The sequence below is a fragment of the Acinetobacter sp. YH12046 genome (genome assembly GCF_013419905.1).
In the GTDB taxonomy this organism is placed as follows: Bacteria; Pseudomonadota; Gammaproteobacteria; order Pseudomonadales; family Moraxellaceae; genus Acinetobacter.
Genome location: NZ_VOZF01000010.1, coordinates 57,198 through 98,032, shown reverse-complemented (window position 1 = coordinate 98,032; position 40,835 = coordinate 57,198). Strand labels below are relative to the sequence as shown.

Here is a 40,835-nt window from a genome sequence, read left to right as displayed (position 1 = left end):
TCATGAAATACGGTATTCTGATGTGACAAAACCTGAATCCTGGTCGTTAAAGTGTTTGTTTGCACTCATATTTTAACTGTTAGGACTCAGGTTTTTTTATTTAAAGCAAACTATGGGACAGCAGTGCGATGAACGTGGCCTTTTTATTAAGGGTTTTAAATTTGATTAATACAGTTCACCTGATTTACGGCGAGCAATAAAATCTTTGGATTCTTTCACGATCACTCCAGACAGTAGTAACAGGCCGATCAAGTTTGGAATCGCCATCAAACCGTTGAAGGTATCTGCAAACAGCCAGACCAGATCTAGTGTCGCGACACAGCCAATAAATACTGACAGGATATAGATGATGCGATAAGGGAATACAAATTTCTCACCGAGCAGATAAGTGGCACATTTTTCCCCGTAGTAGCTCCAGCCTAAAATGGTGGAATAGGCGAAGAAGATAATGCCGAAGGTCACAATCCAGCCACCAACACCTGGCAGCAGTTTGTTAAATGTAGAAACGGTCAGAACAGCACCGGTTTGTCCACTAAAATCACTGCCGGCCATGATGAAGCCCATCACTAGGACAATACCGGTAATCGAACAGACAATAATCGTGTCAATAAAGGTTCCGGTCATGGAAACCAGACCTTGACGTGCAGGGTGATCGGTTTTTGCAGCAGCTGCGGCAATCGGTGCTGAACCCATACCAGCTTCATTTGAGAATACACCACGCGCGACACCATAACGAATCGCCGCACCAATCGCACCACCTACGGCAGCTTCACCAGTAAAAGCATAGGTGAAAATCATTTTTAGTGCAGGACCCACTAAATCGAGATGGGTGAAAATAATGATCAGACCGCCCGCTACATAACCAATCGCCATAATTGGAACGATGAAGGAAGCAGCTCTAGAAATCCACTTAATCCCGCCTAGAATCACTAGTGCAGAAAACGCAGTGATCACGATCCCTGTAACCCAGGTTTCCAGACCGAAACCATTTTCTACCGCGAGTGCAACAGTGTTGGACTGAACTGAACTACCAATTCCGAAAGATGCGACAGCACCAAAGAACGCAAAGATCAGCGCCAGCCATTTCCATTTCAGGCCACGCTCAATGTAATACATTGGACCGCCAGACATTTCACCGCGTTCATTTTTAACCCGGTATTTGACGGCCAGTACACCTTCGCCATATTTGGTTGCCATTCCGAACAGGGCAGTCATCCACATCCAGAATACGGCCCCAGGACCACCCAGCACACAGGCAGTTGCGACACCGGCAATATTACCGGTACCGATGGTAGCTGACAGTGCGGTCATGAGTGAGCCAAACTGGGAAATATCGCCTTCATGCGAAGGGTGTTTGCCAAAAACCTGTTTAAAGGCCAGTGGCAACATGCGGAACTGCCAGAACAGCAGGCGGAAGGTCAGGAATATACCGGTACCGACAATGAGGACCAGCATATATGGGCCCCAGACCCAGCCACTGACGGTTTCCATGATGCTTTGTAAATTTTGCATAAATTTCTTCTTATTTATCCGTGTCAGCTTTATTTGAGATGTTGATTGAAAAGCAATTGCTATGCCATGCGCGCTCATCCTAAACGCGAATATTGGCGGATTTGTATTCTATTTTTTACATAGTTTCAGCGCTTTGACAAGAAAAATCCTGTATTCATTGCGCCTTAAAACTAAGACTAAAGATAAATGAATATTGATATAAGAAAAATAAATTAACTTGCAAGATTAGTTGGAAAATACAAATGATGCGAATTTTCTTTTTGTATTCCATGTTTTTTACGTTAATTTGTCGCGATTAAAACTCAAAGTTGAAATGAAATAATGTCAGAAAAATATAGTCACTCATCATCGGAAGATGGTGAGCTACAGCGTAGTTTATCCAACCGGCACCTGCAGTTAATTGCCATTGGGGGTGCGATTGGCACCGGCCTGTTTATGGGTTCAGGGAAAACCATTAGCCTGGCAGGACCATCCATTCTGGTGATTTATATGATCATCGGTTTTATGGTGTTTCTGGTCATGCGTGCATTGGGTGAATTATTGTTATCCAATCTGCAATATAAATCTTTTATTGATTTTGCCACAGATCTGATCGGGCCATGGGCAGGTTATTTTGTCGGCTGGACCTACTGGTTATGCTGGATCACGATTGGTATCGCGGATTTGTCAGCCATTATCTATTACTTGCAATTCTTTAATAACGGTCTGCCATTTACTCCGGGTGAAGGCGTGTTGATCAGTATTGCCTCTATTGTCTTTATTATGGGCTTGAACCTGGCAACCGTGAAACTGTTTGGTGAAATGGAATTCTGGTTTGCTTTGATCAAGATTATCGCCATTATTGTTTTGATTGGTGTGGGTCTGTGGATGATCTTTACTGGCTTTACTAATGATGCAGGTACGGTCGCTTCATTTGCCCATATCTGGGATCATGGCGGTTTATTCCCGACAGGAACTATGGGTTTCCTGGCTGGTTTCCAGATTGCGATTTTCGCCTTTGTAGGTGTAGAGCTGGTTGGTACTACGGCTGCTGAAACCAAAGATCCAGAGCGTAACCTGCCGAAAGCGGTGAACTCGATTCCGATCCGTATTATTATTTTCTATGTGCTGGCTCTGATCATTGTGATGTCAGTAACACCATGGGATCAGATCAATCCAAATGTTTCTCCGTTTGTGAATCTGTTCAGTCAAGCAGGTATTGCGGCGGCCGCGATCATCATGAACCTGGTGGTGTTGTCATCAGTAATGTCATCGATGAACAGTGGGGTGTTCTCAACCAGCCGTATGCTGTTTGGTTTGTCTCGTGAAGAACAGGCACCGAAAGCATTTGGTCGTTTGAATTCGCGCGCCGTTCCAGCGAATGCTTTGTATTTCTCAGCGATCTGTTTATTGCTCGGTGCAGCATTACAATACTTCGTGCCGAATACGGTTGAAGCATTTACCTTAGCAACGACTTTGTCGACTATTCTGTTTATCTGTGTATGGCTGATCATTATCTGGAGCTACATGATCTATTACCGTACCCGTCCGGAATTGCATGCTAAATCCATATTCAAGCTGCCTGGTGGATTGGTGACTTGCTGGATCGTCATTATTTTCTTTGTTGGTATGATTGGTGTGTTATCGCTGGAAGATGATACCCGTCGTGCCTTGATGGTCAGCCCGGTGTGGTTCATTTTGCTGATTATTGGATATTTAGGCTTATATAAACAGAAACATAAATAATCCATATCAATAAAAACGTCAGCGATCTGCTGGCGTTTTTTTATGTCTGAATATACTCTCTAGCGTTTAGCGCTTTGGTCATACGGATGATCGCGTTATACTTCATCGAAAATACTCATATAGGTGGTCAGATGCGTCAGGTCATTTGCTACATCAGTTTAATTACAGTCGGTTTTGCCTTGGTCGGTTGTGGTCAGTCGGGAGCTTTACATCTTCCAAATGATCCAAACTACGATAAACGTGCCAAGTATTTACTCTATAAAAATACTGAATCTGCACCGCAAGTATCAGATGAACAACAGGATGCGCCGGTCAAGCAGCAATTTGAAGCGCCCGCTGAATCCGATTCAACACCATCTCCTTAAGACTTTCAGAGAAAGGATACATTCATGAGTTTCACCCGCATTAATGGGGTATTGCATGCTGAGCAATGTTCACTGCAACAGCTCGCAGAGCAATTTGGCACACCACTTTATGTTTATTCAAAAGCAACTTTTGAAAAGCATTATCTGGATATGGACCGTGCTTTTAGCTTTATCGATCATCAAATCTGTTTTGCGGTAAAGTCAAACTCTAATCTTGCGGTATTGAATGTATTGGCCAAGAAGGGTGCTGGTTTCGATATCGTGACTGGTGGTGAACTGGCTCGTGTCTTGAAAGCCGGTGGTGAGCCTTCAAAAATCGTATTCTCAGGCTTGGGTAAATCTGAAGCAGATATTAAAAAGGCATTAGAAGTAAGCATTGCCTGTTTTAATGTGGAATCTTATGCCGAACTGGACCGTATTCAGAAAGTAGCGGCTGAACTTAAGGTTAAAGCGCCGATTTCTCTACGTGTTAATCCGGATGTTGATGCGAAAACCCATCCATATATTTCCACTGGTTTAAAAGAAAACAAATTTGGTATTCCATCAGATAGCGTATTTGATACCTATGCTTATGCAGCATCATTGCCAAATCTTGAAGTGGTCGGGATTGACTGTCATATCGGTTCGCAGTTGACTGAAACTCAGCCTTTTGTTGATGCGCTGGATCGTGTCATTGTCATGATCGACAAGCTGAAAGACATGGGCATCAACTTGAAACACATCGATATCGGTGGTGGTCTGGGTGTGACATATAAAGATGAAACACCCCCATCGGTTGAAGAATATGCCAATGCCATGCGTCCGGCTTTAGAAAAACTGGGCCTGAAAGTTTATATGGAGCCGGGTCGTAGTATCTCTGCCAATGCAGGTGTTTTACTGACCAAAGTGGATCTGCTGAAACCAACCAATCACCGTAACTTTGCCATCATTGATGCCGCGATGAATGACCTGATTCGTCCAGCTTTATATGAAGCATGGATGGATATTCAGTCTGTGACACCGCGTACAGATGTGGAAACAAAAGAATGGGATGTGGTGGGCGCGATCTGTGAAACAGGCGATTTCCTGGGCAAAGAACGCGAGCTTGCCATTAAAGAAAATGATGTACTAGCAGTTCTTGGGGCTGGTGCATATGGTTTCGTAATGAGTTCAAACTATAACAGTCGTGGCCGTGCTGCTGAAGTGATGGTGGATGGTGATCAGGCGCATCTGATTCGTGAGCGTGAAACGGTTGAATCACTTTGGGAACGTGAGCGTTTATTGCCTTAAGGAGACTGAATAATGTTGCTTGAATTTACCAAGATGCATGGCCTGGGCAATGATTTTATGGTGATAGACCTGATTAGCCAGCGTGCTTATCTGGATACTCTCACTATTCAGCGCTTGGCAAATCGTAACTTTGGTGTGGGTTTTGACCAGCTCTTGATTGTTGAACCGCCTGATATTCCAAGTGCAGATTTTAAATACCGTATTTTTAATGCGGATGGTTCTGAAGTTGAGCAGTGCGGTAATGGTGTGCGCTGTTTTGCCCGTTTCGTGCATGAACGTCAATTAACGACTAAAACCAAAATCAAGGTACAGACCAAAGCTGGAATCGTGGAACCTGAACTTGGTGCCAATGGCTGGGTACGAGTGAATATGGGTTATCCAAAATTCCTACCTCAGGAAATTCCATTCGTGGCTGAAGAACCGGAAAATCTGTATGACATCGATCTGGCGGGTGGTGAGAAACTGACGATTGATGTGGTGAATATGGGTAATCCACATGCAGTGACGATTGTTCCGGATGTGTTGACTGCTGATGTGGCTAAAATTGGTCCACAGGTGGAATCTCATGTGCGTTTCCCGGCACGCGTTAATGCTGGATTTATGCAGATCATTGATGAAAAGCATGCCCGTTTACGTGTTTATGAGCGTGGTGTCGGTGAAACACTGGCTTGTGGTACAGGTGCCTGTGCTGCAGCAGTGTCTGGTATGCGCCGTGGTTTGTTATCTAGCAAGGTCGAAATTGAACTTGCGGGTGGTAAATTGCAGATTGAATGGAAAGAAGGTGATGTAGTCTGGATGACGGGCCCAACCGCCAATGTTTATGAAGGTCGACTGGACTTGCGCTACTTCCAGGGTTAATCCCACATTTATTTCTCTAAAAAGCACCGCACATAGTACGGTGCTTTTTTTATGATAGGATGAATTCCATATTTAATTGATATCACAACAGCTCTATGAATCAGCTTGTGTTTTTACCGGGTGCATCAGGCAGCCAAGGCTTTTGGCAGCCGTTGTTGGCTCATTTAAAAACAGATCAATCTACAAAAATATTGACATATCCGGGCTTCGATGGGGTAGAACCAAATTCAACTATTCAAAATCTTCATGATCTGCAGGAACTCATCACAGAGCAGATTGAGGATGATTCGATTCTGGTTGCCCAGTCCATGGGGGGAGTTCTTGCAGTTGGAATTGCACTACATCATCCACAGAAAGTCAAAGGACTGGTTTTATTGGCAACTTCTGGTGGTGTGGATCTATCACAGTTCGGTTGTGCTGACTGGCGGATAGATTATCGCGAGCAGTTTAAAGATGTTCCTGACTGGTTTTTACAAGATCAAACCGTATTTAGCCTGAAACAGTTAAGCAATCTTGAGATTCCTGTTCTACTGATCTGGGGTGACCAAGACGCTTTAAGTACCGTTCAGGTGGGGCAATGCTTAAAGCAAAATTTGAAACATGCAAACCTGCATGTAATTCAAAGCGGAGATCATTTCTTTGCGGCGACTCATCCAGTACAGACCGCAGAACTGATTGAAGCTTGGCTGGAGTCAATTGAATGGAGCAAGTAAAGCTTTCTGCAAAAGACTTGCTCGGAATCTGGCTCAAAGAACGTGAGATCCAGAACCAGTCTAAACATACCTTGCAGGCCTATGAACGTGATGTGGCTGATTTTCTGGAGTTCTGCGCAGTACAACAACTAGCGCTTAATGATGTGGAAGCCACGGATTTACGCCAATTTCTGGCTGAAAAAGTCGAGCAGCACGGATTAAGTTCGAGTAGCTTGCAGCGGATGCTCTCTTCGATTCGCCAGTTCATGAAATGGGCAGAGCAGGCGCAGTATCTGGCATTTAATCCGGCTGATGATTTTCAGTTGAAACGTCAGTCACGTCCTTTGCCGGGTATGGTCGATATTGAAACTGTGAACCAGATTCTGGACCAGCCGGCTCCAGAAACCGAAGCGCAGCAGCAAATGTGGTTGAGAGACAAGGCGATTCTGGAATTACTCTATTCCAGTGGTTTACGTTTGGCAGAAATTCAGAGCTTAAGAATCAAGGATGTTGATTTTAATCGTCAGCTCTTGCGTATTACTGGTAAAGGCAATAAAACCCGGGTAGTGCCTTTTGGTTCAAAAGCCAAAGACAGTCTGATGGAATGGCTAAAAATTTATCCGCTCTGGAATGGTGATTTTGTACCTGACGCGAATGTATTTATCACCCAAAAAGGCAATCCGCTCGGTGCACGGCAAATTGAAAACCGGGTCAAGTTTCAGGCGCAGCGTGCAGGGGTTAATGTTGACCTGCATCCGCATTTATTGCGGCATTGTTTTGCCAGTCATATGCTGTCGAATAGCGGTGATCTTCGTGCCGTTCAGGAAATGTTGGGGCATAGCAATTTGAGTACTACACAAATTTATACTCATATTGATTTTGATCGACTTGCGCAAATTTACGATCAGGCGCATCCGCGGGCACAGCATAAAGAATAGGAAAAATTTAAAGTTTTCTTCCGCTTGTCGGATGATTAGGATTCATGGCATAAAACTTTCATGTATCATGCTCAAAATATGACCTGAACAGACTGTTAGAAAGATATTTCACTATTGTCTTATTTTTCAAATGGCTGTTTTCGGATATAAGTATAAATAGTAATCAATTTTTAAAAGAAAATCAGCGATCTCGATACTGGAATTTTTATGGACACAGCAATTATCCCGGATATACAACAAAAGCATGCGCAGTTAAGCCCAGCCCAAAAAGATATGTTTGCGGGTTATGGTTTACGCCAGATTAAACATTTTGTTGAGATTAGCTTGCCCACTATTGAAGCCGTTCTCCCTGAAGGAGCAATCGTGCAAGGGATTAATGCAGAAGGAAAAATGCAGGCTTATAATCCTGAAACAGGCCAGTATTATCTATGGATTTCTGATCTGCAATGGCAGACCACGCAGCGAGCCAGTAAAGCTGTTGACCTAAAAGAAGATGCGCTCGAAATTTGGAATATTTTCGATCTGAAGTCTTATGAACTGATTGAACTGAGTCATGTGCATCGTGACTTTCTGCAAGTTTAATGAACATGAAGGATGACTAAGGTCATCCTTTTTTATTGCTAAAATATTTTATAAGTCATCCAAGGGTAACTGAAAACTTTGCTTGATAATCTGGCTGGGTAAATCTGTTTTGACACTGGTAATGCCATTTTTCTTGGTCAAATGTGTGGACTGGAATTTGCGGTAACTTTCTAGATCAGGCACCACAACTTTTAACATCGCATCACATTCACCCAGAATGATATAGCACTCCATCACTTGAGGCAGTTCTTTCATCGCCTCGATAAAAGTATCAATGGTTTCTGCATCCTGACCGACCAGCCAGATCCGTGAAAATAGAATCAGTTGAAAACCGATTTTTTGTGAATCGACAATGGTGGTGTAATTCTGGATTACGCCCGCATCTTCAAGCAATTTTACCCGACGCAGACAGGAAGAAGGGGATAGTCCAATTTCCCGCGCCAGATCGTTATTCTGAATACGGCCATTGGCTTGCAAGTGATGAATGATATTTTTATCAATTCGATCAAGTTTTACTCGCACAGATTTGGAAGATATTTTCATAAATTAGAATATAATTCGAAAAATAATACTTATTATAAAATAAATTGAAAGCCTATTTTGTAAAAATTCGCAGATACTAATTCCACTTTCCGAAGATTCAAAGGAAAAGGAAATGTCTGTATTTGCACTTTTTGCACTGACCGTGCTCCCCCTGATTTTTACACCTGGACCAGATATGCTGTTTATCCTGTCTCAAGTGATGGGTAAAGATGCAAAAGCAGGCATGATGGCAACCATCGGGATTTGTTCAGGTTATCTGGTACATTCCATTTTGGTAGCATTAGGAATCGCAGCCATTATCGTGTCTTTTCCGGTATTGTTTGAGGCGATTCGCTGGTTGGGTATTGCTTATTTGCTCTATCTGGCTTGTAGCCTGTTGAAATCAGTATTTAGCAAAAATTCAATGAAAATTGAGAAAAAGACCAGTGCTAATCCAGTGAAAAAAGGCTTCTTTACGGCCTTACTCAATCCTAAAGGCATGCTGATCTATTTTGCGATCTTGCCGCAGTTTATCGATAAAAGCGGAAATACGGTGAGCCAAGGCTTAATTCTCTCTTTTATTTTTATCGGCATGATTTTCATTGTTTATTGTGCTCTCAGCATTCTGTTCAGCAGAATTATCCGCAATACACAAATTGATGAGCGTAAACAGAAATGGGTTGATGGCACCTCAGGTGGTTTACTTGCCCTTGCTGCAAGCTGGTTAATTATTAATTAAGCAATGGCGTATTTTAAAAAAGCATACTGCTCCCGGTATGCTTTTTTTATATTTATAGATTGATGACAACCCGATTTTTAGACCTGCCAACAAAATAAAGCGGAGTAAATTGAGCAGATATGCAGAATAAATGATGAACAATTCTCTATTATGTCCAAACTGACCAAAGCGGTCATTTTTAAATATAAGTCATTTTCCACAAATCTCAGGACGGATTTGTGCATTTAATAAGCAAAAATCAAAAGTTCTGATGTGTTTCATCAAATAAAAACATAATAAAAATCAAAGGTTAAATTTTATTAAATATTGATAAAATTCATTGTAATAAATCGATACGGATTAATTGTGAACGCATCGTTCAAGGAAAATTACGCATTTTTACAGCTCTTTGCTGAATTGTGACTTGACCGAAATGCCGTGCACATTGCAAGATAGGGCACCTAAAAAAATTTAAGTGAAGAGTTATTATAACTTTTCTCAACATTTACATTTGCTAAAACAGCCGAGGATTACATGAAGGCTCTTGTTGCTGTAAAACGTGTGGTTGATGCCAACGTTAAGGTTCGCGTTAAGCCGGACAACAGTGGTGTTGACTTAACAAACGTTAAAATGTCAATTAACCCATTCTGTGAAATCGCGGTGGAAGAAGCGGTTCGTTTAAAAGAAAAAGGAACTGTTTCAGAAATCGTTGTTGTTTCTATTGGTCCTAAAGAAGCTCAAGAACAAATCCGTTCTGCAATGGCGCTTGGTGCTGACCGCGGTATTCTGGTTGAAGCTGATGACAGCCAGCTAGGTGCGCTAGAAGTTGCTAAAATTCTAAAAGGCGTTGTTGAAGCTGAACAACCACAATTGATCCTTCTTGGTAAACAAGCAATTGATGACGACTCTAACCAGGTTGGTCAGATGCTTGGTGCACTTCTAGGTGCAGGTCAAGGTACATTCGCTTCAGAAGTTAAAGTTGAAGGCGACAAAGTACAAGTGACTCGTGAAATCGACGGTGGTCTACAAACTGTTGAATTATCACTTCCAGCGATCGTAACTACTGACTTACGTTTGAACGAGCCACGTTATGCAGCTCTTCCAAACATCATGAAAGCGCGTAAAAAACCGCTTGATACCAAGTCACCTGCAGATTTCGGTGTAACTACTACAACTAAACTGAAAACAGTAAAAGTTGAATCTCCTGCAGAGCGTAAAGCTGGCGTACAAGTGAAGTCTGTAGACGAGCTTGTAGAAAAATTGAAAAACGAAGCGAAAGTGATCTAATACAGAAGGATAAAAATCATGAGTATTTTAGTAATCGCTGAGCACGACAACAAAGCACTTAACGCTGCTACTTTAAACGTTGTTGCTGCGGCGCAAAAAATCGGTGGTGATATCACTGTATTGGTTGCTGGTTCTGGCGCTCAAGCAGTTGCTGATCAGGCAGCTAAAGTTGCGGGCATAAGCAAAGTTTTACTTGCTGACGACGCTGCTTATGCAAACCAATTGGCTGAAAATGTAGCAAAACTGGTTGCAGAATTAGGTAAAGGCTATAGCCATATTCTTGCTGCTTCTACTACAACTGGCAAAAACATTCTGCCACGCGCTGCTGCACTTCTTGATGTCAGCATGATCACAGACATCATCGCTGTTGATTCTGCAAATACATTCAAGCGTCCGATCTATGCAGGTAACGCGATTGCAACTGTTGAGTCTTCTGAATCAGTAATCGTTGCAACTGTTCGTGGTACTGCATTTGATGCGGTTGCTGCTGAAGGTGGTTCTGCTGCGGTTGAAGCTGCTGCTTCTACTGGTGATGCTGGTATTTCTAAGTTCATTAATGAAGAAATCGTTAAATCTGAACGTCCTGAATTGACAGCTGCTCGTATCGTCGTTTCTGGTGGTCGTGGTGTAGGTTCTGGTGAGAACTACCACAAAATCCTTGATCCACTAGCTGACAAACTTGGCGCTGCTCAAGGTGCTTCACGTGCTGCAGTTGATGCTGGTTTCGTTCCTAACGATATGCAGGTTGGTCAAACTGGTAAGATCGTTGCACCTGACCTGTACATCGCTGTAGGTATCTCTGGTGCGATCCAGCACTTGGCAGGTATGAAAGAATCTAAAGTGATCGTTGCGATCAACAAAGATGAAGAAGCTCCAATTAATGCAGTAGCAGACTACTGGTTAGTAGGTGACCTGAACACTGTAATTCCTGAATTGGTTTCTAAAATCTAATTTCTGAATCAGTTTCAAAAAAACGCTCCTTTAGGAGCGTTTTTCTTTTTTTAAATCTAAATAATTAATCTAACTAACAAGTCGTCCATTTCTGACTCGAAATTTTGGTTATTGTATATTTTGTGTTAATATTAAACTTTTATTAAGCTTGCCATTTGGCGGAGTGTCCGTGAAATTTGATTTTCAGTTACCAGTCAGTATTTTGGTAATGATGATCTGCTGTTTGATTTTCCCTTTTCTCCCGAGCCTGCACCTTCCTTTGTTAGGCGGTATGACGGTTACAGCAGTTGAGTCAATTCAAGCATTAATGTTGTTTGGTTTTGCCGTATTTAGTTTTTTCTATATCCGTCCATTTGAATTAAGTAAAGGTCAAAAACAATTTTGGCTCTGGTCAGTTGCATGGTGGATTATGCTGTTTGGTAGAAGTACCAGCTGGGGACGTGACTATTTCCCGGAAGTGCCAAAAATCTATTTCCGTGGTATTTCGGTTCTTGTGATTGCACCCGTGGTGTTTATGCTGTTTTTAGCACCTTTGCGTCAAGAAATTGCTTATAAGTTTAAGCATGTATCACTTCCAATTTGGGCACTCATATTAGCTTTCATTGGCTTGCTGATGTCTGATGGCATTGAACATAATCGGTTTTTTATTCATTTTATTTTTACAGATTTTATCTATAAAGATTTGATGGAAGAACTATACGAATTTCCGCTTATTATCGGCTTATTCCTGGTCGCTTATCCATTAATGAAGCAAGATTGTGCTGTGACAAAATCAACTAGTCAGGTCATAGCTGAAGATGATTTGTCCGATATAGATTCTAAACTTCATATTTAAGTGACTTGCTTTTTTAAAGAAAAAAATGAACCTCTGCAAGCAGAGGTTTTTTAATATCAAAATATTGTGAAGTGATTAAAATTTCTACTAAAAATCCTGTGGATAGTTGGGGCTGAAACAGGTAAATTTAGCCTAGATTATGCTATACTGTACGACTAAATTTTAATATTGGTTCAGCTTTTTTTTGAGCCGATTTATAGCTGGATTTACGACATATAAATGCAAGCCAAATCTGGCTTGTAGAATAAGGAGTATGCATGAGCGTATCGGAAATTAGACCGATTGCCATTGAGGATGAACTCAAGCACTCGTATTTAGACTATGCAATGAGCGTGATTGTGTCACGTGCCTTGCCGGATGTACGAGATGGTCTAAAACCTGTTCATCGTCGTGTGCTTTTCGCAATGCACGAATTGGGCAATGACTACAACAAAGCTTACAAGAAGTCTGCCCGTGTTGTAGGTGATGTCATCGGTAAATATCACCCACATGGTGATTTTGCTGTTTATGAAACCATTGTCCGTATGGCTCAGGACTTTAGTCTGCGCTACCAACTGGTTGATGGTCAAGGGAACTTTGGTTCAATCGACGGCGATAGCGCTGCGGCAATGCGTTATACCGAAGTTCGTATGCGTAAGCTGACCCATGAGTTATTGGCTGATCTGGAAAAAGATACAGTTGACTGGGAAGATAACTACGACGGTTCTGAGCGTATTCCGCAAGTCATGCCAACTCGTATTCCGAACCTGTTGGTGAATGGTGCGGCTGGTATTGCAGTCGGTATGGCGACCAATATGGCGCCACACAACATGACTGAAGTAGTGAATGCGTGTCTGGCTTATGCAGATAATCCAAATATCAGCATCGAAGGTTTGATGGAATACATTTCCGGTCCAGATTTCCCAACGGGCGGTATTATTTACGGTAAATCAGGTATCGTGGATGCCTATCGTACTGGTAAAGGCCGTTTGCATATTCGTGGTAAATATCACTTTGAAGAAGATGCCAAATCTGGCCGTACTACGATTGTCTTCACAGAAATTCCTTATCAGGTCAACAAAGCGAAAACGATTGAACGTATCGCCGAGCTGGTCAAAGAGAAAAAACTTGAAGGCATTTCTGAACTTCGTGATGAATCGGACAAGGAAGGGATGCGTATTGCGATTGACCTGAAGCGTGGTGAAAATGCTGAAGTCATCGTCAATAACCTGTTCCAGAATACACAGTTAGAAAATTCTTTCAGCATTAACATGGTTTGCTTGGACAATGGCCAGCCGAAATTGATGAATCTGAAAGACATCATCGCTGCGTTTATTCGTCACCGTCAAGAAGTCGTGACACGTCGTACTATGTACGAACTGCGCAAAGCACGTGAACGTGGTCATATTTTAGAAGGTTTAACCGTTGCTCTGGCAAATATTGATGCCATCATCGAAACCATCAAAACTTCTGCCAACCCGGCTGAAGCGCGTGAGCGTTTACAGGCAGGTGAGTGGGCAGCAGGCGGTGTAGCAGCCTTGCTCGAAAAAGCGGGTGCTGTTTCTGTACGTCCTGATGAAATTGAAGGCGAAGATCCAAACCGCCCGTTTGGTATTGATGGCGATGTGTATCGTTTATCTCCGACTCAAGTTAACGCGATCATGGAACTACGTCTCCATCGCTTAACTGGTCTTGAGCAGGATAAACTTCAAGCTGAATATTCTGAAATCTTAGGTCAAATTGCTGAATACACAGCCATCTTAAATGACTTCAACTTATTGATGAACGTGATTAAAGAAGAGCTGGCATTGATTCTTCAGCAATATGGCGATGCGCGTAAAACAGATATCGTTGAGTCTCGTATCGACTTCTCTCGTGAAGACCTGATTCCTGAAGAACAAATGGTTCTTACGGTTTCAAAAACTGGTTATGCGAAAACTCAACCATTATCTGACTATGCTGCGCAACGTCGTGGCGGTCGTGGTAAGTCTGCAACCAGCATGAAAGAAGACGATTACATCCAGCACATGGTTGTAACATCGAACCATGCTACGGTACTTTGCTTCACCAATGTCGGTAAGGTTTATCGCCTGAAAGTTTATGAGGTGCCACAAGCTTCGCGTGGTGCCAAAGGTCGCCCAATGGTGAACTTGTTGCCGCTGGATGACAACGAAACCATTACTGCTATCTTGCCAGTGATTGATGCACCGAAGAAATTCAAAGAACGTCTGGCTGACTTCAAGGCATTTGTGAAGACCAATGCTGCCCAGCTGCAAACCAATGAAGTGATCAATAGTCACTTTGCGGCACTAGAAGCTGCTCTTGCTGAATCTGAAGATGGTGCAGATGATATTTCTGATGCACTGCGTGTTCAATTGAAAGAGCTTGGTTTAGCACTTTCAACCACTGATCTTGATGCTGACATCATCAATGACTTTGCACAGCAAGCCGAAGCTGTTCGTAAGAACTTCTATGTGTTTATGGCGACTGAGTACGGTACGATTAAACGTGTAGAACTGGAACAGTTCTCAAATGTTCGTTCAAACGGTTTACGTGCGATTGAACTGAATGGCGATGACACCTTAATTGGTGTTGCGATTACTGACGGTGAACAGCAAATTATGTTGTTCTCGAACGAAGGTAAAGCAATTCGTTTCGCAGAGACTGACGTACGTTCAATGGGTCGTTCAGCCAAAGGTGTACGCGGTATGCGCGTGACCATCGGTGCTTCTCAGGTTGAAGATGCAGAAGATGCAGATGTTGAATCTGATGATGAAGATACAACTGAAGCTAACTTCATTAGTCGTATCGTATCTCTAGTGGTTGTACCTGAAACCGGTGAAGTGCTGTGTGCTTCTGCAAATGGTTATGGTAAACGTACCCCGGTAGATGACTTCCCAACCAAGAAACGTGGCGGTAAGGGTGTGATTGCAATCAAGACCTCAGAACGTAACGGTGAGCTGGTCGGTGCAGTTGCGATTGACGCATCTAAAGAACTGATGCTGATTTCTGATGGCGGTACACTGGTTCGTACCCGTGCTTCTGAAGTGGCACAGACTGGTCGTAATGCACAAGGTGTTCGTCTGATCCGTCTGGCTGAAGACGAAAAACTGGTGGGTGTAGAAGCGATTGAAGCAGTTGAAGATGAGTTGGAAATATTGGAAGATATTGAAAATACTGAATCTGCAGCTGATGATGTAACTGATACACAAGAAGCTGAAAAAGATGATGACAATACAGTAGAGGAATAAGTTCTGCTACTGATGAAAAAGGGCGCTTCGGCGTCCTTTTTTACACATCGGCTAAATGAGAGATAGATAATGAAAACCAGATTGATGCTTTTGACCGCAGCTATTGCACTTAGTGGCTGTAATAATGCAATGGATAGTATGCCTGATCCAAGCCCTGAACAGGAAAAGGCTGCGCAAGTAGCTTATGAAGATCTGCGTGATGGAAAATATGACGAGTTTTTAGCTCAGCTTGAACCGAAGTTACAGGCAGAGTTTCAAAATAATGAAAAAATCATGAAGCGTTTTTCACGTTCAATTCCGCAAGGTGAATATAAGTCCAAGACTATCATGAGAAAGAACTTCGAGGAAAATAACGGTAAACCGAGTGAATACAAGGTCAGCTATGAAATTGTCTATCCAAAAAATCTGGTTCAGTATGATGTGAGTTTTGACCAGCCGAATGGCAGTACTAAAATCCGCAACTTTAATATTCAGGTATTTGGTGAATAATTTTCAATGCGAATAGCCTGAGTAAATCCAGATTTAAGAACGTGGGCGTAGCCGATAATAGCCTAAGACCATACAGATGATGCCGATCACCAATAGATAAGCAAGCTTTCCTAGAATCATATAAGTGGGCACACCCATCTGATTGAGTTGAATAAACATCTGCACGATTTGGGTCGAAGGTAAGGCTTGCCCAATAAGTTGGACCCAGACTGGCATGGCAGCATGCGGCCAGGCGACTCCTGAAAGCATAAAGAGCGGAATCGAAGTAAAAACAATGATATGGCCGGCGCGTTCTGGCATGTCCAGAAAACTGGCGAACAGCACTGTGATACCGATCATGCAGAATACAAAGACAGGTACAGCAAGCAGCATGCCCCAGAAATTTCCACCACGGGGATAATCAAAATACCAGAAAGTAAAACCAAACAGGTAATAACAGCCCAGACAGCCAATGGTCAGAATCGCCAAACTGATGCCACTTAAGGTGGTCAGATTAATCACCTGTCTACTTTCTCGATACAACGCAATTAACATACTCAGGCCTAGAAAAATAGTCTGATGAATAATCAATGGCGCAACAGCCGGAAACACATAGCTGCCATAGCCAGAAAGCGTATTAAATAATGGAATCTGGTGAATGGATAGGGCAGGAGAGAAGTGTGAAATCTCGCTAAAGCGTTCAGCATATTCACTTAAGGTATTTTCTACTGAAGAGACCAAGCCTAAACCAATCTGTTTGGTAATTAAAAAGTTAGCAGCACTTAAGTACAGTCCAATCCCGCCATTTTCACCATGCAGGATAGATTGAGAAAGATTATCTGGTAATAATAAAATCCCGTCAGCTTTTTGAGTTTCCACCCAATATTTAGCTTCAGCAAAATTTCCAGTCACCGCCTTAATCTCTATATTCGGGCTTTGGCTGACATGACTGATAATAGTATTGGTTAAAGCACTTTGCTCTTCATCGACAATAATAATCGGCAAGGCTTCTGCCTGTTCTGCCTTATATGCGGTCGGATAAAAAAAACTGTAAAACAGAACCGATAAAATCAGCGTGGTAAAAATACTGGTATTGCTAATAATGTCTTTAAAAGTTTGGCAATAAGCTTTCCAGAGTGATTTCATGGTGACACTCCTTTGGCTGTTTTTTTGAGAAAGACATAGGCCAGCACAGCATAAAGCACGACATAAATGACGAGCACGAACATCGGTTGCAGTGAAAGAGAGAGCGGACTGCCAATCACCCATTGCTCCGTCTGTAATTTGGCATAGGGTGTATAGGGAATAATATTGGCCCAGAACTGGGTGAATAGTGGGGCATTATTAAGGGGCAAAGTCACCCCAGCAAAACTGAGCGATGAACCACCATAAACTGCTAGTAGACCAAAAGATTTGGTCAGGTCTTGAGTGGCCAGAACCACCGCACTACTGATAAAGGCATAGGCACTATAGAACAGTATTTGCGCCAGAAGAATTGGCCATAATGACCCGGCAATAAACCAGCCGCGAATTTCGACCAGCCAAAACATCCAAGCCCAGGTCCAGCAACAAAATATTGCTACATAAACCAGATTTTTAGACAGCAGTGCCGACCACAAGTTTTGTTGGGCAATCCAATGACTAACAGTATGTCGTTTAATTTCCTGACCCACAGCAAAAGCCACACAGCAACATAACAGCAAGTGCAAAATTGCCGGCACCATGTAAGGTTCCAGATAAAATTCATAATTCAGCTGCGGATTATACAGTGGGGAAATTTTAATATTCGGTGTAGGTGCTTCCAGATAGGGGAGCGTGTTGCCCAGATACTGCTTGCCGGTAAATTCAGCCAGAGCCTGCAAGGTGCTAAGTAGCATAGCCGAAGAAATGGTATTCCCGATACTAAAATAACTCTGATTAAAAGCAATACTAATTTCAGCATCCTGAGCTTTGACCAGTCGTTGCTCGGCTCCGGCAGGAATATGAATATAGCCCCAGATTTTATTTTCGTTTAATAGCTTTTCGATTTCGACCGTTTGATCAGAAATGGTATGCACTTGTAGGGTATGATTCAAAGATAAATGATCATAAATCTTGCTGCTCAGGCTACTTTGATCCTGATCAATAATGGCGACTGGTAGATGATCCGGTTTGCCTTTGGCAAACATGCTGCCAAGTAAAATCAGAATACAGGCTGGGGCGAGCAGAACCAGAGTCAGATCACATTTCTCTCTGCATAAATAGCGTATTTCACGCTGAATACCCGCCCAGAATCCAGAAGCCATTTATTTTGGCTCTTTCAATTTAAACAGCACGCTCATGCCGACTTTTAACTCAGGCATTTCAGTGACTGGCACAAGATGAACTTTAAAACTGCGGACATCATAACCACCGGTTTGGCGCGTGGTTTTAATGGTGGCAAATTCACCTTCAGCACTAATATTTTTTACTTTAAAAGTAGCTGATTGATTCAGTGCCGGAATAAACCCTTCAAGCTGTTGCTGTTTACCTAAAGCGGCATATTGGTCTTCACGAATATTCAGGCTAATCCAGCGTTCTGCCGAGATCAGGCTGACCACTGGCACTGCGGTTGCCACCAGCTCAGTGGCATTTCCATAGGTTTTGGAGACGGTACCATCAATCGGTGCCAATAATTCAGTTTCTGCTTCTAGTGCATTGGCTTCGGCGACTGCTGCACGGGCTATATCGACCTGAGCATCTGCAGAACTTTTCTGTTCTGGTGTACTGCCGCGTTTAGCCCGGGCATATTGCTGATAAGCAGCTTCGGTCATTTGGGATGCAGATTGTGAAGCTGCAAACAGTTCATCTCGGCGCTGGCGGGAAATGACACCCTCCTTAAACAGGTTAGCTCCACGTTGATAGGAAGTTTTAGCGAGTTGCTCCTGTGCTTTTAGTGACTGCCAGTTGGCATACAGAGAAGCGATATTTTCTTCCTGAGAACCACGTTCTGCGGTGGACTGAAGTGCTAATGCAGACTGTAAAGTAGCTAAGGCCTGCTGCTTTTTCGCCTCAATTTCAGGACTATGCAATTTTACCAGCGCCTGGCCTTTCTTGACGTTATCGCCTTCCTGTACATAAATCTTTTCAATCCGGCTTGGAACTTTGGTGGCCACTTGAACGGTTTCTGCCTCAACCCGGCCTTGTAGCTCGATTTCTTTGGGTTGATAGGTTTTCCATAGGCCAAACCCAATCAAAGCAAGAATCACTGGAATTAAAGCTAAAAGCAGATATTTTTTGCGCGATTTTTTTTCTGTGCTTTCAGGATTATCTGGCTCTGATTCACTGTAATTGATTTCTGAAGCCGTTTCATCAACAGGATGTTCTGGCTTTTGCTCATCTGTCATGTCTGGCTCCATTAACGAATATAGTGGGTATTGGCATGTTGCATGTAATTTGGAAATTCAACAATTGAGCCATGGCTCTGTAATAAGGTCGCGAGAGATATTACATATTTATAAGCGTTTAATGCCATTTCTGCCTTTAAACTGCTGAGCATGTTTTGGGCATCGATGACCTGAGTGGCTGTCCCGACTTCTTCCTTAAAGGATAACTCCTGAATACGTAGGTTTTCCTGAGCTGCTTTCAGGTTCTGCTGAAGTAGAGCATCACTTTGTTGGGCGCTGACTGCTTCACTAAATGATTTATAAATCAGGTTTTCAATCTCCTGCTGGGTACGCGCCGTCATGAGTTCAGCGGCATAGCGTTTCAGCTCTGCAGCCTGAATATTTTTATTTTTATCAATGCCTGAGAACAGGTTATAACGTGCTGCAACCCCCACAATCCAGTTTTGATGTTGATCCAGGCTATATTCACCAAACGCAAAAACATTTGGCTTTTTAGCGGCCTGCTGGGCTTTGACATTGGCTTTGGCCAGTTCGGTATCCATCTGCATTTTTTTGATCAGGGGAGAGTTCTGACTAAAACTGCTGAGCAGAATATTCACATTTTGTGGTTCAGCACGATTCACAAACAAAGGTGTGCTTAGCTCGGTGATATTGCTATCCAGCAACAGATTATTTAGCTGAAATAGGGCAGCATTCAGATTGGCTTGGGTATTTTGTTGTGCGCGTTCAGCATTATTGCGTGCCACTTCGAACTGCATGCGTTGACCTTTACTGATAAAACCCTGCTGTTCCAGCTTCAGAGCATTACGATAATGTTGTTGCATGGCATTTGAATTAAAAAGTGCCGCATCCAGTAACTGTTTTTGTAGCTGCACATTGAAGTAGGACTGAATTAGTTCAAAACGCTGCGTATCCTGTTGCTGCTGATTACTAAGTTCGCTACGTCCTGACTGAATATTGGCAATTTCTTTGGCGCTACGGGTGAGGCCTCCGGTATATAGTGGCATCATCACGGAAACAGTGGGACGAATCACCTGATCTTCAAGGACTACATTAGACGTATCCGGAATCAGACCAACTCCGCTATGAATAGTATTGTTAAGTCCTTCACGCAGTGGATCAGTAATACCTGCAGGTAGATCCACACCATTACTGGCTTCCCACTCATTAAGCCGGCCATTCACGCCTTGAGAGAGTGAATTTTCCAGATTATTTTTAAACTGCTTTAATGGAATATCGACTTCACTATGAAAGGCATAGGCACGAACATTCAGGTCAACACGAGGTAGGCCAATACCTTTGACAGCTTCTGCTTCAAGTTTTGACGCTTGCTCCAGACTTTGAAAAGCCTGGCTACTATAGGAACGTTGCAACAATTGTTGTTCTGCATCCTTAAAGCTGATGCTTTGTGCATAAGCAAAACTGCCATACATCATAGATGCAAGCACAGTCAGACCCCAGCAGACACATTGTTTATTTTTCTTCATATTCATAAAGTGGTAATGTAAAAGTCACATTAATTCAGTCTAAGCTGCATTATAAATCAAGTGCTTGCAGTGCAGGAATGGGTTAAGTTGTAGTATTGTTGTAATTTGAAACAATTCACTTCTCAAGTTTCAAGCTGATAGTTCTATGTCACTCTAAAACTTGAGCCGAGTTTAAATTCATTTTTCAATTATTTTATATTAGCGGCCGATTCAACATCTTCTAAGCATTGGATGAGATTGAATATTTTTAGCTGTACAATTTCTCATAAATGAAATCACCGAGTTAGAACAAAAAAATCAAAGATATTCAAATTATCCCCCGAATCTAGATTGGTTTTTTGACTCTATCTTCATTCTTGGATAGAAATAATTTTGTGCAAGCGACGTCCAGATATGGTTAAATGCCATCATTTTATTGTGTTTCACTCTGAAAGGAAAAATCATGCGCGCGTACAACTTCTGTGCTGGTCCTGCTGCATTACCTACTGCCGTACTTGAAAAGGCTCAAGCTGAAATGCTTGACTGGCAGGGCAAAGGTCTTTCGATCATGGAAATGAGCCACCGTAGTGCAGACTATGTTGCAGTTGCGGAAAAGGCAGAAGCAGACCTTCGCAAACTCATGAATATTCCTGAGAACTATAAAGTACTGTTCTTGCAGGGTGGTGCATCTTTGCAATTCTCGGCAATTCCATTGAACTTGCTGGGTAAAAACAACAAAGCTGACTATATCCGTACCGGTATCTGGTCTGAAAAAGCATTGAAAGAAGCTAAACGCTATGGCGATATCAATGTGGTTGAAGCAGGCATTAAAACTGAAGATGGTAAATTAGCGATTGCTGATCAAAGCACATGGAATCTTTCTGATGATGCCGCTTATGTGCATTATGCAGATAACGAAACTATTGGCGGTCTGCAATTTGCCCATGTGCCAGAAACTGATAAGCCACTCGTATGTGATTTCTCTTCAAGCATTCTGTCGGCACCGATTGATGTTTCTAAATTCGGCCTGATCTATGCCGGTGCGCAAAAGAATATTGGCCCTGCAGGTTTAACACTGGTTATTATCCGTGAAGATCTGCTTGATCAGGCTAAACCTGAAATTCCAAGCATCCTGAAATATGCAGATCAAGCGAAAAATGGTTCGATGGTCAACACACCATCAACTTATGCGTGGTATTTATCTGGTCTGGTATTTGAATGGTTACTGGAACAGGGCGGTGTAGACGCGATTCATAAAGTGAACCTGCAAAAAGCTGAATTGCTTTATGGCTATATCGATTCTAGCGACTTCTATGCAAATCCGATTGCCAAAGAAAACCGTTCAATCATGAACGTTCCATTTACCTTGGCAAATCCTGAACTTGAAAAACAGTTCCTGCAAGAAGCAAAAGAAAACCATTTGCTTAACCTTGCCGGCCACCGTTCAGTAGGCGGTATGCGTGCCAGTATTTACAATGCCGTACCGTTAGAAGGTGTACAGGCATTGGTAAACTTCATGGATGACTTTGCTAAACGCAATGCTTAATTCCTGAGAATTAAAAAACCCGGCAATTGGCCGGGTTTTTTTATCATTTAATTCGGGTTAAAAAACAAAGTTATGTAAGATATAGCCGCAAATGAGCATACCCAATACGAAAAATAGGCATGACATCATATCAAGCTGATAACGCGAGCCAAGATGATGCTCAACCTGCTGTAAATTTTCTTCTTGAACGATTTTCATAGATATTTATTATCCGATCTATTTATCGTAAATGATTATTTGTTGATCGTATTTTTACCATAAAAAATTGATTAAATAAAGTACATTCTTAACTAAACTTCATAAAGTATTAATTTTATTTAAATAACTGGCCTCAATATATTCATAAAAATAGAACTATTATATTAAGTCATTATTTTTATAATGTTTTTAATATGATTATTCAGTTTAAGATAACATTGAAAATGAATTTATTTGAATTTAAATCTGTGGATAAATCTATTTTTAATAAATTCAAAATCCATTAATTCTGATTTCAATTGTGGATAAAAAATAATCAGAATTGAGAGAATATCGCACTAAAATAAATAAAAAACAGGAGACCCATATAAAAATATGAGCCTCCGATCTGGATATTCAGCTTAAGCTGCTTTTCGATAGATATTGGCCTGAATCCACAGATTGCCCCGAATATATTGACCAATCTGGAAATCTTTATGCTTGTCATTGCGGGTGGCTACACGGATCAAGGTAGCCGGCTGGCCTTCATCATGAATCAGGGTAACATCATAGAGCATGTAGTCCTGATCCATAAATTGCATTGAAGTTTTACCGACAATATTGCCCTGGAACCAGGCTTCATCTTCCTGACCCATGGTCTCACCATAGAGATAAGCGACCATTTTGGAGAAATCAACCGTTACCGGTTCTTTGTCTTCTTCAGATTTCGGCTCCCAAGCATCGATCTGTTCCTGTAAATTATCCGGTGCAACACCATTATTTTCCGCAAGAATTGCATTCAGGGCACGGTGATGTTTGATAGAGGCAGGATCATCCACGACTAAATGTTCATGATCAGTCACCACTTCCAGTTCATAAGCCCAGGCATTTAAGTTGACGATATAAGACTGGTCTTTTTCATAATGCGACCGGTTGACGCTGTACAGCGTATCAAAGGCATAGATGATATTGTTGGCACCCAGATTGAGACGCAACACAGCTTGGGTGTCGGATTTACAAGAAATAATCCGGTCAATCGTGGCTTTTACCTGGTAGGGACTGTCAAAGCCTGGGAATGCAGTTTTCACAGCCTGCGGCTTGTTATTTTCTACGGCAATCACTTGGCTTAACTGTACCGCAGCTTTGCTCGGTCCCTGAATCAGCCAGGTGGTTTCATCCATATCGCATTCTTGTGTACACAAGCCCATCGGCATTACAGGTGCATCAAGGGCTTTGCCTAACCATTGAGGAACATCTGTGCCTGGGTTTTCAGTAAGCAAGGTCCAATGTTCGACATGACTACCGAAATTTTGATCATCAATAGTGATGATCTCTGGGCTATTCTGTTTTTTCATATGCACAATTGATCTTGGATGACTTATTTATAGTTAATCGAGGGTCATTACGATTTTTCAAGTCACTCGAATGAATTTAAAAATTAAAATGCAAATCATGTGAAGTCAAATATTTTTCTAGTTGTGAGTGGCTGACTCATTTAATACGGTTGAGTTGAGTATTTAAATACCAGGATATTCAGAGAAAGAGCAGTTTTAGGCATCAACCTGCATCCTCTGATTTGCTACACTAGTCCAAATTTCTCCCTTATGGAAAGCTGTGTGTTGCCATTCAAACTTTGGGTCGATGCAGATGCATTACCTCGTATTCTGAAAGATGTAATTATTCGTGCCTCCGATCGTTATCAGCTTGAAGTCACTTTTGTGGCTAATCAGCCGGTAGGAATTACACCCTCAATTCGCATCAATTCTATTCAGGTCATGAGCGGGGCAGATGCAGCAGATCAGGAAATTGTTGACCGTATGAAAGAGCATGACATTGTGGTGACGCAGGATATTCCTTTGGCTGCTCAAGTCATCGAGAAGGGTGGTATCGCGATTCACCCGCGTGGCGAAATCTATACAGTGGCTAACGTCAAAGCACGTCTACATTTACGTGATTTTATGGATACCTTGCGGGGGGCTGGTGTACAAACCGGTGGCCCACCGCCGATTTCTGAACGTGATAAACGTGAATTTTCCAGCTCTCTAGATCAAACCATTCAAAAACAGAAACGTAAAACTGCGATTAAATAAAAAACGAGATCAAGTATGCCCCCAAAAAGTAACCTGATGTTGACCTATGCCTTGCTGGTTTTCATCTGGTCCACCACACCGCTCGCGATTGTCTGGAGTGTGGAAGATTTGCATCCGATGTGGGCATTGGCGATCCGGTTTTTTCTAGCACTTCCTTTGGCCTTAGGATTATTGTGGTTATTTAAAACCAGATTACCGCTTGATCGTGTTTCCCTGCATAGTTACTTGGCGGGTGCATGCAGTTTTATCGGCTCGCAAATTTTTACTTATTGGTCTACGGATTATTTAAGTTCCGGTATCATTGCCTTAATGTTCGGCTTGGCACCCCTAATTTCAGGTCTGATTGGGCGTTTTGTCTTTCAGATGCAACTTTCGCTAAATCAATGGCTGGGAATGGGAATCGCTTTAATCGGACTTTCGGTGATCTGTCTAGGTGATGCAGATCAGCATATACAGCCAATTGGAATCGTGATCGCTCTGGTTGGTGTATTAGTTTATTGCGTATCTATGTTCTGGGTGAAGAAAATCAATGCACCAATTGATCCTATGGCACAGGCGGCCGGTTCGATTGGTTTGTCAGTCGTTTTTTCTCTGGGTATGTTGCCATTTATCTGGCAATACGCACCCACTGCTATGCCGCATGCCAAGTCCTTATTTGGTCTGGTATATGCGGTAATTATGGCATCACTGATTGCGATGTTCTGTTATTTCAAACTGGTACAGAAGATTAAGCCGACGACTCTATCTTTAACCACCGTTCTGACACCGATGCTGGCCTTGCTGGTAGGTGTATTATTGAATAATGAAAAATTGCCGCTCATTGCTTTGGTGGGTGTAGTAATCTTATTGTTTGGCTTAGTGGTTTATTTCGCTAAAGAAATTAAGGCGAGCTATAAAGCCCGCCTTTAATAAAAAGATAGATACCAGTCTTAAGCAAAGCTGGCTTTCACACATTCGCCCAGTTTGACGCGATCCTGAGGATGCAGGGTAATGAAATAAGCACCCGTACGATATTTCCCGTTTTCTTCTGCACGACTGTAGGCCACCTGAGCGGTTGCCGCGATGTGGAAGAAGTTTTCCGGGTGACTTAAAGTCACATGCAGATAGGTTCCTTCACTAATCGGCTGATCACTAAAGAAGCTAAAACCAGTCTCTGAAAAGTTCACATGTTCCGGTACAGGTAACATGCTTTGTACAATTGCGTCATACAAAGAACCGGTAATAAGGTTTAATTTTTGGTTGAATAAGGATAAGATTCGAGCAATTTGTTGATCTTTTTCAGATAATTGTTCTAATTCGTAGTTAACAGCATGATCAAATTGATCTAGCTCTGCAAGTAGTAGAAAATAGCGGGGCAATACGAAATTAGCATCGTAAGGATCATTCAAGGCAACATCATCGGAAATAATCTGATAATTGATTCGTAAAGCAGCATCGATTCGAGACAGGACTCGTCTTTCAGTGAATCCGTTTGGATGCTGTACATTTTCCATAATTTATTACCTCGGACTAGATGGTTATGTTCAAACCAATCTCGCTGTATATAGGGTTGAAATATACTCGCGCACGGCGTAGTAACCACTTCATTTCTTTTATCGCATTGGTCTCAATGATCGGTCTCACGCTCGGTGTAGCAGTCCTCATTACAGTTTTGTCTGTCATGAATGGTTTTGACCGAGAGTTGAAAAATCGCGTCTTGGGGATGGTTCCTCAAGCCACTGTTTCTTCGACGCAAATTCTAACAAATTGGCCTGAACTTGCAAAGCAGATTGAGCGGCATGAACACGTTCAAGGTGTGGCTCCTTTTACCCAGTTACAGGGGATGCTCACGGCTCAAGGGCAAGTTGCCGGAATTATGGTCAGCGGAATTGAACCAAAGTATGAGAAGAAAGTTTCGATCATCCAGAACCATATGGTCGAGGGTAGTATTGATAACCTGAAAAAAGGTGAATTTGGGATTGTTTTAGGCAAACAGATGGCAGATGCCATGGGCGTAGGCTTGAACGATAATATTACCTTGGTTCTACCTGAAGCGACGCCTTCACCAGCGGGTGTTGTGCCACGTTTTAAACGCTTTAAAGTGGTTGGGATCTTCAGCATTGGTGCAGAAGTTGATTCGATGATGGGTTATATTGCCTTGAACGATGCTTCAACCTTGTTACGTCTGCCAGATGGTGCACAAGGCGTACGTATGAAGCTGGATGACATTTTCGCAGCGCCTCAGGTTTCTCAGGAAATTGTGCGTGATTTACCGGGTAACTTCTATGCCTCTGACTGGACTTATACCCACGGTAATCTGTTCAGCGCAATTCAGATGGAAAAAGCAATGGTCAGCTTATTATTATTCCTGATTGTCCTGGTCGCAGCATTTAATATCGTGTCTTCACTGGTAATGGTGGTCACAGATAAAAAATCCGACATCGCAATTTTACGTACTTTGGGTGCTTCACCTGCCACGATTACCCGAATCTTTATGGTTCAAGGTACTGTGATCGGCGTAATCGGAACTTGTGCGGGTGCCATTCTCGGGATTATTGCCGCCACCAGTATTAGTAGTTTTATTGGCTGGTTAAACAATTCACTTGGCCTGAATATGTTTGATGCTTACTTCATCAACTATTTACCTTCTTATCTGCGCTGGCAGGATGTGGTCGTGATTGTAGTTCTGTCACTTGCCTTAAGTTTCCTAGCCACTATTTATCCAGCATTCCGTGCTGCTAAAATTCAACCGGCGGAGGCATTGCGTTATGAGTAATCTGGTTCTGGATGCCCAAAATATCGAGAAATCTTTTACAGATGGAAAATCTACGGTTGATGTGATCAAAGGGATTTCATTGCAGGTAAAGGCCGGGGAATTTGTTTCTATTGTCGGTTCAAGTGGTTCCGGTAAAAGTACCTTGTTGCATATTCTGGGAGGATTGGATCGTCCTTCTGCCGGACAAGTGATGGTCAATGGCCGCCGTTTTGACAATTTATCTGAAGCAGAACGCGGCTATGTCCGTAATGAAAATTTGGGCTTTGTATATCAATTCCACCATTTATTGCCAGAGTTTACTGCACTAGAAAATGTCGCGATGCCTTTAATGCTTCGTAAAAACGTCAAGTTTAAAGAGGCTAAACAGCAGGCAGAATACTTGCTGGAGCGTGTTGGATTAACCCATCGTTTAACCCATCAACCGGGCGAACTTTCAGGGGGCGAGCGTCAGCGTGTAGCACTGGCTCGTGCCGTGGTGACCAAGCCGAAGTTAATGATGGCAGATGAGCCAACAGGTAACTTGGACCGTAAAACAGCCGATAAAATCTTTGAGTTGCTGACTGAATTACGTAGTGAATTCAATATGGCCATGTTAATTGTGACCCATGATGAACAATTGGCACATTCGGCAGACCGGATTCTACATATGCGTGATGGTCTATGGATGAATGACTAATTACAGAAATAATCTTCTTTAATTGAAGCTCACTTCGGTGGGCTTTATTATTGCCTGAAAATAATAATAAAAAAGAAAATCTTCATGTTGCAATGGTTGTGTCTGGGCTGGATTTTAGGCCTTGCCAGTATGGGAAAATCTTTTCTGAATATTGAGTTGAATTCAATCTCAGTGATATTTCTTGCTGTGCTCTTTTATTTCTGTAGTTCCAAGCTCAATACTGTTCTGAAAAAGCCCTTACATAAAGGATTGCTGGTAAGTACCTGTATTCTACTCGGGACATTTTTGGGATATGGTTATGCCAATCAACAGCTCAGCCAACGGCTATTGAATGTCGAGCATGAAGTACTGCAGAAAGACATTATCGTTTATGTCAAACGCTTGAATAAACTCGGTGAACAATCCATCCAGCAGCCTTTGGAAGTATTAAACCTCGATGGACGCACCGTAACCTGGATGGGTTTTCTACCTAAAACCTCATCGAATACTTCACAACTATCAGCGAATCATGAAAATAATGCACTTGAACTGGGGCATTATTACCGGCTGCAAGGGCAGGTACGTCCTAATCACAGTTATGCAACGCCCGGTGCTTTTGATGCTGAAAAATGGGCACTGCAACAGAATATGATGGCAGGTTTCCGGATCAAACAGATAGAGCAACTTGATTCAGCTACTGTTTCTACACTGGGGTATAGTCAGTTTATTCGAGAGCAAAGAGCTTTAACTCAGCAATTTCTACTTTGGGTAGAGAAGAAGCGGCTGCAATTAAGAGAGTTCATAGCACGACAACCTGTACAAAATAAAGGTTTGCTTCTGGCTTTGCTCACCGGAGATGAAAGCCTTTTAAATCCTGCAACTGAACAGCAATTTCGACGTATGGGTATGAGTCACTTACTGGCGATTTCCGGACCACATGTGCTGATCTTTGCCCTGATGGTCTGTACTATGCTTCGGCTACTTGTCGCACGAAGTATGCCTCAGCTTTATCTAAGATGGCCACGCCAGTATTTTCTGGCTTTACCTTTTCTGTTTTGTGTGGTGCTGTACTGTGCCTTTGTGGGTTTTGAAATCCCGGCAATCCGCACTCTGCTGATCTGTATGATTGGTGTCATCCTCATGCTGCTTCGACAAAATCTGCAGGCTTTAAAACTTCTGATTCTGAGCGCCGCCTTACTGTTATTCATTGATCCCTTTAGTATCTTGTCCGCGGCTTTCTGGCTATCCTATGGGGCCTGTTTTGTATTGCTCAGAATTTATCAGACCATTCAACAGCGACCATCCGAGCAAAATCAGACAGCAATACAAAAACTGTATTTTGCAGCTAAAGTGCTAGTGGAATCACAGTGGAAAATCTTTCTCGCTTTATTTCCTTTAATGATGCTGTTTTTTAAGCAGATTGCCTGGATCACACCGTTCAGCAATTTGGTCGCAATTCCCTGGATCGGTCTTTTGATTGTACCGATCGATATTCTGGCAGCAATTCTCTTTTTTATCGCTGAACCGGTCTCAAGCATGCTATTTCAGCTTAATGATCTGTTGCTGAATATCCTGTTGGGCTTCTTAAATCTGCTGGATCACTGGTTTAAACCGCAGTTAATTCCAGTTGCAATGAATCACTGGATGATTGGGCTATGTATTCTGTCTTTGCTGATTTTATTCTTACCACGAGGCGTATTACCAAAATCCTGGATAGCTGTCGCGGCGGTACCAGTTTGTGTTCCTCAATTTAATCATCCGCCATTTCAGCTTTCGGTGCTGGACGTCGGGCAAGGGCAGGCGATATTCTTTCGTTATGGAACTCATAACATGATGATCGATATGGGCGGTTATTATGATGAGGAAAAATTTAGTATTGGGAAGCAGGTAATCATGCCATTTCTGTCGGTACAAGGTGTTTCTCAACTGGAGCAGGTGATTTTAACGCATCTGGATCAGGACCATAGTGGTGCTTATCACAGCATTAAAGACCAGCTCAAGATTAAGAATATCTATGCCAATGAAGTGACCGAAACTGCAGCCTCTTCAAACTTTCAATTATGTTATCAGGGACAGCGGTGGCAATGGCAGAATGATGTGCAGATTAAGGTCATTGCACCAAAACTAGAACAATTAAATACTGCTAATTTCAATAAAAATGACCTGTCTTGTGTAGTGTATTTGCAGCTCAAAGATGTCTGGCCTTATCAGAATTTTCTGCTGATGGGAGATGCAGGTTGGCAGACTGAATATCAGTTACTCAAAGACTACCCCGATTTAAAAGTGGATGTCTTGGTCTTAGGCCATCATGGCAGTCAGCACAGTTCAGCTTATCAATTCTTGCAGCACTATCGTCCTAAACTGGCGATTGCGTCTGCTGGAAAATTTAATCGTTACGGGCATCCAAGTCAGTTGACTCAACAGCGTCTCAAAGAATTGGATATTCCTCTATTGACTACAGCAGAGCATGGCAGCCTGCATTTTCATCAGCAAGGAACTCAAATCATTCTAGAAACTGAAAGAAGTCGCTGGAAATGGTTACAAAAACAAAATCTAACTGACTGATTCTAGAGATGGTTCAACAGCAGCCAGATTAGAAGTTTTTAACTGGTTCACTTTGGACAAAGCTTGGTTATGATCAAGCTTATAAATATTTCCCAGATCTTCGTGAGCTCTAAAGCGTTTATAGCTCCAGTGATAATGTTCAGGATGACGCTGAATCAGGTTTTCAATCGTGTTGATGATGATGCCTGTACCTTGATTAGCATTTCCCTGATAAATTTTTTCATCTATGGCCTCGATATGAATATCAAAGCCAGCATCCTCATTACGCAGGGCATAAAGGAACAGGGCACGAGCTTTAGTTTTCTGGATCAGCTTGGCACTCAGATTGCTGGTAGCTAGAGGAACACCAAAGTAAGGAATATATTCACCGCCAACGTTGGGTGTATGATCCGGCAGAATGACAGTGGTGCCACCTTGCTTCAAGGCTTTGAAAATCTGTCGTACACCAGACTCATCTGTCGGCACCAGATTGGCCTGTTCGCGACTACGAGCTGCACGTACAAACTGATCCGCTGCCTGATTTTTTACAGGCTTATACATGATGGTCATTGAAGTGAATTGCGCAACATAGGCATTCATGATTTCCCAAGTGCCAAAGTGCGGCACAATTAGTACCAGACCTTTATTTTGTGCCAAGGCATCATGCAGTAAATCTTCGCCTATAACCTTATGCACTCTCTCAATATTTTTCTGATTACTCGAACCCCAAATACTGAAAAATTCGAAATAAGACATCAGTTCATTGCGAATCGCGGCACGGGTAATCCGTTCTCTTTCCTGTGTCGACAGTTCAGACAAACTGATCTCAAGGTTCAGGCGAATTACATCAGAAGTTTTAGAAACTTTAAAAATATTAACGATTAAGGCAAGAATACGCGCAATCCATCGGGAAACTGAAAGCGGTTGGCGGCTAATATATTTGAGTAAACCGTAAGCTGAATTCTTTGAGCTGCGTTCAGTCATTGAGTTGTAATATTGATAAAATAAAAAAGAATAGCACTTATTATAGGCGAAAACGGTTTCTTTAGACAGAATTACCCTTTTCGGTGTATATAATGGGTTCAATATAAATTAATTTATTGGATTATTTATGTCCGATTGGCCACCAAAACCTGAAAATCAAATACAAAATACGCAACAACCAGTTAAACCGACTGGCCCAGAATGGAAACTGCTGGAAAAAGCAGTTTTAGCTTCAGTAGAAGAGCAACGACGGGCACGTCGCTGGGGGATCTTCTTTAAATTTCTAACCTTTGCTTATCTGCTGGTTGTCATTCTTGCGCTGGGTAAAGGCTGTAGCATGAGTGCTTCTGATCCAAGTGCAGGCGCAGGTGCACACATTGCTGTGGTTGATATTATTGGCACGATTGCCGCAGACAAGCAAAGCGTAAATAGTAGCAATACCATCAAATCACTCAAAAAAGCCTTTGAAAACAAGCAAAGTAAGGCTGTTGTTTTAAATATTAATTCACCGGGTGGTTCACCAGTCCAGTCAGATGAAATCTGGCAGGAAATCCAGTATCTGAAAAAACAGCATCCTGAGAAAAAACTCTATGCCGTGATTGGTGATACCGGAGCTTCTGGTGCTTACTATATTGCATCCGCTGCAGATGAAATCATTGTCAATCCATCGAGTCTGGTCGGTTCAATTGGTGTGATCATGCCGAACTATGGTGTGAATAACCTGCTGCAAAAACTTGGAGTTGAAGACCGCACCATGACTTCAGGTGAAAATAAAGCTTTGCTGTCCATGACACAGCCGGTTGATCCTGCGCAAAAAGCGCATGTACAAGGTGTGCTGGATAATGTGCATGGTCACTTTATTAATGCTGTAAAGCAGGGACGTGGAGCTAAATTAAAATCGACTGATCCTGCTATTTTCTCAGGTCTGTTCTGGACCGGTGAACAGGCGGTGAAATTGGGTATTGCAGACCGTATTGGCAGTTTAAATACTTTGAAGCGTGAACTAAAAACTGAAAAAGCACTGAACTACACTATTGAATATAGTCCATTTGAGTCAGTACTGGGTCGTATGGGTTCATCGATTGGTGAAGGAATTGCAACTTCAGTGGCACAGAAACTTCAGTCAGAAAATAAAACGACCTTACAATGAAACCATTGATTCATTTTGCGCACGCCAATGGCGTGCCATCTAAAGTCTATCAAAAGCTGTTTGAAGGACTACAAGATGATTACGATATTATCTATGTGCCGTTATTAGGGCCTGATAAGCGTTATCCGATTGATAATCACTGGAAAAGTCTGACTCAGCAGGTGATTGACAGTATTGTGCGCCAATCTCATGGACGTCCGGTAATTGGTTTGGGGCATTCATTAGGTTCAGTCCTGAGTTTTCAGGCCTCCTTACAGCGTCCGGAACTTTTTTCGCAAATGATTATGCTTGATCCGCCGATGATCATGGGCAAAGAAGCCTTTGCGTTGCATATTGCAAAAACTTTTCGCTTAAAAGCACTGGACCAGATGTCACCTGCAGGTTTGTCGAAACGCCGTCGTGATCATTGGGAGTCTCGGGAACAGGCAGCTGAACTGCTACGACCGAAAGGCTTTTATCAGGATTTTGATGCAGATTGCTTCCAGGCTTATATTGACTATGCCTTAAAGGATGATCCGGTTCGAGGTGGAGTTGAACTCACCATTCCTAAAATGGATGAAGTGAATATCTTTAGAACCAATCCATCGCTATGGTGGTTACCTCAGGCAAAACCAAAAGTACCAGTACATCTGGTGGTTGCCAAGAAAGGTCCATTTTTGGCGCGCAGATTTCCGCAGCAAGTGCAAAAGAAATTTGGCATTCCATTTACAGTAGTAGATGGTGGGCATATGTTCCCATTAGAGCAGCCTGAGCAAGTAGCGAGTCTGGTCAAACAACTGATTCAGCAACTGTCTGCTTAAAGTTCACCTCATCTAAAGAAATAAAAAAACGCATCCGAGGATGCGTTTTTTATATTTGGACTTTTAGAATTTGCAGAATTGAACAGGTTCTTGCATTTTTGCATTACGATACAACACACCTTGTTCAGTATGCTGAATTGTCCCATTACAGATCCATTCTACCACTTGTGGGTAAATCAGATGTTCCAGTACATGTACCCGCTGAGCTAAAGTGTGAGCCGTATCTTGATGCGATACTTTTAACACACCCTGTGCTAAGGCTTGGCCGGCATCCAGTTCAGGAGTGACATAATGCACTGTACAACCATGCAGAACATCACCAGTATTCAGGACACGCTGATGGGTATGCATGCCTTTGTAATGTGGCAAAAGAGAAGGGTGAATATTCAGCATTTTCCCTTCCCAGGCTTTCACAAATTTTTCACTTAAAATTCGCATAAAGCCCGCAAGTACCACTAGATCAACATCCCAGTCCAGAAGCTGCTGATGCATGACATCATCAAAAGCTTCCCGGCTTGGATACTGCTTATGTTCAATGACTGCAGTCGGAATTCCTGCTTTATGAGCGCGCTCTAAAGCAAATGCTTCAGGCTTGTTGGAAAGCACCCCGACAATTTCTCCTGACAGATTGGCATCAATCAGGGCTTGCAGGTTCGATCCACTGCCTGAAACAAGTACAGCAATTTTAATCATGCGAAATTACGCGAAGATCACACGGATTTTTTCGTCAGCGCCTTCTACAGACTCGGCATTATCTGCAATATGACCCATGGTCCATGCTTTCTCGCCCAAACCGTTGACTAGCTCAACAGTTTTGTCTGCTTCTGCTGCATCAACAACAAGAACCATACCTACGCCACAGTTAAAGGTACGATACATTTCAAACTGCTCTACACCACCTTCACGTTGAAGAAGTTTGAACAGCTCAGGCCATTCCCAAGAAGATTCATCTACGACTGCTTGAGCACCGTTTGGTAATACGCGAGGCAGGTTGCCTGGTAAACCGCCACCCGTGATGTGTGCCATCGCATGTACATCAACCTGTTTTAGCAGTTCAAGAATAGATTTCACATAAATGCGTGTTGGTTCCATTGCAACATCTGCAAGTGGACGACCATCAACGATTTGATTCAGGTCAACATTTTTAACTTCAAGAATTTTACGAAGCAACGAATAACCGTTTGAGTGTGCACCAGAAGATGCAACACCAATGAGTACATCACCCGCTTTTACTTTAGAGCCATCAATAATTTTGCTTTGCTCAACTACACCGACACAGAAGCCTGCAAGATCGTAATCTTCACCTTCGTACATGCCTGGCATTTCAGCAGTTTCACCACCAACCAGTGCACAGCCTGCAAGTTCACAGCCAGCACCGATTCCTGTTACAACATTTGCAGCCACGTCCACATTTAGGTGACCAGTCGCATAATAGTCCAGGAAGAACAGTGGTTCAGCACCACAAACGAGAAGGTCGTTCACACACATTGCAACCAGATCTTGACCAATGGTGTCATGACGGTTCAAATTCAGTGCCAGACGTAATTTTGTACCAACACCATCTGTGCCTGATACGAGAACAGGTTCTTCATAACCTTTAGGGATCTTACAAAGGGCGCCGAAACCGCCTAATCCGCCCATTACTTCAGGACGTTTAGTACGCTTAGCGACGGACTTGATTCGGTCGACTAACGCGTCTCCCGCTTCAATATCGACACCTGCATCTTTGTAGCTTAAACCAGTGTTTGGGGTAGAAGTTGAGTTGCTCATAATGAAGTCTCCGCATTCGCGCGGGGGATTATAACCTGAATATGCAAAACTCTTATGGTATTTATGCCCTAAAATGCTATCTTTATTAAAATATTTTACTTTTTATAACGATTAATAGAGAGAAGGCGAAACTTTATGGTAGATCGCACATTGCGTCGCGTGTTTATCCTAGCTGGGATAGCTTTGTTGTTGTGGATTCTATATTTACTAAAACCCGTTGTAATTCCATTTGTTGCAGCGTTTTTAATGGCTTATCTGTTCAGCCCGCTGGTAGATAAACTGCACGATATCGGTCTGCCGCGTTGGCTCTCTATTAGTATCGTTTTTACTGGAATCGGGATCGTTATGATCCTGGCGATCTGGTATCTGGTGCCGTTGATCTGGCAGCAGCTGATTTATGCGCGTGACAATATACCTGCGGTCATTGGCTGGATTAATTCAACCTTTTTGCCATGGTTGTCGAATACCTTCAATGTCGTTGAAATGGAAATTGATACCACACAGATTTCTGATGTGGTCATGGACTATGTGCAAACCAATTATAGTGCTGACAGTATTCAGGCCTTCCTGCTACGCCTTGCACAATCTGGAATTAACTTCTTGCAGATTGGCGGTACGATTGTCCTGATTCCAATTATTGCATTCTATTTCCTGCTGGATTGGGATCGTATGCTGGAAAGCTTGCGTCGCCTGATTCCACGCCCTTATGAAGAAAGCACCTTAAGAATTGTAGGTGAATGCCACAGTGTGCTGGGCGCCTTTGTCAAAGGACAGTTTCTGGTGATGATTCTGCTGGGAATTGTTTATGCAGTGGGCTTACAACTGATTGGTCTTGAAGTCGGTTTGATTATCGGTATGGTGGCAGGCCTGGCCAGTATTATTCCTTATCTGGGATTTGCGGTCGGGATCATTGCAGCTGTCATTGCGACCTTCCTGCAATTCGGGATTGACTGGTGGCAACTGGTTCTGGTTGGTGTGGTCTTTATGGTCGGTCAGGCGGTAGAAGGTTATGTACTGCAACCATTCCTGCTTGGCGATAAAATTGGCTTATCACCAGTAGCAGTTGTATTTGCGGTACTGGCGGGTGCTCAACTGGCGGGTTTCATGGGAATGCTAATTGCATTGCCGGTTGCAGCCGTCATTGTGGTTCTATTGCGACATGCACGTGAATATTACGAACATACACACTTTTATGGAAATCAGGCAGTCGTCATGAATGATCCGGCTACAGGTTCCATAAGCGTAGAAACTTCAGACTTAGATGTTGATATTGAAATGAAAAAGTCAGAAGCAAAACCACTGCAAGAGGGAAAGAAATCAAGTAAGATGGATGTACCTCTTCATAAAGACTCATAAGGCCATCAGAATCATATGCGTCAATTGCAGCTAGATATAGAACCTCAACTCGATGCTCGAATTAGTGATTTTTCGGGCCCGGGATGGGGTCATGTAATTGACGCAGTCCGACAGCTGCATGCAGGCCTAATCAGCCGCTTTTATGTGTATGGCGGAGCTGGAACAGGGAAAAGTCACTTACTCTCTGCCATTTGTGATTCTTATCTGGAAATCGGTAAGACTGCTATACAGGTGTCTTTGCTGGAGCTTCTGGATGCGCCTACTGAAGCCATTACTTCGCTGGACCGGTTTGACCTGATCGCACTGGATGATATTGAAGCCATTAGTGGGGTTCCACACTGGCAACGCGCCGTTTTTCACTTGATTAATTATAATGATGAAGGCGGTGGTCAGCTGGTATTTTCTTCCCGTTTTGCACCCATTGAGTTAAAGCTTGAATTGCCCGATTTGCAGTCCCGACTCACGCAGGCAGTCAGTGTCCGTGTCCCAAATGGCAGTCTTTATGCGGACCGATTTACCTTGGTATCCTCGGTATTGGACCGACGCGGTATTCATCTTGATCCACAGATTTTTGATTATTTGCTAAATCACGGACCACATCAAACTTCCGTGCTTCTACAAACATTAGAACAGATTATTCAATTACTTAAAGGCGAAAAGCTGAAGGTCAGCAATGCTAACCTGCGGCAGATTTATGCATTAATTGATGAATATCGTTAAATTATAAAACATCTTGAGTAATTACTCAGTCTATGCGAAAGTAAGGCAAAATAATTCGCTGTTGCAAGGAAGATGCAACTTTAGAAGAAAAAGAAAGAAATAAAAAATTAAGGAGAAGGGTATGCTCAAGAAGAGCATAGGCATGGCTTTGCTATGTATGGCGGGGCAGGCATATAGTGCAGAAATTATTGTAACTACCACAGAAGATATTGAAAAAGATGACAAGGAATGTTCACTTCGAGAAGCTGTTGAATATGTGAATCGTGGCCTGGCTAAAGAAGGTTATATGGGCTGTGGTGGCGAAAATGCTATTGGCACCATTATCTTAAAAGAAAAAACGACCTATGTACTGAATAAGCATATCCCGATCAAGAAATCAGTAACGATTAAATCTATCGCAGAAGTAGATGGTGAATTTAGTAGTACCGATAAGGTAATGGGGTTATATAACGCTCATATTCAAATGAAAGGGACAGATAATCTCTTCCGTATTAGCAATGATGAAGAGCTGATTCAAGTCAATTTAAAAGAACTCGACCTTGAAGGTTGCGGTAAAAGCAGCTGTGCCGAACAAGGTGGCCTAATTCATAATAAAGGTAAATTGGTGATTGATTACAGCCGCTTATACAAGGGAGCTGCGAGTCAAGGTGGTGCCATTTATAATGTGGGGAAATTTGGCCAGAATCTGATTGCTTTTGCCGAAATAAAAACCAGCCTGATTGAAAATAATCAGGCGCAACAGGGTGGCATACTCTATAGCCAGCTTCCATACTTTCTGGTTTATCAAAGCGTTTTAAAGAATAACCAGACGCTGAATAATAATGCTACCAATATTTATACAGCGGGCCAAGTCGATAATCCTGCCGATATTCAATCCATTAATGCTGAAGTCCTAAGCAGTACCCTGTTAAAAAATAAGGGAGCACTGATCAATGTGATTGATGGAGTGGGAATCAATAACCTGACAATAGTGGACAATACAGGTACAGCACTACGTATTAGTGCCCCGAATGGTAAAGCCTATGTGGCGAACAGTATTATTTTAAGAAATGGTACGCAGGATTGTCAGATTGAAACTACGGATAAAAGTACGATTCACAATAACCTGGTAACAGCATCTTGTGGTACAGGTGATGCTGCGTATCCAAACCAGATCTGGACAGGTACTCGCTTGTTTGCAGAGGCTTCAGATCAAAGTGAAGGTATCTGTCTAAATTTAAAACAAAATAGCGATGCTATTCTATGTCCTTATAGCGTTCCTAAAGATCAGTTCTTGGGCTATCTACGTCCTCGTATCCTGTTGAATTATAATCAGGTTAGTGATTCACCGATTGTAAATAGAGGGACTAGCTACAATAGCAGCAATCCTTCAGTCAGCTGTGAGGCGTCAGACCAACGCGGTGTAGACCGTTTACTAGATAACTTATTTTGTGACCGTGGTGCGATTGAAATTACAGTTCCAACATCTACCAATCTGGTTGGACAGGATCTTCTAAAAGGAGAGACTGCAAAGTTTTCAATTGAATCTGCTTTAGGAGATAGTGATTTAATTCCTAAAGAGCAATGCAATAACATTATTGGAGAGAATCCAAAGGGTGAGCCTTGGCAAGATGGCTGCTTACAGGTTATCCAAACCAAAACTGTTTCCAAGGGCAAAACAGTCATTGATATTGATGGGAATGTTGTTTATACCCCAGATTCACAATGGCATGGTGCTGACATTTTTGAAATTCAGGTAGTTACTTCATCTACACGATTTAATAAGTCCAAACCTTATCTGGTTTTAAGTACCCAGATTGTACAGGAACCTAAAAATGAAATGAAAGACAAGTCTGTGAAAACCTCTGGTGGGGCATGGGGAATCGCTGGCTTAATGGGCTTGATAGGGTTGATCGGCCTACGTCGCAGATTAAAAGATTAAGGAAAAATCATGAAAAATTATAAAAAAGGACTGTTTACAGCCATGATTTTATCTGCCATGAGTTTAATGGCAGCCGAAGATAAAACCATATATGTCACTACATTTGCTGACGAGGACGGGGAAAATACCAGTGCCTGTTCCTTGCGTGAAGCCATTAAGACAGCCAAGCTGGATAAATCCTATGGAGGATGCAATGTTGGCCGTACATTGCGTAATGATGGTTCCGCTCCAGATGTCATCCAACTCGAAGCTGGGGAATACAAACTCAATAGTGAAATTATTGTTGAATCCCATGTCAATATTTTGGGAAAATCACCCTTCAATTATACTCAAAGAAGCCCTATTACCTTTTTATATCCAACACGTGAGGCTTTAACAACCACCATTTCAGGCCAAGGGAAAACTCGCTTATTTAATACGGTCGCTAGCCAAGCCAGCATGGTGGTAAATGGTGTCATCCTGAAAGATGGTTATGCTGCAAAAACCAGTCTGGATAAAGGTAATGGTGGAACATTTTATGTCGCCGGTCCTCTAAGCCTCGTGAATAGTGAAATTGTAAATTCACGAGCGGCTGCAGAAGGGGGAGCAATTTATGCAGTAGCGATGAATAATGAAAAAGTTATCAGGATTCAGGATTCCTTAATTCATCAGAATAAAGCAGCTACATATGGCAGTGTCTTGGCTATGGATTGTGTGGGGAATTTGGGCAGTACAGAGACCAAGCTAGAAATTAGCGCAAGCAGCATTGTCAAAAATGGTTCTACTGATACGGCCAGTATTCTGGACTTCTGTGGTTATGCCAAAGCTGATATTAGTAACTCTACGATTGCAAAAAATACGACCAGTACTACAGGTCATATTTTCCGAATGGCCAATGAAATCAGCCGTCCATTAAGTTCTTACTTCACTTTTAGTGCTATTAATAACACGATTGTCGAAAATACTGCTCGCTCTACCATCTTTTATGACAATACTGGTAATTCGAGTCTGGCTTATAACGTGTTGGCCTTTAACCAGGGCTTGTCTTGTGAATATGCCTTGAATGGTGGGAATCCAAGTAAAGAACAAGGTGTAGATTTATTTACTGCTTATAATGCGATTCATACAAGTGGTTCCTCACGCTGTATATTACCTGAACTGGCAGAAAACAGTGTTTCAACGAATATTGATGTATCCAGTAATCAGATCACAGATCTATTAACTGCTTATATCGAACCTTCTGTAAATAACCGTTATTTAGGGATGTATTATCCTATTGATCGACAATCGAATACGGATCTGGTCAATATCGGTACAGAAAGTTGTGAAGAAACTGATCAGCGTGGAATTGAGCGGTTGACTAAGGCAACCTTATTATTTAATCCGGACGCAAAAAATTCCTGTGAAATTGGGTCGGTAGAAATCCGGCGCTTAACTGCAGCAGATATTTCTGGCCTAAAAAATAGTTCTTTAACAGAGTTGCTGGATTATTATCAGGAAAATATTGATGATATTAATTCTATTCTGGCCGATAAGAATACAAAACCTGAGGAAATACAGGGCTTAAAGGAAGAGCTAAAAGAATATGAGGATCTTTTAAAATAT

At 42.4% G+C, this 40,835-nt stretch carries 37 protein-coding genes (1 of these 37 only partly in view); 25 read left to right on the top strand and 12 right to left on the bottom strand.

From position 1 onward, the window contains the following. Window positions 1-165 precede the first annotated feature (165 nt). Window positions 166-1,512, bottom strand: a complete 1,347-nt coding sequence (locus tag FTU03_RS08185; RefSeq protein ID WP_179992655.1) for a sodium:alanine symporter family protein — start codon at window positions 1,510-1,512, stop codon at window positions 166-168. A gap of 321 nt (window positions 1,513-1,833) precedes the next feature. Between FTU03_RS08185 and FTU03_RS08180 the strand changes: the two genes are divergently transcribed. From FTU03_RS08180 to FTU03_RS08150, 7 genes are all read left to right on the top strand, one after another. Then, window positions 1,834-3,237: an amino acid permease gene (locus tag FTU03_RS08180; protein ID WP_159124419.1), complete on the top strand. Its 1,404-nt coding sequence runs from the start codon at window positions 1,834-1,836 to the stop codon at window positions 3,235-3,237. 131 nt (window positions 3,238-3,368) lie between these two features. Then, window positions 3,369-3,602, top strand: a complete 234-nt coding sequence (locus FTU03_RS08175; protein ID WP_005236736.1) for a lipoprotein — start codon at window positions 3,369-3,371, stop codon at window positions 3,600-3,602. A gap of 24 nt (window positions 3,603-3,626) precedes the next feature. Next, a complete protein-coding gene (lysA, locus tag FTU03_RS08170) occupies window positions 3,627-4,871 on the top strand; it encodes a diaminopimelate decarboxylase (RefSeq protein WP_179992656.1) in 1,245 nt (414 codons plus the stop codon). 12 nt (window positions 4,872-4,883) lie between these two features. Continuing rightward, a complete protein-coding gene (gene dapF, locus FTU03_RS08165; protein ID WP_179992657.1) occupies window positions 4,884-5,729 on the top strand; it encodes a diaminopimelate epimerase in 846 nt (281 codons plus the stop codon). A 95-nt stretch (window positions 5,730-5,824) separates the two neighbouring features. After that, on the top strand, window positions 5,825-6,442 hold the full coding sequence (locus FTU03_RS08160) for an alpha/beta fold hydrolase (RefSeq protein ID WP_179992658.1): 618 nt from the start codon (window positions 5,825-5,827) through the stop codon (window positions 6,440-6,442). A gap of 26 nt (window positions 6,443-6,468) precedes the next feature. Next, window positions 6,469-7,359, top strand: coding sequence for a site-specific tyrosine recombinase/integron integrase (xerA, locus tag FTU03_RS08155; protein WP_171069894.1), 891 nt, complete (start codon window positions 6,469-6,471; stop codon window positions 7,357-7,359). 207 nt (window positions 7,360-7,566) lie between these two features. Next, window positions 7,567-7,941 carry a hypothetical protein gene (locus FTU03_RS08150; RefSeq protein WP_159124423.1) on the top strand — a complete coding sequence of 125 codons (375 nt, stop codon included), beginning with the start codon at window positions 7,567-7,569 and terminating at the stop codon, window positions 7,939-7,941. Window positions 7,942-7,989: 48 nt separating this feature from the next. Here FTU03_RS08150 and FTU03_RS08145 read toward each other — a convergent pair whose 3' ends face one another. Beyond that, on the bottom strand, window positions 7,990-8,484 hold the full coding sequence (locus FTU03_RS08145; protein WP_005236726.1) for an Lrp/AsnC family transcriptional regulator: 495 nt from the start codon (window positions 8,482-8,484) through the stop codon (window positions 7,990-7,992). A 112-nt stretch (window positions 8,485-8,596) separates the two neighbouring features. Between FTU03_RS08145 and FTU03_RS08140 the strand changes: the two genes are divergently transcribed. From FTU03_RS08140 to FTU03_RS08115, 6 genes are all read left to right on the top strand, one after another. Then, window positions 8,597-9,202, top strand: coding sequence for a LysE family translocator (locus tag FTU03_RS08140; protein ID WP_179992659.1), 606 nt, complete (start codon window positions 8,597-8,599; stop codon window positions 9,200-9,202). Between the two features lie 513 nt (window positions 9,203-9,715). Beyond that, window positions 9,716-10,468, top strand: coding sequence for an electron transfer flavoprotein subunit beta/FixA family protein (locus FTU03_RS08135; RefSeq protein WP_159124425.1), 753 nt, complete (start codon window positions 9,716-9,718; stop codon window positions 10,466-10,468). Between the two features lie 18 nt (window positions 10,469-10,486). Next, window positions 10,487-11,419 carry an FAD-binding protein gene (locus FTU03_RS08130; RefSeq protein ID WP_179992660.1) on the top strand — a complete coding sequence of 311 codons (933 nt, stop codon included), beginning with the start codon at window positions 10,487-10,489 and terminating at the stop codon, window positions 11,417-11,419. 169 nt (window positions 11,420-11,588) lie between these two features. Next, complete coding sequence (locus FTU03_RS08125) at window positions 11,589-12,254, top strand: hypothetical protein (RefSeq protein WP_125278449.1); 666 nt, start codon at window positions 11,589-11,591, stop codon at window positions 12,252-12,254. 257 nt (window positions 12,255-12,511) lie between these two features. Then, window positions 12,512-15,484 carry a DNA gyrase subunit A gene (gene gyrA, locus FTU03_RS08120; RefSeq protein ID WP_179992661.1) on the top strand — a complete coding sequence of 991 codons (2,973 nt, stop codon included), beginning with the start codon at window positions 12,512-12,514 and terminating at the stop codon, window positions 15,482-15,484. A gap of 69 nt (window positions 15,485-15,553) precedes the next feature. Beyond that, a complete protein-coding gene (locus FTU03_RS08115; RefSeq protein WP_125278447.1) occupies window positions 15,554-15,973 on the top strand; it encodes a DUF3887 domain-containing protein in 420 nt (139 codons plus the stop codon). A 33-nt stretch (window positions 15,974-16,006) separates the two neighbouring features. Here the strand turns inward: FTU03_RS08115 and FTU03_RS08110 are convergent, their stop codons facing one another. The 4 genes from FTU03_RS08110 to FTU03_RS08095 are packed head-to-tail and all read right to left on the bottom strand — an operon-like array spanning window position 16,007 to window position 20,810. Continuing rightward, entirely contained in the window at window positions 16,007-17,098 is a 1,092-nt protein-coding gene (locus tag FTU03_RS08110) for an ABC transporter permease (protein ID WP_179992662.1), read from the bottom strand. Further along, window positions 17,095-18,237 carry an ABC transporter permease gene (locus FTU03_RS08105; protein ID WP_125278445.1) on the bottom strand — a complete coding sequence of 381 codons (1,143 nt, stop codon included), beginning with the start codon at window positions 18,235-18,237 and terminating at the stop codon, window positions 17,095-17,097. The genes FTU03_RS08110 and FTU03_RS08105 overlap by 4 nt, the downstream gene beginning before the upstream one ends. Continuing rightward, window positions 18,238-19,317, bottom strand: coding sequence for an HlyD family secretion protein (locus FTU03_RS08100; protein ID WP_179992663.1), 1,080 nt, complete (start codon window positions 19,315-19,317; stop codon window positions 18,238-18,240). 11 nt (window positions 19,318-19,328) lie between these two features. Further along, on the bottom strand, window positions 19,329-20,810 hold the full coding sequence (locus FTU03_RS08095) for a TolC family protein (RefSeq protein WP_179992664.1): 1,482 nt from the start codon (window positions 20,808-20,810) through the stop codon (window positions 19,329-19,331). A gap of 436 nt (window positions 20,811-21,246) precedes the next feature. On the opposite strand from FTU03_RS08095, the gene serC reads away from it, so the two are divergent. Next, window positions 21,247-22,329: a 3-phosphoserine/phosphohydroxythreonine transaminase gene (serC, locus tag FTU03_RS08090; RefSeq protein ID WP_166137710.1), complete on the top strand. Its 1,083-nt coding sequence runs from the start codon at window positions 21,247-21,249 to the stop codon at window positions 22,327-22,329. 57 nt (window positions 22,330-22,386) lie between these two features. On the opposite strand, the gene FTU03_RS08085 is transcribed toward serC, so the two are convergent. Both FTU03_RS08085 and FTU03_RS08080 read right to left on the bottom strand, forming a co-directional pair. After that, window positions 22,387-22,527, bottom strand: a complete 141-nt coding sequence (locus FTU03_RS08085) for a hypothetical protein (protein WP_004784652.1) — start codon at window positions 22,525-22,527, stop codon at window positions 22,387-22,389. A 401-nt stretch (window positions 22,528-22,928) separates the two neighbouring features. Beyond that, window positions 22,929-23,861: a hypothetical protein gene (locus FTU03_RS08080; RefSeq protein WP_159124053.1), complete on the bottom strand. Its 933-nt coding sequence runs from the start codon at window positions 23,859-23,861 to the stop codon at window positions 22,929-22,931. 249 nt (window positions 23,862-24,110) lie between these two features. On the opposite strand from FTU03_RS08080, the gene FTU03_RS08075 reads away from it, so the two are divergent. After that, window positions 24,111-24,596, top strand: coding sequence for a YaiI/YqxD family protein (locus FTU03_RS08075; protein WP_159124052.1), 486 nt, complete (start codon window positions 24,111-24,113; stop codon window positions 24,594-24,596). A gap of 15 nt (window positions 24,597-24,611) precedes the next feature. Continuing rightward, on the top strand, window positions 24,612-25,505 hold the full coding sequence (locus tag FTU03_RS08070) for a DMT family transporter (protein ID WP_159124051.1): 894 nt from the start codon (window positions 24,612-24,614) through the stop codon (window positions 25,503-25,505). A 20-nt stretch (window positions 25,506-25,525) separates the two neighbouring features. Here FTU03_RS08070 and FTU03_RS08065 read toward each other — a convergent pair whose 3' ends face one another. Next, window positions 25,526-26,089, bottom strand: coding sequence for a PilZ domain-containing protein (locus FTU03_RS08065; protein WP_159124050.1), 564 nt, complete (start codon window positions 26,087-26,089; stop codon window positions 25,526-25,528). Between the two features lie 26 nt (window positions 26,090-26,115). Between FTU03_RS08065 and FTU03_RS08060 the strand changes: the two genes are divergently transcribed. The 3 genes from FTU03_RS08060 to FTU03_RS08050 all read left to right on the top strand — a co-directional run bounded on the left by FTU03_RS08060 (window position 26,116) and on the right by FTU03_RS08050 (window position 30,571). After that, entirely contained in the window at window positions 26,116-27,351 is a 1,236-nt protein-coding gene (locus FTU03_RS08060; RefSeq protein ID WP_179992665.1) for a lipoprotein-releasing ABC transporter permease subunit, read from the top strand. Continuing rightward, window positions 27,344-28,027: a lipoprotein-releasing ABC transporter ATP-binding protein LolD gene (gene lolD / locus FTU03_RS08055; protein WP_159124049.1), complete on the top strand. Its 684-nt coding sequence runs from the start codon at window positions 27,344-27,346 to the stop codon at window positions 28,025-28,027. Before FTU03_RS08060 ends, lolD begins: the two co-directional genes overlap by 8 nt. Window positions 28,028-28,111: 84 nt before the next feature. Further along, complete coding sequence (locus tag FTU03_RS08050) at window positions 28,112-30,571, top strand: DNA internalization-related competence protein ComEC/Rec2 (protein WP_159124048.1); 2,460 nt, start codon at window positions 28,112-28,114, stop codon at window positions 30,569-30,571. Here the strand turns inward: FTU03_RS08050 and FTU03_RS08045 are convergent. After that, entirely contained in the window at window positions 30,560-31,534 is a 975-nt protein-coding gene (locus tag FTU03_RS08045) for a lysophospholipid acyltransferase family protein (protein WP_179992666.1), read from the bottom strand. The two genes, FTU03_RS08050 and FTU03_RS08045, sit on opposite strands and share 12 nt — an antisense overlap. A gap of 127 nt (window positions 31,535-31,661) precedes the next feature. Between FTU03_RS08045 and sppA the strand changes: the two genes are divergently transcribed. Further along, window positions 31,662-32,684 carry a signal peptide peptidase SppA gene (gene sppA, locus FTU03_RS08040; RefSeq protein ID WP_179992667.1) on the top strand — a complete coding sequence of 341 codons (1,023 nt, stop codon included), beginning with the start codon at window positions 31,662-31,664 and terminating at the stop codon, window positions 32,682-32,684. Next, window positions 32,681-33,484 carry an alpha/beta fold hydrolase gene (locus FTU03_RS08035; RefSeq protein WP_179992668.1) on the top strand — a complete coding sequence of 268 codons (804 nt, stop codon included), beginning with the start codon at window positions 32,681-32,683 and terminating at the stop codon, window positions 33,482-33,484. Before sppA ends, FTU03_RS08035 begins: the two co-directional genes overlap by 4 nt. Window positions 33,485-33,547: 63 nt before the next feature. Here FTU03_RS08035 and purN read toward each other — a convergent pair whose 3' ends face one another. Both purN and purM read right to left on the bottom strand, forming a co-directional pair. Then, entirely contained in the window at window positions 33,548-34,177 is a 630-nt protein-coding gene (purN, locus tag FTU03_RS08030) for a phosphoribosylglycinamide formyltransferase (protein WP_179992669.1), read from the bottom strand. Window positions 34,178-34,183: 6 nt separating this feature from the next. Beyond that, window positions 34,184-35,254 (bottom strand): phosphoribosylformylglycinamidine cyclo-ligase, encoded by a 1,071-nt coding sequence (gene purM, locus FTU03_RS08025; RefSeq protein WP_179992670.1) that lies wholly within the window; start codon window positions 35,252-35,254, stop codon window positions 34,184-34,186. 135 nt (window positions 35,255-35,389) lie between these two features. On the opposite strand from purM, the gene cxpE reads away from it, so the two are divergent. The 4 genes from cxpE to FTU03_RS08005 form a co-directional block, all read left to right on the top strand. Further along, the gene (gene cxpE / locus FTU03_RS08020; RefSeq protein WP_179992671.1) at window positions 35,390-36,610 is read left to right on the top strand and encodes a chloramphenicol efflux transporter CxpE; all 1,221 of its coding nucleotides are present in this window, start codon (window positions 35,390-35,392) and stop codon (window positions 36,608-36,610) included. Between the two features lie 15 nt (window positions 36,611-36,625). Further along, window positions 36,626-37,330 (top strand): DnaA regulatory inactivator Hda, encoded by a 705-nt coding sequence (hda, locus tag FTU03_RS08015; protein ID WP_179992672.1) that lies wholly within the window; start codon window positions 36,626-36,628, stop codon window positions 37,328-37,330. Window positions 37,331-37,451: 121 nt separating this feature from the next. Continuing rightward, entirely contained in the window at window positions 37,452-39,251 is a 1,800-nt protein-coding gene (gene rbtA, locus FTU03_RS08010; RefSeq protein ID WP_179992673.1) for a rhombotarget A, read from the top strand. Between the two features lie 9 nt (window positions 39,252-39,260). Further along, window positions 39,261-40,835 carry the 5' portion of a CSLREA domain-containing protein gene (locus tag FTU03_RS08005; RefSeq protein ID WP_179992674.1) on the top strand. 837 nt of this gene lie beyond the right edge of the window, so the window shows 1,575 of its 2,412 coding nt (coding positions 1-1,575); it begins with the start codon at window positions 39,261-39,263; the stop codon falls past the right edge of the window.

Excerpts from the sequence above, each read along its gene's own strand:
- FTU03_RS08185 (WP_179992655.1), bottom strand. The coding sequence starts at position 1,512 with ATGCAAAATTTACAAAGCATCATGGAAACCGTCAGTGGCTGGGTCTGG.
- FTU03_RS08180 (WP_159124419.1), top strand. The coding sequence starts at position 1,834 with ATGTCAGAAAAATATAGTCACTCATCATCGGAAGATGGTGAGCTACAG.
- FTU03_RS08175 (WP_005236736.1), top strand. The coding sequence starts at position 3,369 with ATGCGTCAGGTCATTTGCTACATCAGTTTAATTACAGTCGGTTTTGCC.
- lysA (WP_179992656.1), top strand. The coding sequence starts at position 3,627 with ATGAGTTTCACCCGCATTAATGGGGTATTGCATGCTGAGCAATGTTCA.
- dapF (WP_179992657.1), top strand. The coding sequence starts at position 4,884 with ATGTTGCTTGAATTTACCAAGATGCATGGCCTGGGCAATGATTTTATG.
- FTU03_RS08160 (WP_179992658.1), top strand. The coding sequence starts at position 5,825 with ATGAATCAGCTTGTGTTTTTACCGGGTGCATCAGGCAGCCAAGGCTTT.
- FTU03_RS08150 (WP_159124423.1), top strand. The coding sequence starts at position 7,567 with ATGGACACAGCAATTATCCCGGATATACAACAAAAGCATGCGCAGTTA.
- FTU03_RS08145 (WP_005236726.1), bottom strand. The coding sequence starts at position 8,484 with ATGAAAATATCTTCCAAATCTGTGCGAGTAAAACTTGATCGAATTGAT.
- FTU03_RS08140 (WP_179992659.1), top strand. The coding sequence starts at position 8,597 with ATGTCTGTATTTGCACTTTTTGCACTGACCGTGCTCCCCCTGATTTTT.
- FTU03_RS08135 (WP_159124425.1), top strand. The coding sequence starts at position 9,716 with ATGAAGGCTCTTGTTGCTGTAAAACGTGTGGTTGATGCCAACGTTAAG.
- FTU03_RS08130 (WP_179992660.1), top strand. The coding sequence starts at position 10,487 with ATGAGTATTTTAGTAATCGCTGAGCACGACAACAAAGCACTTAACGCT.
- gyrA (WP_179992661.1), top strand. The coding sequence starts at position 12,512 with ATGAGCGTATCGGAAATTAGACCGATTGCCATTGAGGATGAACTCAAG.
- FTU03_RS08115 (WP_125278447.1), top strand. The coding sequence starts at position 15,554 with ATGAAAACCAGATTGATGCTTTTGACCGCAGCTATTGCACTTAGTGGC.
- FTU03_RS08110 (WP_179992662.1), bottom strand. The coding sequence starts at position 17,098 with ATGAAATCACTCTGGAAAGCTTATTGCCAAACTTTTAAAGACATTATT.
- FTU03_RS08105 (WP_125278445.1), bottom strand. The coding sequence starts at position 18,237 with ATGGCTTCTGGATTCTGGGCGGGTATTCAGCGTGAAATACGCTATTTA.
- FTU03_RS08100 (WP_179992663.1), bottom strand. The coding sequence starts at position 19,317 with ATGACAGATGAGCAAAAGCCAGAACATCCTGTTGATGAAACGGCTTCA.
- FTU03_RS08095 (WP_179992664.1), bottom strand. The coding sequence starts at position 20,810 with ATGAATATGAAGAAAAATAAACAATGTGTCTGCTGGGGTCTGACTGTG.
- serC (WP_166137710.1), top strand. The coding sequence starts at position 21,247 with ATGCGCGCGTACAACTTCTGTGCTGGTCCTGCTGCATTACCTACTGCC.
- FTU03_RS08085 (WP_004784652.1), bottom strand. The coding sequence starts at position 22,527 with ATGAAAATCGTTCAAGAAGAAAATTTACAGCAGGTTGAGCATCATCTT.
- FTU03_RS08080 (WP_159124053.1), bottom strand. The coding sequence starts at position 23,861 with ATGAAAAAACAGAATAGCCCAGAGATCATCACTATTGATGATCAAAAT.
- FTU03_RS08075 (WP_159124052.1), top strand. The coding sequence starts at position 24,111 with ATGGAAAGCTGTGTGTTGCCATTCAAACTTTGGGTCGATGCAGATGCA.
- FTU03_RS08070 (WP_159124051.1), top strand. The coding sequence starts at position 24,612 with ATGCCCCCAAAAAGTAACCTGATGTTGACCTATGCCTTGCTGGTTTTC.
- FTU03_RS08065 (WP_159124050.1), bottom strand. The coding sequence starts at position 26,089 with ATGGAAAATGTACAGCATCCAAACGGATTCACTGAAAGACGAGTCCTG.
- FTU03_RS08060 (WP_179992665.1), top strand. The coding sequence starts at position 26,116 with ATGTTCAAACCAATCTCGCTGTATATAGGGTTGAAATATACTCGCGCA.
- lolD (WP_159124049.1), top strand. The coding sequence starts at position 27,344 with ATGAGTAATCTGGTTCTGGATGCCCAAAATATCGAGAAATCTTTTACA.
- FTU03_RS08050 (WP_159124048.1), top strand. The coding sequence starts at position 28,112 with ATGTTGCAATGGTTGTGTCTGGGCTGGATTTTAGGCCTTGCCAGTATG.
- FTU03_RS08045 (WP_179992666.1), bottom strand. The coding sequence starts at position 31,534 with ATGACTGAACGCAGCTCAAAGAATTCAGCTTACGGTTTACTCAAATAT.
- sppA (WP_179992667.1), top strand. The coding sequence starts at position 31,662 with ATGTCCGATTGGCCACCAAAACCTGAAAATCAAATACAAAATACGCAA.
- FTU03_RS08035 (WP_179992668.1), top strand. The coding sequence starts at position 32,681 with ATGAAACCATTGATTCATTTTGCGCACGCCAATGGCGTGCCATCTAAA.
- purN (WP_179992669.1), bottom strand. The coding sequence starts at position 34,177 with ATGATTAAAATTGCTGTACTTGTTTCAGGCAGTGGATCGAACCTGCAA.
- purM (WP_179992670.1), bottom strand. The coding sequence starts at position 35,254 with ATGAGCAACTCAACTTCTACCCCAAACACTGGTTTAAGCTACAAAGAT.
- cxpE (WP_179992671.1), top strand. The coding sequence starts at position 35,390 with ATGGTAGATCGCACATTGCGTCGCGTGTTTATCCTAGCTGGGATAGCT.
- hda (WP_179992672.1), top strand. The coding sequence starts at position 36,626 with ATGCGTCAATTGCAGCTAGATATAGAACCTCAACTCGATGCTCGAATT.
- rbtA (WP_179992673.1), top strand. The coding sequence starts at position 37,452 with ATGCTCAAGAAGAGCATAGGCATGGCTTTGCTATGTATGGCGGGGCAG.